This is a genomic window from Micromonospora sp. NPDC050397, assembly GCF_044901685.1.
Lineage (GTDB): Bacteria > Actinomycetota > Actinomycetes > Mycobacteriales > Micromonosporaceae > Micromonospora_G.
Window position 1 is genome coordinate 1 of record NZ_JBJDPS010000006.1, and the last position, 56,937, is coordinate 56,937.

At 70.8% G+C, this 56,937-nt stretch carries 54 protein-coding genes (1 of these 54 only partly in view); 29 read left to right on the top strand and 25 right to left on the bottom strand.

The window, feature by feature from the left end:
• Positions 1 to 149: 149 nt before the first annotated feature.
• Positions 150 to 635: an NUDIX hydrolase gene (locus ACI2K4_RS21095; protein ID WP_404513425.1), complete on the bottom strand. Its 486-nt coding sequence runs from the start codon at positions 633 to 635 to the stop codon at positions 150 to 152.
• A gap of 117 nt (positions 636 to 752) precedes the next feature.
• Between ACI2K4_RS21095 and ACI2K4_RS21100 the strand changes: the two genes are divergently transcribed.
• Positions 753 to 1,430, top strand: coding sequence for a GPP34 family phosphoprotein (locus tag ACI2K4_RS21100; protein ID WP_404513426.1), 678 nt, complete (start codon positions 753 to 755; stop codon positions 1,428 to 1,430).
• Between the two features lie 75 nt (positions 1,431 to 1,505).
• On the opposite strand, the gene ACI2K4_RS21105 is transcribed toward ACI2K4_RS21100, so the two are convergent.
• Genes ACI2K4_RS21105 through ACI2K4_RS21115 form a run of 3 tightly spaced genes read right to left on the bottom strand, consistent with a single transcriptional unit; the run spans position 1,506 to position 7,040 of the window.
• Positions 1,506 to 3,344, bottom strand: a complete 1,839-nt coding sequence (locus ACI2K4_RS21105; RefSeq protein ID WP_404513427.1) for a stealth conserved region 3 domain-containing protein — start codon at positions 3,342 to 3,344, stop codon at positions 1,506 to 1,508.
• A 51-nt stretch (positions 3,345 to 3,395) separates the two neighbouring features.
• On the bottom strand, positions 3,396 to 5,090 hold the full coding sequence (locus ACI2K4_RS21110; RefSeq protein WP_404513428.1) for a phospho-sugar mutase: 1,695 nt from the start codon (positions 5,088 to 5,090) through the stop codon (positions 3,396 to 3,398).
• Positions 5,091 to 5,144: 54 nt separating this feature from the next.
• Complete coding sequence (locus ACI2K4_RS21115) at positions 5,145 to 7,040, bottom strand: protein kinase (RefSeq protein ID WP_404513429.1); 1,896 nt, start codon at positions 7,038 to 7,040, stop codon at positions 5,145 to 5,147.
• A 382-nt stretch (positions 7,041 to 7,422) separates the two neighbouring features.
• On the opposite strand from ACI2K4_RS21115, the gene ACI2K4_RS21120 reads away from it, so the two are divergent.
• The 5 genes from ACI2K4_RS21120 (at position 7,423) to ACI2K4_RS21140 (ending at position 13,023) form a co-directional block, all read left to right on the top strand.
• Positions 7,423 to 8,895: an amidohydrolase gene (locus tag ACI2K4_RS21120; RefSeq protein WP_404513430.1), complete on the top strand. Its 1,473-nt coding sequence runs from the start codon at positions 7,423 to 7,425 to the stop codon at positions 8,893 to 8,895.
• Between the two features lie 15 nt (positions 8,896 to 8,910).
• Positions 8,911 to 9,738 carry a histone deacetylase gene (locus ACI2K4_RS21125; protein WP_404513431.1) on the top strand — a complete coding sequence of 276 codons (828 nt, stop codon included), beginning with the start codon at positions 8,911 to 8,913 and terminating at the stop codon, positions 9,736 to 9,738.
• A 109-nt stretch (positions 9,739 to 9,847) separates the two neighbouring features.
• Entirely contained in the window at positions 9,848 to 10,897 is a 1,050-nt protein-coding gene (locus ACI2K4_RS21130) for a hypothetical protein (protein WP_404513432.1), read from the top strand.
• A gap of 81 nt (positions 10,898 to 10,978) precedes the next feature.
• Positions 10,979 to 12,349 carry a glutamate-cysteine ligase family protein gene (locus ACI2K4_RS21135; protein WP_404513433.1) on the top strand — a complete coding sequence of 457 codons (1,371 nt, stop codon included), beginning with the start codon at positions 10,979 to 10,981 and terminating at the stop codon, positions 12,347 to 12,349.
• Positions 12,350 to 12,408: 59 nt separating this feature from the next.
• Positions 12,409 to 13,023, top strand: coding sequence for a maleylpyruvate isomerase N-terminal domain-containing protein (locus ACI2K4_RS21140; protein ID WP_404513434.1), 615 nt, complete (start codon positions 12,409 to 12,411; stop codon positions 13,021 to 13,023).
• Here ACI2K4_RS21140 and ACI2K4_RS21145 read toward each other — a convergent pair.
• Entirely contained in the window at positions 12,961 to 13,755 is a 795-nt protein-coding gene (locus ACI2K4_RS21145) for a hypothetical protein (protein ID WP_404513435.1), read from the bottom strand. The two genes, ACI2K4_RS21140 and ACI2K4_RS21145, sit on opposite strands and share 63 nt — an antisense overlap.
• A 301-nt stretch (positions 13,756 to 14,056) precedes the next feature.
• Positions 14,057 to 15,142: a DUF4349 domain-containing protein gene (locus tag ACI2K4_RS21150; RefSeq protein ID WP_404513436.1), complete on the bottom strand. Its 1,086-nt coding sequence runs from the start codon at positions 15,140 to 15,142 to the stop codon at positions 14,057 to 14,059.
• 219 nt (positions 15,143 to 15,361) lie between these two features.
• On the opposite strand from ACI2K4_RS21150, the gene ACI2K4_RS21155 reads away from it, so the two are divergent.
• A complete protein-coding gene (locus tag ACI2K4_RS21155) occupies positions 15,362 to 16,399 on the top strand; it encodes a hypothetical protein (protein WP_404513437.1) in 1,038 nt (345 codons plus the stop codon).
• 80 nt (positions 16,400 to 16,479) lie between these two features.
• Positions 16,480 to 17,214, top strand: coding sequence for a hypothetical protein (locus tag ACI2K4_RS21160; RefSeq protein ID WP_404513438.1), 735 nt, complete (start codon positions 16,480 to 16,482; stop codon positions 17,212 to 17,214).
• Positions 17,215 to 17,308: 94 nt separating this feature from the next.
• Here the strand turns inward: ACI2K4_RS21160 and ACI2K4_RS21165 are convergent, their stop codons facing one another.
• Complete coding sequence (locus ACI2K4_RS21165) at positions 17,309 to 17,764, bottom strand: gamma-glutamylcyclotransferase (RefSeq protein ID WP_404513439.1); 456 nt, start codon at positions 17,762 to 17,764, stop codon at positions 17,309 to 17,311.
• A 106-nt stretch (positions 17,765 to 17,870) separates the two neighbouring features.
• Here ACI2K4_RS21165 and ACI2K4_RS21170 point away from each other — a divergent pair, with 106 nt between their 5' ends.
• Positions 17,871 to 19,274, top strand: a complete 1,404-nt coding sequence (locus tag ACI2K4_RS21170; protein WP_404513440.1) for an NAD(P)H-quinone dehydrogenase — start codon at positions 17,871 to 17,873, stop codon at positions 19,272 to 19,274.
• Here the strand turns inward: ACI2K4_RS21170 and ACI2K4_RS21175 are convergent.
• Positions 19,231 to 20,010, bottom strand: coding sequence for a DedA family protein (locus ACI2K4_RS21175; protein WP_404513441.1), 780 nt, complete (start codon positions 20,008 to 20,010; stop codon positions 19,231 to 19,233). The two genes, ACI2K4_RS21170 and ACI2K4_RS21175, sit on opposite strands and share 44 nt — an antisense overlap.
• Positions 20,011 to 20,510: 500 nt before the next feature.
• Positions 20,511 to 20,792 (bottom strand): hypothetical protein, encoded by a 282-nt coding sequence (locus ACI2K4_RS21180; RefSeq protein ID WP_404513442.1) that lies wholly within the window; start codon positions 20,790 to 20,792, stop codon positions 20,511 to 20,513.
• Positions 20,793 to 21,205: 413 nt separating this feature from the next.
• Between ACI2K4_RS21180 and thrS the strand changes: the two genes are divergently transcribed.
• Together thrS and ACI2K4_RS21190 are read left to right on the top strand one after the other, a co-directional pair.
• Positions 21,206 to 22,429: a threonine--tRNA ligase gene (thrS, locus tag ACI2K4_RS21185; protein WP_404513443.1), complete on the top strand. Its 1,224-nt coding sequence runs from the start codon at positions 21,206 to 21,208 to the stop codon at positions 22,427 to 22,429.
• A 94-nt stretch (positions 22,430 to 22,523) separates the two neighbouring features.
• The gene (locus tag ACI2K4_RS21190; RefSeq protein WP_404514051.1) at positions 22,524 to 23,102 is read left to right on the top strand and encodes a TetR/AcrR family transcriptional regulator; all 579 of its coding nucleotides are present in this window, start codon (positions 22,524 to 22,526) and stop codon (positions 23,100 to 23,102) included.
• A gap of 163 nt (positions 23,103 to 23,265) precedes the next feature.
• Here ACI2K4_RS21190 and ACI2K4_RS21195 read toward each other — a convergent pair whose 3' ends face one another.
• Both ACI2K4_RS21195 and ACI2K4_RS21200 read right to left on the bottom strand, forming a co-directional pair.
• On the bottom strand, positions 23,266 to 24,705 hold the full coding sequence (locus ACI2K4_RS21195) for a GuaB1 family IMP dehydrogenase-related protein (protein ID WP_404513444.1): 1,440 nt from the start codon (positions 24,703 to 24,705) through the stop codon (positions 23,266 to 23,268).
• A 64-nt stretch (positions 24,706 to 24,769) separates the two neighbouring features.
• On the bottom strand, positions 24,770 to 26,530 hold the full coding sequence (locus ACI2K4_RS21200) for an acetyl/propionyl/methylcrotonyl-CoA carboxylase subunit alpha (RefSeq protein WP_404513445.1): 1,761 nt from the start codon (positions 26,528 to 26,530) through the stop codon (positions 24,770 to 24,772).
• A 401-nt stretch (positions 26,531 to 26,931) separates the two neighbouring features.
• Between ACI2K4_RS21200 and ACI2K4_RS21205 the strand changes: the two genes are divergently transcribed.
• The 4 genes from ACI2K4_RS21205 to ACI2K4_RS21220 all read left to right on the top strand — a co-directional run bounded on the left by ACI2K4_RS21205 (position 26,932) and on the right by ACI2K4_RS21220 (position 30,674).
• Positions 26,932 to 27,570 carry a PadR family transcriptional regulator gene (locus ACI2K4_RS21205; protein ID WP_404514053.1) on the top strand — a complete coding sequence of 213 codons (639 nt, stop codon included), beginning with the start codon at positions 26,932 to 26,934 and terminating at the stop codon, positions 27,568 to 27,570.
• A gap of 126 nt (positions 27,571 to 27,696) precedes the next feature.
• A complete protein-coding gene (locus ACI2K4_RS21210; protein ID WP_404513446.1) occupies positions 27,697 to 28,656 on the top strand; it encodes an ATP-binding cassette domain-containing protein in 960 nt (319 codons plus the stop codon).
• Between the two features lie 26 nt (positions 28,657 to 28,682).
• On the top strand, positions 28,683 to 29,438 hold the full coding sequence (locus ACI2K4_RS21215) for an ABC transporter permease (RefSeq protein ID WP_404513447.1): 756 nt from the start codon (positions 28,683 to 28,685) through the stop codon (positions 29,436 to 29,438).
• A gap of 66 nt (positions 29,439 to 29,504) precedes the next feature.
• The gene (locus ACI2K4_RS21220) at positions 29,505 to 30,674 is read left to right on the top strand and encodes an MFS transporter (protein WP_404513448.1); all 1,170 of its coding nucleotides are present in this window, start codon (positions 29,505 to 29,507) and stop codon (positions 30,672 to 30,674) included.
• A gap of 40 nt (positions 30,675 to 30,714) precedes the next feature.
• Here ACI2K4_RS21220 and ACI2K4_RS21225 read toward each other — a convergent pair whose 3' ends face one another.
• From ACI2K4_RS21225 to ACI2K4_RS21250, 6 genes are all read right to left on the bottom strand, one after another.
• Positions 30,715 to 31,368 (bottom strand): O-methyltransferase, encoded by a 654-nt coding sequence (locus ACI2K4_RS21225; RefSeq protein WP_404513449.1) that lies wholly within the window; start codon positions 31,366 to 31,368, stop codon positions 30,715 to 30,717.
• A gap of 82 nt (positions 31,369 to 31,450) precedes the next feature.
• Positions 31,451 to 32,071, bottom strand: a complete 621-nt coding sequence (locus ACI2K4_RS21230; RefSeq protein ID WP_404513450.1) for a Maf family protein — start codon at positions 32,069 to 32,071, stop codon at positions 31,451 to 31,453.
• 37 nt (positions 32,072 to 32,108) lie between these two features.
• Positions 32,109 to 33,215, bottom strand: a complete 1,107-nt coding sequence (mycP, locus tag ACI2K4_RS21235) for a type VII secretion-associated serine protease mycosin (protein ID WP_404513451.1) — start codon at positions 33,213 to 33,215, stop codon at positions 32,109 to 32,111.
• 41 nt (positions 33,216 to 33,256) lie between these two features.
• Positions 33,257 to 34,609 carry a hypothetical protein gene (locus ACI2K4_RS21240; RefSeq protein WP_404513452.1) on the bottom strand — a complete coding sequence of 451 codons (1,353 nt, stop codon included), beginning with the start codon at positions 34,607 to 34,609 and terminating at the stop codon, positions 33,257 to 33,259.
• A complete protein-coding gene (locus tag ACI2K4_RS21245; protein ID WP_404513453.1) occupies positions 34,609 to 35,055 on the bottom strand; it encodes a hypothetical protein in 447 nt (148 codons plus the stop codon). The genes ACI2K4_RS21240 and ACI2K4_RS21245 overlap by 1 nt, the downstream gene beginning before the upstream one ends.
• A 154-nt stretch (positions 35,056 to 35,209) precedes the next feature.
• Complete coding sequence (locus ACI2K4_RS21250; protein WP_404514054.1) at positions 35,210 to 35,437, bottom strand: acyl-CoA carboxylase subunit epsilon; 228 nt, start codon at positions 35,435 to 35,437, stop codon at positions 35,210 to 35,212.
• Positions 35,438 to 35,616: 179 nt separating this feature from the next.
• Here ACI2K4_RS21250 and ACI2K4_RS21255 point away from each other — a divergent pair, with 179 nt between their 5' ends.
• Both ACI2K4_RS21255 and ACI2K4_RS21260 read left to right on the top strand, forming a co-directional pair.
• A complete protein-coding gene (locus tag ACI2K4_RS21255; RefSeq protein ID WP_404513454.1) occupies positions 35,617 to 37,803 on the top strand; it encodes a serine/threonine-protein kinase in 2,187 nt (728 codons plus the stop codon).
• 59 nt (positions 37,804 to 37,862) lie between these two features.
• Entirely contained in the window at positions 37,863 to 38,090 is a 228-nt protein-coding gene (locus tag ACI2K4_RS21260; RefSeq protein WP_404513455.1) for a hypothetical protein, read from the top strand.
• A 124-nt stretch (positions 38,091 to 38,214) separates the two neighbouring features.
• On the opposite strand, the gene ACI2K4_RS21265 is transcribed toward ACI2K4_RS21260, so the two are convergent.
• Positions 38,215 to 38,856 (bottom strand): hypothetical protein, encoded by a 642-nt coding sequence (locus tag ACI2K4_RS21265; RefSeq protein WP_404513456.1) that lies wholly within the window; start codon positions 38,854 to 38,856, stop codon positions 38,215 to 38,217.
• A 255-nt stretch (positions 38,857 to 39,111) separates the two neighbouring features.
• Between ACI2K4_RS21265 and ACI2K4_RS21270 the strand changes: the two genes are divergently transcribed.
• The 4 genes from ACI2K4_RS21270 (at position 39,112) to ACI2K4_RS21285 (ending at position 42,912) form a co-directional block, all read left to right on the top strand.
• On the top strand, positions 39,112 to 39,852 hold the full coding sequence (locus tag ACI2K4_RS21270) for a M50 family metallopeptidase (RefSeq protein WP_404513457.1): 741 nt from the start codon (positions 39,112 to 39,114) through the stop codon (positions 39,850 to 39,852).
• A 67-nt stretch (positions 39,853 to 39,919) separates the two neighbouring features.
• Positions 39,920 to 40,894, top strand: a complete 975-nt coding sequence (locus ACI2K4_RS21275; RefSeq protein ID WP_404513458.1) for a ketopantoate reductase family protein — start codon at positions 39,920 to 39,922, stop codon at positions 40,892 to 40,894.
• Positions 40,895 to 41,030: 136 nt separating this feature from the next.
• Positions 41,031 to 41,537 carry a SigE family RNA polymerase sigma factor gene (locus ACI2K4_RS21280; RefSeq protein WP_404513459.1) on the top strand — a complete coding sequence of 169 codons (507 nt, stop codon included), beginning with the start codon at positions 41,031 to 41,033 and terminating at the stop codon, positions 41,535 to 41,537.
• Entirely contained in the window at positions 41,530 to 42,912 is a 1,383-nt protein-coding gene (locus ACI2K4_RS21285) for a hypothetical protein (RefSeq protein ID WP_404513460.1), read from the top strand. Before ACI2K4_RS21280 ends, ACI2K4_RS21285 begins: the two co-directional genes overlap by 8 nt.
• Before the next feature lie 44 nt (positions 42,913 to 42,956).
• On the opposite strand, the gene ACI2K4_RS21290 is transcribed toward ACI2K4_RS21285, so the two are convergent.
• A complete protein-coding gene (locus tag ACI2K4_RS21290; protein ID WP_404513461.1) occupies positions 42,957 to 44,546 on the bottom strand; it encodes an acyl-CoA carboxylase subunit beta in 1,590 nt (529 codons plus the stop codon).
• A 280-nt stretch (positions 44,547 to 44,826) separates the two neighbouring features.
• Here ACI2K4_RS21290 and ACI2K4_RS21295 point away from each other — a divergent pair, with 280 nt between their 5' ends.
• On the top strand, positions 44,827 to 45,720 hold the full coding sequence (locus ACI2K4_RS21295) for a biotin--[acetyl-CoA-carboxylase] ligase (protein WP_404513462.1): 894 nt from the start codon (positions 44,827 to 44,829) through the stop codon (positions 45,718 to 45,720).
• A 133-nt stretch (positions 45,721 to 45,853) separates the two neighbouring features.
• Positions 45,854 to 46,423, top strand: a complete 570-nt coding sequence (locus tag ACI2K4_RS21300; RefSeq protein ID WP_404513463.1) for a PH domain-containing protein — start codon at positions 45,854 to 45,856, stop codon at positions 46,421 to 46,423.
• Here the strand turns inward: ACI2K4_RS21300 and ACI2K4_RS21305 are convergent.
• From ACI2K4_RS21305 to ACI2K4_RS21315, 3 genes are all read right to left on the bottom strand, one after another.
• On the bottom strand, positions 46,420 to 47,022 hold the full coding sequence (locus tag ACI2K4_RS21305) for a MaoC/PaaZ C-terminal domain-containing protein (protein WP_404513464.1): 603 nt from the start codon (positions 47,020 to 47,022) through the stop codon (positions 46,420 to 46,422). The two genes, ACI2K4_RS21300 and ACI2K4_RS21305, sit on opposite strands and share 4 nt — an antisense overlap.
• Before the next feature lie 15 nt (positions 47,023 to 47,037).
• Positions 47,038 to 47,706, bottom strand: coding sequence for a GtrA family protein (locus ACI2K4_RS21310; RefSeq protein ID WP_404513465.1), 669 nt, complete (start codon positions 47,704 to 47,706; stop codon positions 47,038 to 47,040).
• 70 nt (positions 47,707 to 47,776) lie between these two features.
• Positions 47,777 to 48,316: a GtrA family protein gene (locus ACI2K4_RS21315; protein WP_404513466.1), complete on the bottom strand. Its 540-nt coding sequence runs from the start codon at positions 48,314 to 48,316 to the stop codon at positions 47,777 to 47,779.
• 488 nt (positions 48,317 to 48,804) lie between these two features.
• Between ACI2K4_RS21315 and ACI2K4_RS21320 the strand changes: the two genes are divergently transcribed.
• The 3 genes from ACI2K4_RS21320 (at position 48,805) to ACI2K4_RS21330 (ending at position 52,718) form a co-directional block, all read left to right on the top strand.
• Positions 48,805 to 50,646, top strand: coding sequence for a phosphoenolpyruvate carboxykinase (GTP) (locus ACI2K4_RS21320; protein WP_404513467.1), 1,842 nt, complete (start codon positions 48,805 to 48,807; stop codon positions 50,644 to 50,646).
• A 131-nt stretch (positions 50,647 to 50,777) separates the two neighbouring features.
• On the top strand, positions 50,778 to 51,902 hold the full coding sequence (locus tag ACI2K4_RS21325) for an NAD(P)/FAD-dependent oxidoreductase (protein ID WP_404513468.1): 1,125 nt from the start codon (positions 50,778 to 50,780) through the stop codon (positions 51,900 to 51,902).
• A 45-nt stretch (positions 51,903 to 51,947) separates the two neighbouring features.
• Positions 51,948 to 52,718, top strand: a complete 771-nt coding sequence (locus tag ACI2K4_RS21330; protein WP_404513469.1) for an isoprenyl transferase — start codon at positions 51,948 to 51,950, stop codon at positions 52,716 to 52,718.
• A gap of 30 nt (positions 52,719 to 52,748) precedes the next feature.
• Here ACI2K4_RS21330 and otsB read toward each other — a convergent pair whose 3' ends face one another.
• The 3 genes from otsB to ACI2K4_RS21345 form a co-directional block, all read right to left on the bottom strand.
• Entirely contained in the window at positions 52,749 to 53,573 is an 825-nt protein-coding gene (gene otsB / locus ACI2K4_RS21335; RefSeq protein WP_404513470.1) for a trehalose-phosphatase, read from the bottom strand.
• Between the two features lie 53 nt (positions 53,574 to 53,626).
• Positions 53,627 to 53,992 carry a hypothetical protein gene (locus ACI2K4_RS21340; RefSeq protein ID WP_404513471.1) on the bottom strand — a complete coding sequence of 122 codons (366 nt, stop codon included), beginning with the start codon at positions 53,990 to 53,992 and terminating at the stop codon, positions 53,627 to 53,629.
• 161 nt (positions 53,993 to 54,153) lie between these two features.
• Entirely contained in the window at positions 54,154 to 54,594 is a 441-nt protein-coding gene (locus tag ACI2K4_RS21345) for a helix-turn-helix domain-containing protein (protein WP_404513472.1), read from the bottom strand.
• 264 nt (positions 54,595 to 54,858) lie between these two features.
• On the opposite strand from ACI2K4_RS21345, the gene ACI2K4_RS21350 reads away from it, so the two are divergent.
• From ACI2K4_RS21350 to ACI2K4_RS21360, 3 genes are all read left to right on the top strand, one after another.
• A complete protein-coding gene (locus ACI2K4_RS21350) occupies positions 54,859 to 55,203 on the top strand; it encodes a hypothetical protein (protein WP_404513473.1) in 345 nt (114 codons plus the stop codon).
• 31 nt (positions 55,204 to 55,234) lie between these two features.
• Positions 55,235 to 55,573 (top strand): hypothetical protein, encoded by a 339-nt coding sequence (locus ACI2K4_RS21355; protein WP_404513474.1) that lies wholly within the window; start codon positions 55,235 to 55,237, stop codon positions 55,571 to 55,573.
• A 479-nt stretch (positions 55,574 to 56,052) separates the two neighbouring features.
• A protein-coding gene (locus ACI2K4_RS21360) for a PhoH family protein (RefSeq protein WP_404513475.1) crosses the window boundary here: on the top strand, positions 56,053 to 56,937 show its 5' portion. 528 nt of this gene lie beyond the right edge of the window; the window shows 885 of its 1,413 coding nt (coding positions 1-885); the start codon lies at positions 56,053 to 56,055; its stop codon lies off the right edge, out of view.

The following is a 56,937-nucleotide window of genomic DNA, read 5'->3' on the forward strand; positions in this document are numbered from 1 at the left end:
CTCGTAGGACCAAGGAGCGACGACGTCAGCGAGCGACCAACACGATTTTCAGCCCGGAACGGGCCACCTCGCCAGAGGCGACAAGGACTAACCCCACAGGTTAGGAAGGGCCCCTTCCTATACAAAAAACGATAACAAGGGGCCCTTCCTTACTCGGTGACGGTCCAGTTGCCGGGGGTGCCGCGGTGGAAGGGTTGGGAGCCGTGGAAGACCCTGGGGCGATCGGCGAAGACCAGCGGTAGGAAGTTGCGGTCGCTGGGCCACATCGGTACGGCACCGCCGAGGATGTCGGCCAGCTCGGTCCAGATCAGGGTGCCCTCGGGACAGCGCTCGTACGGCACGCCGGACCAGTCCGGGATCCGGAACAGGAAGCCGAACCAGTTCTCGCCGTTACGGCCGAACCCGGGCCAGGAGATGGTGCCGGCCAGTTCCACCGTCCGGCACTCGAGCCCGGCCTCCTCGCGGATCTCCCGGCGCATGCCGGCGACCACGTCCTCACCGGGCTCCAGCTTGCCGCCGAGCCCGTTGTAGTAGCCGAAGTGCAGGTCGTCCGGTCGGGTGTCGCGACGGATCATCAGCACCCGGCGGCCGTCGGGGGAGAGCACGTAGCCGAGGGTGGCGAGTATGGCCTGCACCCGGTCACCCTACGGCGCGGCCGACGGGCGTCGCCCGGGCCACCGGCGGCGACGACTTCCCCCGGTCGGGCGAGGCCACCTGTGCGTTCGTGCGCACACCGACTAGCGTTTCGGGCCATGACTGGTGTGACGCTGGCCGAAGAGTTGCTGTTGCTCGCGTACGACGACGAGTCGGGTAAGGCGACCGGCTCGCGGATCGGACTCGACCTCGGAATGGCCGCCGGGGTGCTGGTGGAGTTGGCGCTGGCCGGACGGGTCGCGTACGGCGACGGTTCGATCGTGGTCGCCGACCCGACGCCGACCGGCAAACCGATCACCGACGAGGTGTTGGGGCGGATGGCGACGGAGACCCCGCTCTCGCCGGCCTCCTGGGTGCAGCGGCTGCGGCACGGCCTGCGGGACCGGATCCTGGCCGACCTGGTGGCCCGGGGCGTGGTCCGGGATGTCGACGAGACCGCGCTCGGCCACATCCACGTGCACCGTTACCCGGTGGTGGACCCGACGGTGGAGACGGAGATGCGGGGCCGGCTGGCCGTGGCGCTCACCGGCGAGCAGGCACCCGACGAGCGTACGGCGGCCCTGGCCGCCCTGGTCGCGGCGAGCCGGATGGAGCCGAGCCTGGGGTTGACCGGTCCGGCGCTCGCGGACGCGCACCGGCGGCTGGCGGACATCGCCGGTGGTGCCGGGTTCACCGGCGAGGTGAGCCTGGAGGAGTCGACCGTGCGTCCCTCGGTGGCACTGGTGATCGCCGCCCTGAGCCGGGCGATCGACGCGGCCCTGGGCGCCCGGAGCTGACCGGCCCGGAGCTGACCCGCCCAAAATCGAGGCGCCCGGAGCTGACCGGACTCGGCCGCCTGGCCGGCACGGTGGTCAGCGCGGCTGGAGTTGCCCGTCGGGGAGTGCGGTCGGTGCGGGTTGGCCCGGGCGGGCCAGCGGCACCGGACCCGGTCCCGGCCCGCGCCGTACGCCTGGCTGGAGCAGGTGGGCGAGTTCGGTGGCGGTCTGGTGCACCCGGGTCGCCTCGACCTCGGCGGTCACCTCCCAGGGCGACCGGACCGGGAGGTAACGGGCCAGGAAGTCACGCTGCGTGGCGTCCGGCCGGTCCCGGTCGGCGCCGGCCGGGATGCTGTCCTCGAGGCAGAACGTGTCGTGGTCCCGCCAGCTCAACAGGTGGTTCAGCAGCGCCGGGGTGAGTGGGTCGGCCAGGTCGGCACGCAGGTGCCGGATCGGGCCGGGCACGCCCGTGCCCCGCAGGTACGACCAGTGGTGGTGCAGACCCGAGGCGATGGCGAGGTCGGCCGGGTGCCGGAACGGGTGGCTCCGCGTCCCGGCGATCTCCTCCGGCGCGGCGGCGCAGATCTCGGCCAGCACCGACCGGCGCAGCGGGTACGGGGTGTGCTTCATCCGTTGACTGATCACACGGCCGAACCGGCGGGCGATCAGCCGGCGGTTGTTCTTCGCGGCGGCGGTGACCGGGGCGTCGGTGTACGCCGGGTCGCCGAGGTCGATCTGGGCCACCCGGGACGGGAAAAACCTGGTCAGACCGTTCGGGTGGAAGAACGTACGCGGCAGCACCGGCCGTCCGAGCAGGACGTTGCCGTCGAGGTAGAGGAAGTGTTCGGCCAGCCCGGGGATCAGGTGCAGCACCGACTCGACCGCGTGCGGGTTGAAGGTCGGCAGGGTCGCGTCGCCGCCGAACAGGTCCCGGTGGTCGACCACGGTCAGTCCGGGCTGGGGCAGGTCCAGCCAGCGCGGCACCTGCCCGTCGGTGACCAGGTAGACGTGCCGCAGCCAGGGCGCGTACATGTGCAGTGAGCGCAGCGAGTAGCGCAGCACGTCGTGGTCGGCGTGCCGGGGCTCCTCGTCCGCGGCGCCGTGCGGCCCGTGCCGGTCGTGCGCGGCTCGGTAGCGGGAGCGCCAGTGCGGGTCGTCGCGGTCGTGCCAGGTGTAGACCGCGTCGACGGGGAAGGTGACCGCGTCGGCGGAGACCCCGGCGAAGTCGGCCCGGACCGGGTAACGGGCGTGGTAGCCGGTCGGTACGAACGAGTTCAGCGACGCTCCCGGCACCCGTACGTTCGGGCGGTAGCTGGGCACGCTGCGGGCCAGCGCGTTCGGCCGGGGCGCGGTCAGCCGACCGTCACCGCCGTGCCAGAACTCCAGCTCACAGCCGTACGCGGCGCCGTACGCGAGGTTTTCGCCGACCCAGATCGGACGGTAGACCAGCACCACGTCGGCCCGGCCCACCCGACGCGGGCGGCGCCGGCCGGGACGTGGCCGCAGCGCCGGTCGGCCGGGGCGTCCGATCAGGACGTCGGGGAGCCCGGCCACCGCCCGGAGCGCCTCGGCCCGCTGGCTGGCCGGCACGCCGATCCGGCTGCGCAGGCCACGGTGGTGCGGGATGGTGAAGTGCTCCACCGACGCGTCGGCGAGCGCGGCCAGCACCCGGTCCAGGTTGCCCTGGTGGGCGGCGAGCGGCGTGGCGTCCGGGTCGACCACCGCGCTGACCCGGCGACCGTCCAGCCGGACCCACCGCCGGCCGGTGTCCCGGCCGGAGCGGTCGTCGTACCACTGCCGCAGACCCAGGCCGAGCGAGCCGGCCGGCCGGCTCAGCCACCGGCCGATCCGGACCTGCTGTTCGAACGGAACGCGCTGGTGGAAGCGGCGTCGGAGGGCGGTCGGGACGAGTGCGTAACAACGACGTGCGAGCACATCTGCTGTAACGAGCAGCGGCGGCCAAAGTGGTGGGGGCGCCGGTCGGCGTCAGCCCAGGCCGAGTGCCGTCGCGATCTCGGCCCGCAGCCTGGTCAGCTTGTCGCCGGCCCGTCGCCGGGCCGCCGCGACCGTTGCGGCCACCTCCGCCGGCCGGTCCGGGCCGTCGACCGGTTCCACCACCTCCAGGTACGCCTTGAGCTTCGGCTCGGTGCCGGAGGGCCGGATCACCACCCGGGCCGTGTCGGTGCGCAGGACCAGCACGTCGGAGGCGGGCAGTAGATCCTGCGCCGAGGTCACCGGCGCGTCGAGCAGGCGGGTCGGGGTGTCCGCGCGCAGCCCCGCCATCAGCTCCCGGATCCGGCCCAGGTCGTCGACCCGTACCGAGAGCTGGTCGGTCAGGTGGACGCCGAACTCGGCGGCGAGTTCGTCGAGCCGGTCGAGCAGCGTACGTCCCTCGGCCTTGAGGCCGGCGGCGAGTTCGGCGACGACCAGCGCGGCGGTGATGCCGTCCTTGTCGCGTACCCGGTCCGGGGCGACGCAGTAGCCGAGCGCCTCCTCGTAGCCGTACACCAGTGGGGCGTCACCCGACTCGGCCCGGACGATCCACTTGAACCCGGTCAGCGTCTCGTCGTAGGGCAGGCCCCGGGCGGCGCAGATGGCCCGCAGCAGTGACGAGGAGACGATCGTGGTGGCGTAGAGGCCGGTCACCCCGCGCCGGACGAGCTGGTCGGCGAGGAGTACGCCCAACTCGTCGCCGCGCAGCATGCGCCACCGGCCGTCCGGGTCGGCGACCGCGACCGCGCACCGGTCGGCGTCCGGGTCGTTGGCGATCGCCAGGTCGGCGCCGATGCCGCTGGCGAGCGCCACCAGCCGGTCGACCGCGCCCGGCTCCTCCGGGTTCGGGAACGCCACGGTGGGGAAGTCGGGGTCGGGTTCGGCCTGTTCGGCCACGATTCCGGGGACACCGAAGCCGGCCCGGGCGAAGGCGGCGGTGAGCACCGCGCCGCCCACCCCGTGCAGCGGGGTGTACGCCACCTTCAGCCCCCGGGGACCCTCCGGGTCGAGCACCGCCACGGCGCTGGCCACGTACCCGGCGACCAGGTCGTCGCCGAGCACCTCGCCGGCCGGACCGAGCGGTACGTCGTGCAGTCGGCCGACCGCGCGGATGGCGGCCTCGATCTCGGTGTCGGCGGGCGGCACGATCTGCGCCCCGGCACCTCGCGGGCCGCCCAGTTCGGCGCCGAGGTAGACCTTGTAGCCGTTGTCCTGGGGCGGATTGTGGCTGGCCGTCACCATCACCCCGGCCGCCGCGCCGAGGGCCCGGACGGCGTACGCGAGCACCGGGGTGGGCAGCGGGCGGGGGAGCAGGAGAGCCGGTCGACCAGCCCCGGTGGCGATCTGCGCGGTTCGTTCGGCGAACGTACGGGAGCCGTGCCGGGCGTCGTACCCGATCACCAGTGGGCCGGTGGCGTCGCGGGCGGCGAGCCAGCCGACCAGCCCGGCGGCGGCCTGGGTGACCACGGCGAGGTTCATCCCGTTCGGCCCGGCGCGCAGCGCCCCGCGCAGCCCGGCGGTGCCGAAGGTGAGCGGCCCGGCGAACCGGTCGGCCAGCTCGGCCGCGCTGCCCGGCAGCCGGTCGAGCAGGGCCCGCAGCTCGTCCCGGGTGGCCGGGTCAGGGTCGTCGGCCAGCCAGTCCTCGGCACGCAGGCGCAGGTCGTCGGGGTCGTTCGGGTTCGCCGTCACCCGGACTTGATAGCACGGCGGGGGACCCGGTCGGTCGGGTCCCCCGGCCGGTGGTCAGCCAGCCGCGGTGACGGCGAAGCTGCGGACCATCTCCTCGAAGATCGGCTTGCTCTCCTCGAACTTGGCGTCCGGGGTGGTCAGGTAGAACTCGTACGCCTTGCCGTCCTGGACGATCGCCCGCCAGATCCCGTGCCGCTTGGTGTCGCCGTCGCCGCAGGTGTACTCCAGTTCGGCAGCCGGCTTGCCGGCCAGCTCCACCTCCTGGAGGGCGACCTCGGTGTAGGGCTTGGCGCAGGACTTGCTGTCCGGCTTGGCGAGTTGACCGCCCGCGTTCTCCAGGAACTTGATCGGGGCGGCCGTTGTCTTTTCGATCAGGATCCGAATCTTGCGGCCGGAGTCGTCCGGGTCGGTGTAGTCGATGTAGAGCGCGCCCTTGGGGGCGCTCTTCTTCCAGCCCTCCGGCACGTTGACCGAGATGCCCCGGTCCGAGTGTGCCTGAACCGGGAACGCCGGTCCGGCCGGTGCGGTGGGCGAGGGACCGGCCTGCGGCGGCGGTGCGGAGGTCTCCGGGTCGCTGCCGGAGAACGCGACAAAACCGATCACCAGTACGGCGACCACGCCCACGGCGGCGGCGAGCTGGATCTTGCGCGGCCAGCCCTTGATCGTGGTGAGCGCGCTGTCACCGGCCGACCGGGCACTGGCCATCGCCTTGCCCAGGCCACCGCTGTCGCTCCCGCCACTGCCCCGGCCGTACGTGTTGGAGCCGCCGCCGGGGGTGCCGTACACCGTCGCACCGCCGCCGTCGTCCCAGCGCTGCCCGGCCGGCATCGCGCCGGTCGGCGTACGGAGCGGGCTGGTGGTCCCGCCGTTGTGCGCGGTCGCGGCGGCGTCGGCGCCCTCCTTACGGAGTTGGGCCAGCCGGTCGGTGAGCGACTCGCCCGGCGCGAGCATCGCCGAGCCGCCGATCTGGCCGGTCGGCTGCGGGGTGGCCGGCGGGGTCGGCGGCTGCCAGGGCGCCCGCTGCGCCGGCACCACCGAGTACGGGTCGGTCATCAGGTGCCCGGCGGCGTTGCTGGCCAGCGGGCCGGCTAGCAGTTCCCGCAGCATGGTGCGGGAGCGCTCGACGTCGAAACGACGGGCCGGGTCCTTCTCCAGCAGACCCATCAGCACCTCTGTCAGCGGCCCGGACCGCGACGGCGGTGCCGGCGGGTCCTCGACCACCGCGTGCATGGTCTCGATCGGGTCGCCCCGGTCGAACGGCGGCCGTCCCTCCACCGCCGTGTAGAGCGTGACGCCGAGTGAGAAGAGGTCGCTCGGCGGGCCGAAGTCGCTGCCCATGGCGCGCTCAGGGGAGATGAAGTGCGGTGATCCGAGCACCATGCCGGGCGTGGTGAGCTGCACGTCGGTGGGCATCCGGGCAACGCCGAAGTCGGTCAGCACACAACGGCCGTCGGAGGCGATCAGCACGTTCGCCGGCTTGACGTCCCGGTGCAGTACGCCGATCGCGTGGGCCACCTCCAGTGCGCCGAGCAACGCGATGCCGATCTTGGCCACCGCCCTGGGCGCGAGTGGCCCGTCCTCGATCACCATGTCGGCGAGGCTGCGCGCGTCGAGCAGCTCCATCACGATCCAGGGCCGACCGCCCTCGGTCACCACGTCGTAGACCTGCACCACGGCCGGGTGTTGCAGGGCGGCGGCCGCGCGGGCCTCGCGCAGGGTGCGTTCGTACATCGCGTCGCGGTCACTCGGGGCGAGCCCCGGTGGCAGCACGACCTCTTTGACCGCCACGTCGCGGCGGAGCAGGGTGTCGGCGGCACGCCACACCGTGCCCATGCCGCCATGGCCGACCGCCGCGCGGAGCGAGTAACGACCGCCGATGGTGGCGCCGGGAGCTGCGCGTCCGCTGGTGGGACTGACTGGTCCGCCACTCCACGTCGGAATCTGAGTCACAGGAAAGGCCGCCGGGGAAAATCGAGGGGCATGGGACACATCCCCCCTATCTTGCGGGTTGCCACACCGGTAGCGAAAGTCGCCCCGGCGTACCTTCTGAGGAACTCTGCGATCTGCATCAAATCACTCACTCCATGTGCCCAATTCTGGACGGAGTGTATCGAAAGACATGGCGAAGCGTGCGTTGACGGACACGGTGTGCGTAAGAGGGTGAACGGGGTATGTCACGCTGACGCCCGCGCCGTCCTCCGACGCGCTGGCCGGTGCGCCCCTAGGGGCGGGTCAGCACCGAAAATCCGGCAATCCGGGCGTGGTTGGTGCCGTCCGAGTCGGGCAACGTGACTGGCGCATCCGTCACGCGTTGTAGGAGGTGAGGGGGCACATGCTGGCGTTTGACCGTCTCCCTCGGGCCGGACTGCAGCTATCCGAACGCTCCTACCAGGACATACGTGACGCTACGCGGTCCGACCGCTACCAAATTGATGTTGCGCAGCGTCACCGACGGAGGTCTAGGCTGTCCCAGTCCCATCCCATCCATAGTGATCGAGAATTCGACGTGACGAGTGCGTTGACGCTGCCGTCCGGCAGCCCGCTGGCGTCGTCCCCGCCCGAGCCGCCGCCCGGGGCCGCGCCCCTCCCGTACGACCTCGATCAGTTGTTGGCGCTCCGGACACCCGACCTGGTTGCCACCCGTCGCCACATCCACGCCCATCCCGAGCTCTCCGGGCACGAGTTCGCCACCGCCGCGCTGATCGTCGCCGAACTCTCCGCGGCCGGGCTCGAACCACGGCTGCTGCCGAAGGGGAACGGCGTCGTCTGCGACATCGGCGACCGGCCGACCGGTCCGGTGATCGCGCTGCGGGCCGACATCGACGCCCTGCCACTGACCGACGCGAAGGACGTGCCCTACCGCTCGACGGTGGACGGTGTCTGCCACGCCTGCGGCCACGACGTGCACACCACCGTGCTGCTCGGTACCGGCCTGCTGCTCGCCCGGCTCGCCGTACAGGGTGGACTCGACGGTCGGGTGCGACTGATCTTCCAGCCGGCCGAGGAGACCGTGCCGTCGGGCGCTCCCGAGGTGATCGCCGCCGGTGGGCTCACCGACGTGGCGGAGATCTACGCGTTGCACTGCGCGCCGCAGCTCGCCGCCGGCACGGTCGGCGTACGTTCCGGTCCGCTGACCGCCGCGGCCGACACGATCGAGGTGCACCTGACCGGCGCGGGTGGACACACCGCCCGGCCACACCTGACCGCCGACCTCGTGTACGCGCTCGGCCGGGTCGTCGTCGACGTGCCCGGACTGCTGACCCGGCGGATGGACCCGCGCAGCGCCCTCTCACTGGTCTGGGGCGCGGTGCACGCCGGTACGGCACCGAACGCCATCCCGAGCGACGGCTTCGTCCGGGGCACCGTACGGACGCTGAGCCGGGACGCCTGGCGGGAGGCGCCCGCACTCCTGCCCGAGCTGGTCCGCGAGGTGCTGGTCGGCACGGGCGCGAAGGCCGACGTCCGGTACAGCCGGGGCTTCCCGCCGGTGCACAACGAGGAGCGGGCCACCGCCACGATCAGCGCCGCCGCCGCCCGGGTACTCGGCCCGGACCGGGTGCTGCCGGCCGAGATCAGCATGGGCAGCGAGGACTTCTCGTTCTACCTCGACCACGTACCAGGGGCGATGATCCGCCTCGGCACCGGCGACCCCGACTCGAACGTCCGGTTGGACACCCACCACCCCGGATTCGACGTCGACGAGCGCGCGATCGGGTACGGCGTCCGCGTGCTGACGCAGACCGCCCTGGCGGCCCTTGCCGGTGGCCGGACGGCGGTGCCGTACGACAGGGAAGCGGATCGATGACCGTTAGTGGAATGGGTGAGTAGGACCATGGAGCGGGTGGAGCTGACCGTCGGCACCGGGGACACGGTGCCGGCGGCGACGGTGGCGGGTACGGATCCGGTCGCGGTGCTGGAGCAGGCGGCCGAGACGGCGGCGCGGACCGGACACGTCTGGTACGTCTGCTACGGCTCGAACATGAGCCTGAAGCGGCTGAACTACTACCTCGTCGGTGGCCAGCCCCCGTTCGGGGCGCTCACCTACCCGGGCTGCCGGGACCAGCGGCTGCCCGAGCGGAGCCTGCCGGTCGTGCTTCCCGGCCGGGTCTACTTCGCGCTCGAGGCGCTGGCCTGGACCGGCGGCATGGCCTTCTACGACCCGGACGACGAGGGCGAGACACCGGCGCGGGCGTACCTGCTCACGCTCTCGCAGTTCTCGGACATCATGGCCCAGGAGATGTGCTTCGAGCCCGGCGCCGACCTGGACCTGACCGAGGTGCTGTCCCAGGGGCGGGTGGTGCTCGGACCGGGGTATTACCAGACCCTGCTCCACCTCGGGGAGATGGACGGTCACCCGAGTTTCACGTTCACCGCGCCCTGGCGGAGTTCCGAGGTCGAGTTGCGCAGCCCGTCCGCGACCTACCTGCGGCACCTGGCCGCCGGCCTCGCCGAGACGCACGGCTGGCCCACCGAGCGGATCGCGGAATACCTGAGCAGCCGGCCCGGAGCCGCCGGCAACTGGTCCCCGGCCCAACTTGTCGCGGCACTGGAGGAGGTGACCCGTGCGCTTTCCGAGCGGGACGTCACCCGTTACGGCGAACTCACCGGGAAAACGACTCCGGAACCCGTGGGAGCGGGTATTCGATAGGTCGCCGGGACGATAGCCGACGGTTCGCGGTTGTGGGGTCGCGGCCGTACCCACAACTGTGCCACTCGCGCAACTACCACGGTGCGCTGTCAGTAGAGGAGGAACGGTCGTGCGCCAAAGCGTGATGACGGCCGAACTGGATAGTACGGGTGCCAATTCGCCATTCCTGCGACATCAGCGGGAGCACCTCTGCGTCGATTGCGGTTACGCCCACCTCGTCGGACCGGCGTCGTCGGCCGGACCGCACCACCGTAAGCGGCGGATCGGGGCCGGGACGATCGTCACCAGCACCCACGGTCCGATCACCGAGTTGCACATCCTGCCGCACTGCGGGACCGAGCTTCCGACCGACCTGATCGAGGAGACCGATCCGGCGGACTTCGAGGCACTCTCGCAACTCGTGCACCAGAACGTGGACCTCGGCACCGGGGCGATCTACCGCCGGCTGGTGGACGACATCCGCTCCGGTGCGACCGAGGGCGTCGCGGTGGCCGGGTTCCACCTGTCCCGGCTGCTGCTCGACGCCAACCGGGCCACCGTCGAGGCGCAGTTGCCGATCGACCCCTACGTGGGCAGCGCGGAGATCTACCAGACCTACCTGCGCCGACGCGGCGGGGACCTGCGACACGAGGCGCTGCTGCCCTGGCTGGCCGAGGTGGACGAGATCCTGCGGGCGATGGACAGCCGGGGCACGGTCTACCACCACCACACGTACGACGTCCTCTCGATGAGCCCGCGTCCGTGGGACCGTGGGGTGGCGGCGAAACGCCCGGCGTTCCAGTTGATCTGGAGGCGACCGTCGCTCGACGGGGTCATCGACGGCACCGACTCCTCCGATCCCGGCCTGGCGCGGCTGGCCGACATCGAGGGCGTACGGGAGCGGATCCGCGAATTCCTGGAGCGAAAAATCGGTCTGAGCAACGGGAATGGCGACATCGACTATCCCTTGCTGCTACCGGTCATGCCGTTTCGTGGTTCGCGTCGTGGCGATCCGCCGAACTCGCCCCGGCACCTGGTCTACGACCTGCGCAAGGACATCCTGGTCACTGACGAACAGATCCGGTCCTGGGTGCTCGACGGTCCTTGGCGTCTTGGAGACAGCGTACCCACCAAGGTAATATCGGACGGAGATGCGTCTATCTCCGTGAACCTCGGTTGACGTTGTGGTTCCCCGGGATCCGATGCACCCGAAATTCTGACGTACACCGGAGAATAAGGTTCACAGCCGGGAGAAAAGCCGATGAGCCACGGTCTGGTGCAATACGACGAACCGCCGCTCGACCTGGCGGATCTCGTCGGATGGTTCATCTCTCCGGCCAAGACCCAACGGCTCGTCGGCCTGGAGGTCGAGTGCGGTCTGGTCCGGCCGCAGACCGGGACGTCGGTCAGCTACGACGAGCCGGGTGGCACCCGGGACCTGCTGCACGCGCTGCTGGACACGACGGACGCGACGCCCGTCCTGGAGGGTGGGGCCCTGGTCGGGCTCGCCCTGCCGGACGGCGCGACGCTGACCCTGGAGATGGCGGGGGCGATCGAGTACTCCTCGCCCCCGAGCGACGACCTGACCGGCTGTCTCGCGTTGTCCCGGCGTTGCCTGACCGAGGTCGCCCGGACGGCGGAGCCGCTCGGGCTGCGGCTGCTCACCGGCGGGCAACTCCCGTTCGACCGGCCCGAGGACATCTCCTGGACGCCGAAGGTGCGTACGGCGATCATGCGTCGTTACTTCGCCCGCCTCGGCGACCACGGCCGGCTCGGTGACCAGGTGATGGGGTTGACCCTGTCGACCCAGGTGAGCCTGGACGCGCTGGATCCGGTGGAGTACCTGGACAAGTTCCGGGTGCTGGTCGCGGTCTCGCCGTTCCTGGCCGCCCTGCTCGCGAACACACCCGCGCTCGATCCGGGGACGGCCCCGGTCGCGTCCCGCCGCATGCGCTACTGGCGGCGAATCGATCCCGAGCGGTGTCAGGACCTGACCCGTCGGCTGTACCAGGCGGGCAGCCTGGCCGAGTTGACCGACGTGCTGGCCGCGTTGCCGATGATCTACCGCCGGGCCGGCGACGCCTACCTGCCGGGGCCCCAGCGGTCGTTCGGCAAGCTCCTGCACGGTGGTTTCCCGGACGGGGTGTTGCCGACGATCGCCGACTGGAAGACCCATCTCGGGCAGATCTGGCCCTCGGTACGCCCCCGCCAGACCCTGGAGACACGGCTCCCCGACGGTCAGGACTGGGCCGGGTTGGGGGTCCTGCCGGCGCTGTTCGTGGGGTTGGTCGAGGAGGAGGAGATCCGTCGGCGGGTGGGTGACCTGGTGGGGGACCTCCCGGTCGAGACCCTGGACGAGATCACCCTGGACGCCGCCGAGGAGCACCCGGACGGGATTCCGGCCCGGGTGCGCGAAATCGGCGAGCAACTCGTCGGCCTGGCCTGCGAGGGTCTCCTGGCGCGGGTCGCGAAAGGTGTCGAATTGCCGACGATTCTGGACGCGCTGGAGCCCGTACGCGAGGTTCTCGCCACCGGGGTCACCCCGGCCACCGAGTTGGCCGCCCGGTGGGCGAAGGACTGGCAGGAGCGACCTGATCGGTACGTGGCGGCGATGGCGGTGCCGACAGAATGACCACTTCGCCGTAGGTATTGGACCTTACCGATTTGATGGTCCTCGGCTAAAATCGCTCGGTGCCGTGTTTCACCTGTTATGCGCGAGCGTATTCGAGTGGTGTCGAAGCGGTTTGCCGGATCGCCGCGAGGTATTCCGCCGCCGACTGGCGCCGGGTGGGACCGTGTGCTCCGTGGACGGCATTGGACGTGCTTCGGCACTTGCAGGTCACCGCCTCGGAAAGCCACGTGACCCACCTGTACGCCCTGGAGTTCGGGCCGAAAGAGCTGATGAGCCAGGGTAAGCTCGCGGAATTCAACCAACTGACCCTACAGGGACTGCCGATCCGGACCGCCCCATTCCATCTACGGGAGTTCGTCGAGGCGGCGACCCGGCATCTGGGCGAGTGTGCGGCCACGCCCGAGGTGCCGAGCTTCAGCTACCACGGTCGGGTGTGGAACGTGGCCTGCGGCATCGGTGTCCTCGCCGTCGAGTGGCACCTGCACGCCTGGGACCTGGCGGCGACGATCGGCGAGTTCTACCGACCCAGATCCCCGGCGCTCCTGGCGGCGGCCTTCCGGGCCGGTACGGCCTACCTTCCCCCACCGCCCACCGATACCTGGGACGACGTGTTACTGGCCTCCGGGCGGTGGCCCGGTCCCAACCTCGGCGACTCCACCCGCGCCGGCCGGTGACGCCCCACCCTGCCTCGGCGGCAGCTTGGGGTCGGCGCCGGAGATCCGCCACAACTCACGGAAGTGCTGCTCGAACGCGGCCGCGACGCGCGGGTCGCGGATGCTGAAGCCGCGCAGTTCACCCCGGTCGTCGAGGGCGAAGCCGAGGAAGACGACCGACGAGTCGATGACGGCGAAGTTCTCCCCCTCCAACTCCATGCCCCGGGGATAACGGAGGATCTTGACGTGGTAGTTCTCCACCTTCGACGCGAGATCCACCTGCTCGTCGACCCACTGCTGGATGTCCGGGCTGCTGTGCGGCAGCCGGATCACCCGGTGCAGCCCCCGCTTGCCGGGAAACTTCCGCGCCCACTTGATGGTGCCGGTGTAGTAGCGCCGTGATTCCTCCGTCTGCTGCGGCGGCGCGGTCGCGTGGGAGAAGACCGCGTACACCGACTTCTCGCCCCGGTTGACCGCACGCAGCGCCTCTCCGTAGAACGCCGAGGAGGAGTCGTACGTGCGTAACGGCGTGCCGACCGCGATCGAGCTCACCCTCTTGCGGGTGACGTCGAGCCAACGGAGTGCGATCAGGAGGGTCACGAGAATAAGGGGAAACACCCAATTCTGGTTGTCCAGGAAATTGAGCAAATTGTCCAGTACGCTGACGGCCAGTGCGACGACGAGAGCCAGCGTGATGAGCTTCGACTCGATATCGTCCAGCCTGGACGACGGCTCTCCGCCATCGGTTGACAAAGTCCGACCCCTTCCGCTAAGCGGTGCCCGCGCGCCGGTCCGGTAACTCAGCCTTAACAAGTATGCCAGACGGGGGTGTGGAGTCGAGTCGACAAAAGATGATCACGGTCGATGTCGTGTCGGTTTCCTCGTGCGATCTTGTCGAGTGATTGATGCGATGCCAGGCGCTATTTGCGCGAAATCGTGGCAATGAACTACAAGTCGCTTGTGGCCGACCGGGTCGACGGACGTACCCGATCTTCGGGGGGTGCCGCCGGGACGTACGCGCGGGGCGTCCGACCCGGCGGCGAGCCGCGCCCGCTCAGTCGGTCGGGTCGGGCCGGGATTCGGCCGGGGCGGACGGCGTACGGGCCGGCGGCACGGTGGCCGGCGGCGCCGTCGGTGGCGTCAGCGCCGTCGGTGGCGTCAGCGGCGTTGGCGGCGTTGGCGGCGTCCCACCCTGACCCACCACCGGACCCGGTACGGGCGGCCCGGTGCGCCGTCCCCGTCGGCGGCGGGTCAGCCAGAACACCGCCAGCGCCGGTACGCCCAGCACGACCACCCACGGCAGCAGCGCGCCCAGCACGACCAGCACCACTCCCAGCGTGGCGAGCAGCGCCTCCCAGCCGTTGCGAAGCCCGGACAGGAAGCCCGCCGGTTCCTCGTCCTCCTCGACCACGGCTTCCGGCCCGATCAGTCGTACGGTGATGGTGGAGAGCGCGGTCAGGTCCCCCAGCCGGCGCTGACGTGCCTCCAGCGCCACCAGGTCGGCCTCCCGCTTGGCCAGTTCGCTCTCCAGCATCACCAGGTCGGAGAGGGTCTTGGCCTGGGCCAGCAGCCGCCGGCCGCTCTCCACCCGAGCCTGTTGGGTGCTGATCCGTGCGGCCAGGTCGAGGGTCTCCTCGGTGACGTCGTCGGTCTTGATCTCGCGCTGCTCCTGCTTGCCGAGGGCGGCCAGGGCGTCGACCACCGAGGCGAACCGGTCCGCCGGCACCCGCAACTGGAGCGAAGCCTCGGCGTCACCGGTGCTGCTGGTGCGCTGGTCACCGCCGACAAAACCACCGGCCCCGGTGGCGATCGCGACCGCGTCGGCGGCGGCCCGGTCGACCTCCTTGACCCGGACCGTCATCGAGCCGGTGTAGACGATCGATCGCTGGTCCACCCGAAGGTTCGCCGGCGACTCGGCGCCCGGTGCCCCGGGCTGCGTCTGCGCACCCGCCTTCGACTCGGCCTGGCCGGGGTGGTTCTGGTCGGCCGCCGCGTCCGCCGCCAACGGGGCCACCGCCCCATCCGCGCCGGTCGACGCGTTGCCACTCTCGCTGGTGCTGCAACCGGCCACCGCCAGTACGGCGACCAGCCCCGCCGTACCCAAGGTCCCACCCAAACGTCCTCGCGTCGCTGCGCGCATGACTCCTCCGAATCCCGTTTCCCCGTGTCGGGTGTTCCATCAGACGCGGGGCGCTCGTGCCCCGGTTCCGGCAGACTGCGCTGGGGGACATCACGATTCGGTTGTCGAGGAGTCACGATGCGGTGCGCCAGACATGACCTTCCGTCCAAACCGTCCGAACTGGACCTGGTCCGAGCGCCGGGCCTCGGGTGAGCCGGGACCGGATCGGGGACCGGGGTCGTGGCCGCTGATCTCGTCGAGCGCCTCTACAGCGCCCCGCCGGACGGTTTTGTCGCGGCCCGGAGCGAGGCGGTCGTCGCCGCCCGGGCGGCCGGTGACGAAGCCACCGCACGCCAGATCGCCAAACTGCGCAAGCCGACCGTGGCAGCCTGGCTGGTGAACCTGCTCGCGATCCGGCGACCCGACCTGGTGGCCGACCTGGCCGGGCTCGCCGCCGAGCTGCGTGCCGCCCAGCGCGAACTGCGCGGTCCCCAACTGCGGGAACTCTCCGCCCAACGGCGCGGCACGGTCGCCGCCCTGGTCGCCGAGGCACGGGCGTTGGGGGCGGCGGCCGACCCTCGGCTGGCTGCGGGCAAGCTGCCGCTGGCCGAGGTGGAGGCGACCTTCCAGGCCGCGCTCGCCGACGTCGAGGTGGCCGAACAGGTCCGCTCGGGCCGCCTGGTCCGGGCGGCGAGCTACGCCGGTTTCGGCGAGGTGCCCCGGCCGCAACTGCGCCTGGTCGCCGGTGGCCCCGAGTTGTCCCTGCCGGAGCCGCCACCGCGCCGGGCCGGTCCGGCGGCACCCGGTGAAGGCACCGGCGCGGCCGGGGAGCGGGGTGGCGGCACGGGCACGGCTGGTGAAGGCACCGGCGCGGCCGGGAAGGACGGCGGCGCGGCCGGGAGGCGGGGTGGCGCGGCGCGGGCGGAGAAGGAGGCGGCCCGACGGGCATCGGCCGAACAGGCGGCACTGGCCCGTCGGGCGGCGGCCGAGCGGGCTGCCGTACGCCGGACGCTGGCCCGGGAGTTCACCGCCGCCCGTACCGAGCAGCGGCGGGCCGAGGCGGAGCTGGAGCGGGCCACGGCGGCGGTGCGCGACGGTGCCGCCGCGCTGGCCGAGGCGGAGACGGCCGTGGCCGAGGCGGAACGTCGCCGCGCCGGAGCTGAGCAGGAGGTCAGCCGCAGGAAGCTGACCCGCAAGTCGGCCGAGCGGGCGGCAGCCGCCGCGCGGCGCCGTACCGGAGAGGTGCAAGCGGCGGTCGAGGCGCTCGATGCCGAGTAGGGTGCCCATGGCCGGGAGAACGAACAGGCTCGATCGAGCCCTGTCGGCCGGCGACTCCGTACCGTGGAAAGGGCGACCAGTTGACCCCCGAGCAGGCTGCCGCAGCAGCCCGACCGAGCCTGTCCGCACTGGTGAACGCGTTCAACGAGTGCCCGCAGACCCTCCGTCGGGCGCGCCTGCTCGGTCTGTCGGGCTGGGCGTTCCAGGTGGCCGGTCGCGGTGGGGCACTGGGCGACGTGGCGGCGGAGACGGTCGCCGCGACGCTCGGCTTCCTCGCCCCGGATGCGGTGGCCGAGGGCTGGGAGGCCGCGCGCAGGGTGGCGAGGCCGACCGAGGTGGCGGCGAGCAACCTCGTCGAGTGCTGCCGCTGGGGGCTGGAGTACCTGCCCGGCTTTCCCAAGCTGGACCGGCTGCTCGAACTGGCCCAGCGGGTGGTCGACGCGGCGGATGCGACCGGCATGCCGCTCTTCGCCGCGTGGCGGGCGACGCCGTTGCCGGTGCCGGATCCGCCCGCCCGGTTGGCTGTGCTGCTGCACCTGTTGCGCGAACATCGCAGTGGCGCCGCGCTGATCGCCGTACGGGCGGCCGGGTTGACGCCGCTGGAGGCGATCCTGGCCGGGCCGGATGGTGAGGCGGGTGCCCTGGCCAACGGCTGGCAGCCGCCGTACCCGGAGGTGGCACCGCTGGTGCGGCACTTCCTCTGGGCCGAGGCGATGACCGACCGGATCGCCGCGAGCGGGTTCCGGGCTCTGCGTGGCTCCGAACGCGTCGAACTGGTCGACCTGCTCACCAGCCTCCGCACCGGCCTCACGTGAAAGGAAGGGCCCCTTGTTATCGCTTTTTGTATAACAAGGGGCCCTTCCTAACCGCCCTGGCGGGCGGCGGGCGGGTGGCGGGCGGGAGGGTGGCTCAGGTGGTGGCGGTGCCGGTGGGTCGGGAGCGCAGTTCGGCGACGTAGTCGTCCGGGGCACCGGCCTTCTCCGCCGCGTTGGCGATCTCCGACAGGTACCAGGCGGTCGGCAGACCGCCCTCGTACCCGGCGAAGACGTAGACCCAGGCGGTGATCTCACCGTCCAGCGTGACCACCCGCACGTGCAGCTTGCGGTACGTCTCCGCGTTCACGCCCTCGACCTCGTCGAGTTGGGCGGCATCCCAGGCGTGTACGTCGTAGATCGCGACGAAGACGCGGTCGCCCGGAGACTCCACGACGGTGGTGACCGCGCCCTCCCAGCCGATCACCCCCTCGCCCGCGAAGGTGAGGCGCCAGCCTTCCAGCCAGCCGGTGCCGATCATGGGCGAATGCGGACAGTAGGCACGCATCCGGGCGGGATCGAGGTTTGAGCCGTACGCGGCGTAGTGACGCACGGCGATGACGATAGCCCGGCGGAGGGGTGGTGGAGAATACGACCGTGCGTGTCGGACGGGTTGGGGAGAAGAAAGTCACTGTGAGCACCAACGAAGGGCAAGTCCTGTGAGTCGTATCGTGATCATCGGCGGGGGGCCGGCGGGTTACGAGGCCGCGCTGGTCGCGGCCCAGTTGGACGCCGACGTCACCGTCATCGAGGCAGACGGGGCCGGGGGTGCGTGCGTACTTTCCGACTGCGTCCCGTCAAAGACCTTCATCGCCAGTTCCGCTGTGGTCACCGGCTACCGGGACACGGAGGAGTTCGGGGTCCACTCGGACGGGTTGGAGGCGGTCACCGTCGACGCGGAGGCGGTGTACGCGCGGGTCAAGCGCCTCGCCCTGGCCCAGTCGGGGGACATCCACGCCAAATTGATCAAAGCGGGCGTCACCTTCGTCTCGGGTCACGCCCGGCTCGGCGAGGACACCCTCGGTCACACCCACCGGGTGCTGGTCACCCCGACGGAGAGTGACTCCGAGTACTCGCTCGACGCCTCGACGGTGCTGATCGCCACCGGGGCCACGCCACGGGTGCTGCCGAGCGCGGTGCCGGACGGCGAGCGGATCCTGACCTGGCGCCAGGTGTACGACCTGCCGGAACTGCCGGAGGACCTGATCGTGATCGGCTCCGGTGTCACCGGCGCCGAGTTCGCCAGTGCCTACCTGGCCATGGGCGTACGGGTGACCCTCGTCTCCAGCCGGGAGCGGGTGATGCCGCACGAGGACGCCGACGCCGCCGCCGCGATCGAGCAGGTGTTCCGCGCCCGGGGCATGACCATCCTGAACAACTCCCGGGCCAACGGGGTGCGGCGGACCGCCGACGGCGTCGAGGTGGAGCTCTCCGACGGCCGTACGCTGACCGGCTCGCACGCCCTGATGGCGGTCGGATCGATTCCGAACACCGCCGACCTGGGCCTGACCGAGTACGGCATCGCCGTCTCGCCGGGCGGGTACATCACCACCGACCGGGTGTCCCGGACCAACGTGCCCGGCATCTACGCAGCCGGGGACTGCACCGGCGTGCTGCCGCTGGCCAGCGTCGCGGCGATGCAGGGCCGGATCGCGATGTGGCACGCGCTCGGCGAGGCGGTTGCGCCGCTGCGGCTGAGGACCGTCGCCGCGAACGTCTTCACCGACCCGGAGTTGGCCACCGTCGGGGTGTCGCAGGACGAGGTGGACTCCGGGCGTACCCCGGCCCGGCAGGTGATGCTGCCGCTCAACGGCAACGCGCGGGCGAAGATGGACGACCTCTCCGACGGTTTTGTGAAGCTCTTCTGCCGGCCGGCGAGCGGTCAGGTGGTCGGCGGTGTGGTCGTCTCGCCGAAGGCGAGCGAGCTGATCCTGCCGATCACCCTGGCGGTGGAGAACAACCTGACCGTGGACCAGTTGGCCCACACCATCACGATCTACCCGTCGCTGTCCGGCTCGGTCACCGAGGCGGCGCGTCAGCTGATGCTGCACGAACTCCAGTGATGCCGGGAGCTGCCAGCGCCGGCTCCGGCGTTGGCAGCTCCCCGGTGGTCCGTCCGCCGGAGAGGGTCAACGCCCACCCGGCGGCGGCAAAACCGCCGGCGGCGAGCACGGCCACGACGGCGAGCCGCCACACCGAGTCGGTCAGCGCGGCGCCGCCGAGGTGGCCGACAAGTGCGCCGTACGCCGCCCACGCGAGCGCGGCCAGCGCGTCGTACGCGAGGAAGCGCCGGTACGGGTAACGGAGCCGGCCGGCGTTGAAGCAGGCGATCATGCGCCCACCCGGCACGAAGCGGCAGAGCAGGATGACCAGCGGCCCGGGTTGCCGTAGCGCCCGGGTGAACCGTCCGGCGCCCTGACGCGGGCGCGAGCCGCCGTCCGGGGCCGGCTCACCGTCCGCCGGGCCGGAGATCGGGTTCCGGTGGCCGGTGTGTTTCCCGGCGGCCGAACCGCCGGTTGCCGAGGTGACCAGATCACGCAGCAGGTGCCAGCCGTGGCGCAGCCGTTCCGCACCGATGCGGCCGAGCAGGTAACAGGCCGTGTCGCCGCAGAACACGCCGAGCGCGCCGACGCCGATGGTGAGTGGCAGGTTCAGGTCGCCGTAGATGGTCAGCGCCCCGCCCGTGATCATCACGACCTGGGTCGGGATCACCGGCACGAAGGCGTCCAGCACGAGGAGGCCGAACAGCGCCAGGTACGCCGACGCGGGTGACGCGACGTTGGTGAGTAGCTCGGGCACGCGGTTCACCTCGACGCGTTCGGCCGACATGGTCTCGGACGAGCCTGAACTGCCCTTCCATGCCGGCTGGCACAGGCCCGACCAGTGGTGATACCGGCCACGCTACGGCCATCGGCCGCTGATCACGCGATGTTGGCGCCGGTGTCGTGTCGGTCCGCGTACGGATCGTGGTGCACGTCGTCGACGGGACCCGGCGAACGGGGCGACCGGCGTACCGTTGGAACACGCGACCCCGCCACCGCAGGTCCCCCCGTTCCTGACGGTTACGGCTAGCCGACGGGCCGCCGGCGGGTCCCGCGCCGGCGGCCCCATCGTGGGCCACGGTCCGCCGTCGTCCCGGGCACGTCCGGTCGGACCCGCCGCGGTCGTGCGCCGGGTTGAACCCGCCGCGGTCGTGCGCCGGGTTGGACCGGTCGAGTCCGGGCGCCGGGTTGAACCGGCTGTGGTCAGGCCCCGGGTTGGACCGGTCGAGTTCGGGCGCCCCGTCGGCGCCGCCGCGGTCAGGCGCCCGGTTGGACCGGTGTCGCCGGTTGCACGTCGTTGCGGGGTGCCGAGGCCAGCCAGGGCAGGTACCGGCGGAGCCAGCGGTCCACGCCCGGGATCGCCAGAATCCGGGTGATCACACCGGCGACCACGACGAGCTGGGCGACCGCCGGTACGGTGTCCAGCCCGGTGGTGGCCGCGACGGTGGGTACCAGGGAGAGGGCGCCGACGAGTGCGGCGAGGATGGTCCGTGCGGTGGCTCGCCAGGGGTGCCGGGTCTGGGTGGTCGTGGGGGTCATGGGGTGCCTCCCGGAGACTGCCGGAGATCGGTCGGCCGCCCGGCGACCGTGGAGGGCGGGTCGGCTGATCAGGGTGGATATCATGCTCAACCTCCGTGAACCGGGATGGACGCCACTAAGTCGCAAAGATGACAATCGATGCTGGAGGGTGCGGAGCGGTCGGCGGGAATCGCGGATGCGGGGTGAGCGGGCGGCGACGTAACATGTCGGCCATGCAGCGCAGCGCGATAGTGACGACGACGCCGGGGTACCCCGGCGTGCCGCGCTGACGCGATTTTCACCGTCAACCAACGGCCCCGGGGCGAACCGCTCCGGGGCTGCTTCGTACCTGTCCCGGTTCGGTCGCCCCGACCGGTCCGCACCGCCGATCCGGCGGGTCGGGCCCAGGGTCGTACCGGAGTTGGGAGCAGGACATGGTCGACCACCGCAGGTTGGGTCGCGAGCTTGAGTTGTTCCACGCCGACCCGTTGTCCGGCGCGGGCCTGCCGATCTGGCTGCCGGCCGGCGCCGCCGCCCGGCACGCCGTCGAGGAGTACGTCCGCGAGTTGGAACGTCGCGCCGGCTACCAGCACGTCTACTCGCCGCCGTTGGGCAAACGCGAGCTGTTCGAACGATCGGGGCACCTGCCCTACTTCGACGATGACATGTTCCCGCCGATGATGATCTCGGAGGACGACGAGTTCGTGCTCCGGCCGGCGCTCTGTCCGCACCATTGTCTGGTCTTCGGCGCGCGCGGCCGGTCGTACCGGGAGTTGCCGCTGCGGATCGGCGAGTTGGGCGGGATGTACCGCTCGGAGCGTTCCGGGGTGCTCGGTGGCCTCAGCCGGGTACGTGCCATCTGGCTCAACGACGCGCACAACTTCTGCGCGTTGGAGCAGGTCGGCGCCGAGGTGGCGGAGATACTCGGACTGATCCGGACCGCGCACGCCGCGCTCGGCGTACGGCCGGCCGGGTTCCGGTTGTCGCTGCGCGGCCCGGGGGAGAAGTACGTCGGCGACGAGCAGGAGTGGCAGCGGGCCGAGGATCTGCTCCGGGAGGCGCTCGACGCGGCGGGGCAGCCGTACGTCGAGGCGCCCGGGGAGGCGGCGTTCTACGGGCCGAAAATCGACATCCAGATCCAGGATCCCGCCGGCCGGGAGTCGACCCTCTCCACCGTCCAGCTCGACTTCGACAAGGCCGAGCGGTTCGGTCTGTCGTACATGGACTCCGACGGTCGGTCCCGTCGACCGGTGATCGTGCACCGCAGCCTGGTCGGCAGCATGGAGCGGCTGTTCGCGTACCTGATCGAGGTGCACGAGGGTGCGTTCCCGGCCTGGTACGCGCCGGTGCAACTGGAGGTGCTGCCGATCGGACCGGAGCAGCACGAGGTGGCGGCGGCCTTCGCCCGCAGTGCCGTGGAGGCTGGCCTGCGGGCGGAACTCGCGGCGGAGGGCTCGCTGGGCGCCCGGGTACGCGCGGCGGCCCGCCGACGGGTGCCGTACGCGGCGGTGATCGGTGCCCGGGAGGCGGCCGAGGGGCTGGTGTCGTTGCGTCTGCGCGACGGACGGGCGCTCGACCCCGTACCCGCCCCCGAGGCACTCCGCCTCGTCGGCGAGGTGGTCGCCAGCCAGGCCGCCGACCTCCTGCCGCAGGGGTGAGGAAGGGCCCCTTCCTAACGCTATTGGTTAGGAAGGGGCCCTTCCTTCGGGGATCTTGTCAGGGGCTAGATAGGGTGGAGGCGTGACCGAGGAGATCGCGGCGGGCCGGCCGTACCACCATGGGGACCTGCAACGCGCGTTGCTGGCGGCGGCGGTCGACGCGATCGGGGAGTCCGGGCCGGCCGCCCTGAGCCTGCGCGACCTGGCTCGTCGGGCCGGGGTCTCGCACGCCGCACCGACCCACCACTTCGGTGACAAGGCCGGCCTGCTCACCGTGCTCGCCACCCAGGGCTTCGACCTGCTCGCCGACGAGCTGAGCCGGGTACGCGCGCGGACCGGTGACCTGCTGGAGATCGGGGTCGGTTACCTCCTGTTCGCCGTCCACCACCGGGCGCACTTCGAGGTGATGTTCCGTCCCGAGTTGTACCGCCAGGACGACCCGTCGCTGGTCGCCGCCAAAGAGCGGGCCTCCACCGAGTTGCAGGCCGGGGTGGCGACCCTGGCCGAACCGCCCGACGAGGGGCCGGACGGCCGCTCCGTCGGGCTGGCCGCGTGGTCGATCGTGCACGGCTTCGCCACCCTCTGGCTCAGCGGCGCGTTGCCGGGCGACATCGGCGACGACCCGGCGGTGGCCGGTCGGGCCGTGCTCCAGCACCTCTTCCGGACCGGCTGACCGGTGCGCACCGACCGGAAGGCGACACGCCGGTCGGTGCGGACCAGTGTGCGCGGTACGCCGGTCGGTGCGGACCAGAATGCGGTACGCCGGCCGGGCGGCCCGGTCCGGCTGGCCGGGCGGACCAGAGCGGCCGGGCGGGTTGGTGTGGCCCGCGGCGGTGTCACCAGCCGGCCGGCAACGGCATCCCCTCGGTGTAACCGGCCGCGCTCTGCACCCCGATCAGCGCCTTCGCCGAGAACTGCGTCAGGTTTGCCGCGCCGGTGTACGTGCAGGCACTGCGTACGCCCGCGACGATCTCGTCGATCAGGTCCTCGACCCCGGGGCGGGCCGGATCGAGGAACATCCGGGCGGTCGAGATGCCCTCCTCGAACACCGCCTTGCGAGCCCGGTCGAACGGGCTGTCCTCGGCCGTACGGGCGCTCACCGCCCGCGCCGACGCCATCCCGAAGCTCTCCTTGTAACGCCGTCCGTCCGGGTCGGAGTAGAGGTCACCAGGGGACTCGTAGGTGCCGGCGAACCACGAGCCGATCATGACGTTCGAGGCGCCGGCGGCGAGCGCCAGGGCGACGTCGCGCGGGTGCCGTACGCCGCCGTCGGCCCAGACGTGCCGGCCGAGTTCCGCCGCGGCCGTGGCGCAGTCGAGCACGGCGGAGAACTGTGGCCGCCCCACCCCGGTCATCATCCGGGTGGTACACATCGCGCCCGGCCCGACGCCGACCTTGACGATGTCCGCTCCCGCCGCCACCAGGTCGCGTACGCCGTCGGCGGTGACCACGTTGCCGGCGACCAGCGGGACGGTCGGGTCGAGCGCCCGGACCGCGCGCAGGGCCGTGATCATCCGTTCCTGGTGACCGTGCGCGGTGTCCACCACCAGCGTGTCGACCCCGGCGTCGAGCAGCGCCGCCGCCTTGCCGGCCACGTCGCCGTTGATCCCGATCGCGGCGGCCACCCGCAGCCGCCCCTTGTCGTCCAGCGCCGGGCGGTACAGCGTGGCCCGTAGCGCGCCCTGCCGGGTCAGCACCCCGACCAGCCGCCCCTCGACGTCGACCACCGGGGCGAGCCGTCGACGCCCCTGGGACAACCGCTCGAAACCCGTACGCGGGTCGGCCTCGGCCGGCACGGTGTGCAACTCGGTCGACATCACATGACGCAACTGGGCGAACCGGTCCACTCCCTCGGTGTCCGCCTCGGTCACCACGCCCATCGGGCGGTTCTCGGAGTCGACCACCACCAGCCCACCGTGCGCGCGTTTGGGGAGCAGGTGGATCGCGTCGCCGACGGTGTCGGTCGGGCCGAGCGTGATCGCGGTGTCGTGCACCAGGTGCCGCCGCTTCACCCAGCCGACCACCTCGGTCACCACGTCGATCGGGATGTCCTGCGGCAGTACGGTGATCGCGCCCCGCCGGGCCACCGTCTCGGCCATCCGCCGACCCGCCACCGCGGTCATGTTCGCCACCACGATCGGGATCGTGGTGCCGGTGCCGTCGCTGGTGGCCAGGTCGACGTCGAGCCGGGACGCCAGGTCCGACCGGACCGGGGCCATGAAGACGTCGTTGTACGTCAGGTCGTGCGCGGGCGCCGCGCCGGTGAGGAACCGCACCCGGTCGTCATTCCCGCCGACCAGCCCCGATACTCCTGGTCAGCGGGATCTGGCGGACGGGGCGTCAGCCGATGACGCAGATCGCCGCACCGGCGGTGATCACGGCGCCGGGCTCGGCGGTCAGCCCGCTGACCACGCCACTCTTGTGGGCGTAGAGGGGCTGTTCCATCTTCATCGCCTCCAGCACCACCACCAGGTCACCCTCGGCCACGGTGTCACCGTCGGTCACCGCGATCTTGACGATGGTGCCCTGCATCGGCGAGGTGAGCGCGTCACCGGTGGCCGCGTTCGCGTTCTTGGCGCTGGCGCCGCGCCCGGTGCCACGTCGGGCCGCCGGGGCGGGGGCCGGGCTGGTCCCCGTACCGGTGGCGAAGCCGGCGGGGAGGCTGACCTCCAGCCGCTTGCCGCCCACCTCGACCACGACGGTCTCGCGCGGACCGGCCGGCTCGGCGGCCGGCGCCGTGGCGGTGAACGCCGGCACGGTGTTGTCGAACTCGGTCTCGATCCACCGGGTGTGTACGGCGAACGGCTCGGCGGTGAAGGCCGGGTCGCGGACCACCAGCCGGTGGAACGGCAGCGCGGTCGCCATCCCTTCGATGGTCATCTCGTCCAGCGCCCGCCGGGCCCGTTCCAGCGCCTCGGTCCGGGTCTCGCCCGTGATGATCACCTTGGCCAGCAGCGAGTCGAAGTTGCCGCCGATCACGTCACCGCCGGAGATGCCGGCGTCGACCCGTACGCCGGGACCGGTCGGCAGGCGCAGCGCGGTCACCGTGCCGGGCGCGGGCAGGAAGCCTCGGCCCGGGTCCTCGCCGTTGATCCGGAACTCGATCGAGTGCCCGCGCGGCGTCGGGTCCTGGGTCAGCCGCAGCCGCTCGCCGTCCGCGATCCGGAACTGCTCCCGGACCAGGTCGATGCCGGCGGTCTCCTCGGTGACCGGATGCTCCACCTGGAGCCGGGTGTTGACCTCCAGGAACGAGATGGTGCCGTCGACGCCGACCATGTACTCCACCGTGCCCGCGCCGTGGTAGCCGGCCTCCCGGCAGATCGCCTTCGCGCTGGCGTGGATCTCCTCGCGTTGCGCGTCGGTGAGGAATGGCGCGGGTGCCTCCTCGACCAGCTTCTGGTGCCGGCGCTGCAACGAGCAGTCGCGGGTGCCCACCACGACGACGTTGCCGTGCTGGTCGGCGAGGACCTGCGCCTCGACGTGCCGGGGACGGTCGAGGTAGCGCTCGACGAAGCATTCGCCGCGCCCGAAGGCGGCGACCGCCTCACGGGTGGCCGACTCGAACAGCGCCGGGATCTCCTCCATGGTCCGGGCCACCTTCAGCCCGCGCCCGCCGCCGCCGAAGGCGGCCTTGATGGCCACCGGCAGGCCATGGTCGATGGCGAAGGCGATCACCTCGTCCGGCCCCTCGACCGGGTCGGGGGTGCCGGGCACCAGGGGAGCGCCGGCCCGCTGCGCGATGTGCCGCGCGGTGACCTTGTCACCCAGGTCGCGGATCGCCTGCGGGGTCGGCCCGATCCAGGTCAGCCCGGCGTTGATGACGGCCGCCGCGAAGTCGGCGTTCTCGGAGAGAAAGCCGTAGCCCGGGTGGACCGCGTCCGCCCCGGCGCGGCGAGCCACCTCCAGCAGCTTGTCGATCCGCAGGTACGTGTCGGCGGCCGTGTCGCCGTCGAGCGCGTACGCCTCGTCGGCGAGCGTGGTGTGCAAGGCGTCCCGGTCGGAGTCGGCGTAGACCGCGACGCTGCCCAGGCCGGCGTCCCGGCAGGCGCGGACGACCCGGACGGCGATCTCGCCCCGGTTGGCGATGAGTACCTTGCGCACGCTCGTCCTCTCCTGGCGCTCTCCGCGCTCGCTCATGGCGCTCTGCGCGCTCCACGAGGCTCCCGGCCGCCGGGCGTTACCGGCCAAGCCCGATCCTCGTTGTACATGGTCCGTTGTTCGGTCCACCCCTGGTGGTGGGTGCTGCGGGGAGTTTATCGGGCACTTTGATCAAGTTCTCCGGGCCGGCGTGTGTCCTGCGGCACCCGGTACCGCCCCTCCGGGCGCTGCCCCGCGCTGCCGCCCTGCGGCGGTGCCCTTCGGCGGTGCCCGCGGAGCTGTTCTCCGACGCTGCCTGCGGCGGCGCGCCGCCCTGCGCCCTCCGGTGGCGACGGCTCGACCCGCCCCGCTCCGACGATTAGTCAAATTTGGCTATTACGCTTGTGGGTGTGTCGAGCACCCGAATGATGATTCTCGGTCTGGTCCGTTGGATGCAGCCCGTGCACGGTTACGACGTACGGCGCGAGCTGTTGAGCTGGAGCGCGGACGACTGGGCCAACGTACAGCCTGGTTCGATCTACCACGCCCTGCGCAAGCTGACCGAGGAGGGGTTGCTGCGTGAGGTGGCGACCGAGCAGGTCGGTGGCCGCCCGGCCCGGACCACGTACGAGGTGACCACGAAGGGCGAGGACGAGTTCGAGACGCTGCTGAGAGACATGTGGTGGCGGTTGCAGACCCCGCCCGACCCGTTCGCGGCGGCCTTCTCGTTCCTGCCCGCGCTGCCCCGCGAGGAGGCGGCGGCGGCGTTGCGCAACCGGGCCCAGTTGCTGCGGGCGGGGCACGAGTCGATGCGCGCCTCGCTCGGCTCTGAGTGGATACGCAGGTCCAAGCCGTTGCACGTGGGCTGGATGCTCGAGCTCTGGATGGCCCGTTCGGAGGCCGAGAGCGCCTGGTGCGACCGGATCGCGGAGCGGATCGACTCCGGTGTGCCGTACCTGCCGGCCGAGTTGGGCGAGACGCCGGGCTGGGAGGCGATGCGGGCGCAGACCGAGGCGCTCGCGGAGTCCGGGGACATACATGAAGATTCAGAGAACGAGCAATAATCAAGCTTGACTAGAAAAGTTATATCGCGTTAGCCTCGGCCGATCGTTGGGGTGGACGCCTGCGGCGTTGGTCCCCGGGGGAGAGCGGGCGGCGGTCGCGCCCGCCAGACCAACCAGGAGCAGAAGATGATCGAGACCAAAGGGCTGCGGAAGTCGTTCCGCTCCCGGCAGGGTCGACAGAGCAAGACGGTGGAGGCGGTGCGCGGCGTCGACCTGATGGTGCGCGAGGGGGAGATCTTCGGCTTCCTCGGACCGAACGGCGCGGGCAAGACCACCACCCTGCGGATGCTCGCCACCCTGATCGAGCCGGACGGGGGCGAGGCGATGGTGGCCGGCGCCGACCTGCGTACGGATCCGGGCGAGGTGCGTCGCCGGATCGGCTACGTGGCCCAGGGCGGCAGCACCTGGGACGAGTCCACCGCACGCGAGGAACTCGTCCTCCAGGCCCGGATGTACGGCGTCGGCAAGGCCGAGGCGCGGCAGCGCGCGATCCGGGCCCTCGCCGCGTTCGAACTCACCGAGTACGCCGACCGCAAGTGCCGGACCTACTCGGGCGGTCAACGTCGCCGGGTCGACATCGCGCTCGGCATCATCCACGAGCCGAAGATCGTCTTCCTGGACGAGCCGACCACCGGCCTCGACCCGCAGAGCCGCGCCCACATGTGGGACGAGATCCGGCGGCTGCGCGCCGACGGCATGACGGTCTTCATCACCACCCACTACCTCGACGAGGCCGACGCGCTCTGTGACCGCATCGCGATCATGGATCACGGCGAGATCGTCGCCGAGGGCACGCCGACCGAGCTCAAGCGGGAGATCTCCGGCGAGATGGTGCAGGTTGGCCTGGAGTCGGGTGCCACCCCGAAGGCAGCCGAGGCACTCGACACCCAGCCCTTCGTGCTCAAGCTGGAAACCCTCGACGACGGCGGGCTGCGCCTCTACGTCGACGACGGCGCCACCGCCATTCCGCAGATCCTGCGCGCGCTCGACACCTCCGGTGTCCCGCTGCGCACCATCGAACTGCACCGGCCCAGCCTCGACGACGTGTTCCTCACCAAGACCGGCCGCTCGCTGCGCGAGTCCTGAGCCCACCCCCGCTACAGGAGACAGTGATGAAATTCGCCCGCGACACCTGGCTGATCTTCGAGCGGCAGATGCTGCTTCTCCTCCGGCAGCCGATCTGGGTCTTTGTCGGCGTCTTCCAGCCGGTGATGTACCTGCTGCTCTTCGCACCCCTGCTCAAGCCCGCGTTGAACGCGCCGACGCAGGCCGAGGCCTACCGCATCTTCGTACCCGGGTTGCTGGTGCTGCTGGCCATCTTCGGCGGCCTGTTCCAGGGCTTCGGACTCATCGCCGAACTACGTGCCGGCGTGATCGAACGCTCCCGGGTCACCCCGATCAGCCGGCTCGCCCTGCTGCTCGGCCGCTCGCTGCGCGACGTCGTCTCGCTGATCGCCCAGGCGGTCATCATCACGCTGCTCGCGCTGCTGTTCGGACTCACCGTCTTCATCGGTGACCTGCTGCTGGCGTACCTGCTGCTCGCCCTGATCGCGCTGATGACCTCGGCCGTCTCGTACGGCATCGCCCTCGTGGTCAAGAGCGAGGACGCCCTCGCCCCGCTGATGAACACCCTCGCCCAGCCGCTGCTGCTGCTCTCCGGCATCCTGCTGCCGCTCACCTTCGCCCCGGCCTGGCTACAGGCGGTGGCCGACTGGAACCCGTTCGCCTGGGCGGTCGACGGCACCCGCGCGCTCTTCGCCGGGGACCTCGGCAACGACCGGGTGTGGCAGGGCCTCACCATCGTCGCCATCCTGACCGCCGCCTCGGTCGCCTGGGCGGCCCGCGAATTCGCGCGCAGCGTACGGTAACCGGCTTCGCGAAACCGTTTCACCTGGTCGGCGGGGTGCACTCCGAGCGCTTGTAGCGTAACGGGCGTGCCCCGCCTCACGCGTGACCGAATCACCTGGCTGACCTACGCCCAACTCGGTGTGTGGGGATTCTTCCTGTACGGCTTCGGACCGGTCGTACCCCTGCTCCGCGACGAGCAGGGCACCAGCGCCGCCGTCGCCGGCCTGCACAGCACCGCGCTCGCGGTCGGCGCCCTGCTGGGCGGGATCACCTTCCCCTTCCTGGCCGCCCGGCTCGGCCGGGGACGCACCACCTGGCTCGGGCTGACCGGCGTCGTTGTCGCGGTCGTCGGACTCTGCCTCTTCCACACCCTGCCGGCCACCCTCACCGCCGCGACCGTCGCCGCCACCTTCGGCAGCATGCTGATCAGTGGTGTCAACACCACCCTCGCTGACCACCACGCCGGCAACTCCCCGGCAGCGATCAGCGAGGCGAACGCGGCCTGCGCCGGCATGGGAATCCTCGCCCCGATCGTCATCGGGCTCACCGTCGGCGCCGGACTCGGTTGGCGTCCGGCGGTCGCCGTCGAGGTCGGGCTGATCGCACTGGTCGCCGTCGCCGCCCTCGCCTTCCGGGTACGCCTACCGTCCGGTGCCCCCGCCACGGCGGCTGCCGGTGGCCGTACCGGGCGGCTACCCCGCTCGTACTGGATCGCCTGGCTGCTGCTCGGCGTCACCGGCTCGATCGAGGTCTGCCTCTCCCTCTGGGCCGCCGACGTGCTGCGCGACAACGCCGGCATGTCGGCCGGGGCCGCTTCGGCGGCGCTCTCCGCGATCGTCGCCGGCATGTTCCTCGGCCGGCTGCTCGGCGGACGGATCGCGCTCCGGATCGCGCCGGTCCCGTTCCTGCTCGCCGCCCTCGCCGTGTCGCTCGTCGGCTTCCTCGTCTTCTGGGCCGCGCCGATCGGCTGGCTCGCCGTCGGCGGCCTGGTCGTGGTCGGGCTGGGCAACGCGATGCACTACCCACTGGGCATCTCGATGGCACTGGCCACCGCCCCCGGGCAGGCCGACCGGGCGGCGGCCTACTCGTCGTACTCGGTCGCGGTCGGATTCGGGATCGCGCCGGTCGTACTCGGCCGGGTGGCCGACTCGGTCGGACCCCACCTCGCCTTCCTGCTGCTCCCACTCTTCATCGTCACCGCCGCCCTACTCGCCCTAGGTGTAAGGAAGGGCCCCTTGTTATCGCTTTCGGTATAGGAAGGGGCCCTTCCTAACGCCTGAGGCGAGACGGCGGCGGTCAGCGGCGACGGGCCAGGGTCAGGCCGTCGGCGATCGGCAGCATCACCACGTCCACCCGTACGTCGGCCCGTACGTCAGCGTTGAAAGCCACGATCGCCCGGTCCGCCTCGTTCTGTGGTGCGAGCACCCGACCGCCCCGCAGCACGTTGTCCACGACGATCAGCCCGCCCGGCCGCATCCGGGGCACCAACTCGTCCCAGTAGATCGGGTAGCTGGTCTTGTCCGCGTCGATGAAGGCCAGGTCCAGGTGCGGCTCCTGCGGCAGCGCCCGCAGGCCCTCGGCCGCCGGGCCGATCCGCAGCTCGATCCGGTCGTCCACCCCCGCCCGAGCCCAGTACCGCCGGGCCACCGACGTGTACTCCGAGGAGATGTCGAAGCAGGTGAGCCGCCCGTCGGCGGGCAGACCACGGGCGATCGCCAGGGACGACATCCCGGTGAAGGTGCCCACCTCCACCGCCTGCCGCGCGTTCACGAGTTGGGTGAGGAACGTGAGCAGCGCCGCCTGCTCCGGTGCGACCTGCATCTGGGCATCGTTGGGCAGCGCGTCGAGGGTCTCGTCGATCAGCTCACGGGCGATGTCGTCCGGCGGGGACCCGTGCGCGACCAGGTACGAATGCAGTTCCTCGGTCAGCGGCAGCGACTTGGTGGTCATGCCCCGACGCTAGACCAGTGCCGGACGGCTACGGTAGAACAGGGCCCAGCCCGGTCCGGTCAGCCCTCGCGCAGGTCGGTTCTCAGCCCTGCCACAGGTCGGTGATCCGCAGGTCGAGTTCGCCGAGCAGGTTGCGGAGCAGCGGCAGGGAGAGCCCGACGACCGTGCCCGGATCGCCCTCCACCCGTTCGACGAACGGCCCGCCCAGACCGTCGATCGTGAATGCGCCCGCCACCTGCAACGGCTCACCCGTCGCGATGTACGCCATGATTTCATCGTCGCTGATCTCGGCGAAGTGCACGGTGGTGGACGCGACCGCCTCGGCCCGCCGGTCGCCGGTCACGTCGATCAGGCAGTGGCCGCTGTGCAGGACGCCCGCCCGTCCGCGCATCTGCTTCCAGCGCCGGGTGGCATCGGCCGCATCGGCCGGTTTGCCCAGAATCTCGCCGTCGAAGGCGAGCACGGAGTCACACCCGAGCACGAGCGTCCCCGGGCCGCTGGTGGAGCGGATCCGTTCGGTGATCGCCTCCGCCTTGAGCCGGGCCAAATCGAGGCAAAGGGTCTCGGCCCGCTCGGCGTTCACGGTCGACTCGTCGACGCCGCTGACCAGCACCTCGGGCTCGATGCCGGCGGCCCGTAGGCTCTTGCGCCGGGCCGGACTGGCCGAGGCGAGCACAAAACGCAGGGGATTTGTCGTAGGCACGGAGCCGTACGCTACCCGGCACCGCCCCGTCGACGGTTCAGGCGGGTGGTGCGTCGCCGCCACCGACGGCACGACGGTGGGACCGTACGACCAGCAGTGCGACCGCGACGGCCAAGAAAAGGAAGATCCCGAACGCGGCGAGCAGCGTGTTCGTGCTCATTCCCCGCGGAGCGTCTCCAGGCGCCGCATTCGCGGTCGCCGTCGGGCTCGGGCCGCCGGACGCGGGCGCACTCGCCGACGCACTACCCGCAAGCGGGGGTACGTCCGCCGTCAGCGCCGCCATCAGATCGAGTACGCCATAGCCGTACTCCTCGTCGTGCCCCGGCGCACCCTTGTCCACCGCGGTCGCGGTCAACCGGTGTACGACCTCCGGGGCGGAAAGGTCAGGATACCGACTCCGAATCAACGCAGCCGCCCCAGCCACGATCGCAGTGGAGTCCGACGTACCAGTTCCCTTGCTGTACTTCCCGGAAAAGCTGGTGCCATAGATATCCACACCGGGTGCGAGAATCGCTATCTTGTCCCCCTTAACGGAGACCTCCGCTCGGTTTCCGTTGTGATCGCTGGCACCGACCGCAACTACGCCATCGTAGGCGGCCGGGAAGCCGACCCCGTAGCTTTGGGGTATGTTGCCAGCGGCGGCCACGATAACGATGTCAGCTGAGATTGCGGACCGGATTGCAGCGGACTCTCTGGGCGAGGTGCCGCCGCCAATCGAGATGCTTATCACCTGCGCCTTTTGGGTAGTCGCCCATTCGATGCCCTTTGCAATGCTGTCGTCGGTGGAATCGCCGGGATGTGCAGCGTAACGAATTGGAAGAATTTTTGCCTTCGGGGCGATTCCCAAAGCGCCGCTGTTGCTCCCCCGTCCGTGAGCGGCTATCAGGCCTGCCATCTTGGTGCCGTGACTGTCAACATCCTCGCGTCCGTCGCCTTCGCCCCCCGGAAGGGTTTCTATGCCCTGCAAAAGATTATTCTGCAGATCCGGGTGTGAATCTACGCCGGTATCGATGACGGCGACAGTGATGCCGGCGCCTTGGCTCAACTTATGAGCTTCGGATACTTTCAAGTACTGAAGATGCCACTGATCCTCGCGGATGCGATCGGCTTGTGCGGGACTTGCGGGAAGGAGTGCGACGGCCATGACGCAAAGCACGGTTGCGGCCCCATGCAAGGCACGTAAGGTCACCGATTGAGGCCAATCGCCGGCCCGGGATCGATGTTGCCAATATCCCGAGGAGCCCGCACGACAGGGGCGACCCCTTCTTCCGTCTCCCACGGGTTGTCCGGGTCCCACTGCCGACCAGTGCCTCTTTCGTCGCGTGGTTGACCGGGGCGGGAGGATGCGCGTTGACCTCCACCTGCTGGCGCTATACCAATCCCGCCGGTTCCGCTGGAACCGATCATTCCGCCGACCGGGTTGATTCGGCGTGCTGGTGATACCCCTGCTCCTGGCTGGCCCACCCCCGGCATGCCGCCGATCATCCCGCCGGTAGGCATCGTGTGTGGAATGTTTGCCGCACCGCCAATGCCAGGTTTGGTGACCCCACCAGCGACGGGATTGGTTCCCAGCGAACCGGGATGCGGAGCGCCGAACCTGCTCGGCGCTGGTGGTAAAGGAGACGGGTAGCCCGGACCGATGCTTGGAGGGATAGACGGACTCGGTGTGATGACGGGTGGTGTAACCGGGGTGGTTGGAGCGGGGGCTGGAATCGTCGGAGCAACTCCGCCAAGTGTTGGACCATTTCCTCCGAGAACGGGACCGATAGATGGGGTTGACGGTGTCGGCACGGCTTGGTGGACTGGGGCACCTCCAATTGGCATCGACGTACCAGTTGCTGTGGTTGGTACTGGCACGACTGGCGGCACCGTTGGTGGCGGTCCTCCGCCGTACACATCTGGATTTCCGTCGACTTCGAGTGCAGGTCGTCCCTGGTACGTCGGGGGTGGCTTTAGTTGAGCCTGGGCTTGGACCAGTTCGCTGCTGAGGCCGTACATGATCGAGCGGGCTCGGTTGTTGAGCCGATCGAGTTCTTCCTGGGTGACCGGAGGGGTGGGCGCCGGACCCGGTGACGGCGACGGAGTCGGGGTTGCCGAGGGCGTGGACGTTGGAGCGGGAAGTTGCTGCCGGTCGTACTCCTGCTTCGCCGCCAGTTTGCGCTGGTACTCGTCGTACAGGGGCTTGAGTTGCCGTCGCGCGTCGGCGATCGCACCGGTGGCGCCGGCCATGGCGTCACGATTGGCGACGGCCGCCTCGTACGACTGCTCGACGCTGCTGATCAGGTAGTCCAGCCGCTCCACGTACGCCTTCGACGCCGCGCTCTTCTCCGGCGGCCAGGCCTGGATCAGGCCCTCGCGGTACGAGCGCAGCCGGGACAGGTGCGTTCCGGCCAGTTCGTGGGTACGGCGCCAGCCGGCGACCCGTTGCCAGTGGCCGTCGGTTTCCTGGTTCTCCAGCGTCCGCCACATTCCGTCGACTTCGAAGTTGAACCAGTTGGTGCTGCCGGAGTAGCCGCCACCACTGTCGGCGATCAGCATCAGGAGACTCCCGAGTTGTCCGTGACCGGGGGTGTGGTGCTGCCAGGTTCGGGGAGTTGGGCGGCCGAGGTCTTGTCCAGCGCGGATTCGACCTCCTTCACCCGGGCCAGGGCGAAGGCGTCGGCCGTGCCGTAGTTCTCGCTGACCTCCTTGGCCGCCTGGGCGAAGCCACCGGTCGCGTCCCGGTAGTGAAAGACGACGTTGGTGCTGTCGTGCTGGATGTCCCGGTGCAAGGTGAGGAAGTCGACCAGCTCCTGGAACTCCGCCGCTGGCTGGGGCGTGTCGGCGGTGACGTCCTCGCGGAGGTAGTTCAGATGCGGCGCGTAGTTCTGACGTACCTCGGCGTCGAGGTTGGCGGCGAACTCCTCCATTTTGCTGATGTCGGCTTCGATGTCGCCGTAGTCACGCAGCCAGGACGGCGGCAGATCCTCCTCGGGAATCCCCATGCGTCCCCTCCCCAGGTGTCGCGACGCGCTGCCGGTATGAGGCTAGTCGGACCGGGCCCGTCCCAGCAGCCCCGTTCGCTGGTTCAGCCCCGTTCACCGTTCAGCACGGCAGTCTGGTTCAGCGCGGCAGTCCGGCTCAGCGCGGCAGTCTGGCTCAGCGGGGGAGTCCGGACCAGCGCCAGGCGTCGACGCCAGGACGGGTGGGGAGGCCGGTGGCGGAGACCGTACCGGGGCGGGAACGGCGTACCCATGCGGAACCGGTCGTGGGACGGCCCGGCGCGGCCGGTCGTGAGCGGGTCAGGAGGACGCCGACCAGCGCGGCGAGTTCCTCGGCGGTGGGAGTTCCCCGCACCACCCGGAACGCCGGCTCCCGGTCGGGCACCGCACGAGGGTCAGACATGAGACGAGGGTACGACCTCCGACCAGGGAGTACGACGCCGAGGAGACCACCCCGCCCGTAGGTTGCACACAACCATGGAGGTACGTCTCACACGCGCTGGTACGTCTCACATGCGCGTGCCGCTTGTGTGACCTTGCTCCACTCCGGGTACCGTCCACGGGATGTCCGAGGCGCCCCCCCAATTGATAGCTGACCGGTACCGGCTCGTGGAGCCGCTCGGTCAGGGAGGCATGGGGCGCGTCTGGCTCGCCCGTGACGAGGTTCTCCACCGGGACGTGGCCATCAAGGAGTTGGTGCCACCCCCGGGGCTGACCACCGACGAGCGCCGGGAGATGCGTGAGCGGTCGCTGCGCGAGGCGCGCGCGATCGCCCGGTTGAACAACATCAACGTCGTCCGCATCTTCGACGTGCTGCGTACGGACGCCGACCCGTGGATCGTGATGGAGTACGTGCGGTCCCGCTCGTTGCAGGACACGCTCGCCACGGACGGTCCGGTGACGCCGGGCCGGGCGGCCGAGATCGGGCTCGGTGTGCTGGGCGCGTTGAAGGCCGCGCACAAGGCCGGCGTGATGCACCGGGACATCAAGCCGGGCAACGTGCTGCTCGGCGAGGACGGCCGGGTGGTGCTGACCGACTTCGGGTTGGCGACCGTGCCGGGTGACCCGAACGTGACGCGTACCGGGTTGGTGCTCGGGTCGCCCGCGTACATCGCCCCGGAACGGGCGCGCGACGGCACGGCCGGTCCGGAGGCGGACCTCTGGTCGCTGGGCGCGACGCTGTACGCCGCCGTGGAGGGGCAGTCGCCGTACGCCCGCTCCTCGGCGATCGCGACCCTGGCCGCGCTGGCCACCGAGCCACCGCCGCCGGCCAAGCGGGCCGGTCCGTTGAAGGCCGTGCTCAACGGGCTGCTCCGCAAGGACCCGGCGCAGCGGATCACCGCCGACGTGGCGGAGCGGTTGCTGCGGCGGGCGACGGATCGCAAGCCGCGCACGTCCATCTCACTGCTCGACGGCGTACGTCGGCCGAGCCCCTTCGGGCCGCGTGAGGCGCGTACCCGGGTGGTGCCGCTGCCCGCGCAGCGACCGCCGGGCGAGCAGTCCACCGCGTCTGCCGACTCGGCCTCGTCTTCCATGTTCGCCGACTTCATCGGTACGGCCGGTGCCGGCGCGGTGGGTGCCGCCGAGGCAACGCCCGACCGGGCTGCCACCGCCGACACCCCGAGCACCTCCGGCGCCAGCGGCGGGGCCGACACCACTCCGGAGCCCGCCGAGCCGGAGACGGCGACGGCCGCCGCCGAGGAGTCGGACCAGCCGGAGTCGTCCGACCAGCCGGCCGGCAAGCTCACCACGGCGCGGCCGGCAGACCAGCCCGCGGAGCAGGCCGAGGCTCCGGCCGCCGCCGCGGACCGGACGGCGAAGCTCGACGTACCGATCTCGCCGGCTCCGGCCACCTTTGCGGTGGGGGCGGCTTCGGTAGGTTCCGCCGCACCGGCGTCGGCCGATTCGTCACGCACTCCCACCCCTACCCCATCGGCCGGGCAGGTTCTCGCGGAACCTCGCGGCCGTACGTTCGCACGACCGGTCGGCACCGGCAAGCCGGACCTGCGTTCGCTCCTCGGCGACCAGCGGATGTTGCTGCTCGGCGGTCTGGTCGTGTTGCTGCTGATCGCGGTGGCGGTGATCGTGCCGCTGGCCACCCGTGGCGAGGACGAGGAGCCCGGTGGCCAGCCGGGTGGCGGCGGTCAGCCGTCGGCCCAGGCGTCGGCGCCCGGTGCCGGTGCCCCGCCGGCCACCAGTGGGGCGGCTGCCCCGCCGGGCGGTGACGTACCGGTGAGTCCGTCGTCGGCGCCGAGCAGCCCGGTGGCCCCGTCCGAGCCGGCGATGACCCGTGGTCAGGGCGCGTTGCCGGCCGGTTGGCGCTGGCACAAGGACTCGACCGGCTTCACCGTGCCGGTGCCGAACGGTTGGCGGGTGGAGCGTACGTCAACGGCGGTCAGGTTCATCGAACCCAACAACGCCCGGCTACTCATGATCGACCAGACACCCGAACCGAAGGGTGACGCGGTCGCGGACTGGAGGCAGCAGGAGCGGAACCGGGTCGACGCCGGCCGGTACCGCGACTACAAGCGGGTCAAGATCGAGAAGATCGACTACTTCCTCGAAGCCGCCGACTGGGAGTGGACCTACACCTCGGACTCCGGCAACCCGCTGCACGTGGTCAACCGGGGCTTTGTCACCGGACCCAAGCACGGGTACGCGATCTACTGGTCGACCCCGGCCGACGCCTGGCAGGACAACCTGGACGAACTGAAGCTCATCTCGGACGGATTCCTGCCTGCTCCGGGCTGACCGGCATGACCTCCCCGGCGTCTGGGTACTGCTGACCCGACGACGGAAGGAGGTACGACATGAGTTTCCGACAACGTACGACAAAGCCGAGCGTGGCCCTCTGGATGCTGGTCGCGGTGGGTGACCTCGCGCTCATCCTGGCGAGCTTCGGTCTGGTCGCGCTGATCGCGCTCGCGAGCGTCGTGACCATGGCCGTCGGGGTGGTCGGCGCCTGGCGACTGCTGCGGCCGACCGTGCCAGCCAGTGAAGTGGCGCGGGCCCCGATGACTGCCCGGCGGAGGGCCTGAGACTCGGCCCGAGACTTGGAAACAGTGACGGCCGGACCGGTGATCCCAGAGGTGGGATGACCGCTCCGGCCGTCACTGTTGTCGAGTTCGTCGCCGTCCCGGCGAGACTCCGGTACGTCCCCGGTCAGCCGATCCGCTCGATCACGGCACGCCGGATCAGGTTCTTGCCCGGCTCGCGTACCAGCTCGTAGGCCGCGTTGTTCAGCAGCGCGCAGCTACCCGACGGGCTGGTGACCTTTACCGTGGTGCTCTTGTTGTTGTCCAGGTTGGTGACCCGCAACGTGGTGCCGACCGGGAAGTTACCGCTGGAGGCGGCCGGGGCGGCGTTCTCGTTGAAGAATGTCACCGAGGAGCCCTGGCAAACGACCTCGCCCGCACCGGCGGCGGGCGCGCCGCCGCCGGGATTCGCCGGCGCGGCCGGCGGGTTGGCCGGGTTCGCGGGCGCTGCCGGCGGGTTCGCGGGAGCGGCCGGGCGGTCCGCCTGTACGTTCGCGGTGCAGCCGGCGGTGACCCGGCGCTGCTGGATCAGGTCGACGACGGCCTGCCGGTTGGCGATTCGCGCCTCGGCGAGCGCGTCCGGGTTGGCCCGCTGGTCGGCGATGAAGTTCAGGTTGTTGCGCAACGCGGTGTCCAGGCCGTTGCAGTTCTCGCCGGCGTTGCCCAGTCCCGTACCGACCGCCAATGCGGTGGCGAGCAGGGCCGTCGCTGCCGCACCGATGAACAGTTTCCGTCCCCGGCCGGTCGTCGTCCTGCTTCTCCTGTACATGCACCGCTCCCTTGATCCTGCGCTGCCCGGTTGCAGCATCGTTGGGTACGGATGCGGCGGCCGGACGGATCAGATCGTTTCGCTTAAATGTTCATCAAGTCGGCCCCGACGACCCTCCCGAGGAGCGTCGAAGACACCTTGGTGAGTGGTGGATCAGCGCTCCGTGACCGGCTGTTCTACGTCAGGTTGTGTCACCGGTCAGCCCTGCCGTCGCCAGCAGGCCGTGCTCGCGCAGGTGGGCTAGGCTCCCCGGCTGTGTCGATCGACAGCTTCACCGACGTCTGGAACCGGCTGTTCGACGCCCAACCGGACCCGTCGTCGTTACTCGTACTGCTCACCGGGCTGGCCGCGCTGGTGGTGGTGCTGACCCGGGTGCCGTGGCGGGTCGGGCGCAACGCCGTCACGATCGCCCACGAGGGCGGGCACGCGTTGGCCGCGCTGCTGACCGGACGCCGGCTGCACGGGATCAGGCTGCACTCGGACACTTCCGGGCTGACCCTCTCCGCCGGCCGCCCGTCCGGTCCGGGCATGGTCTTCACCCTGCTCGCCGGCTACGTCGCCCCGTCACTGATCGGGCTCGCCGGGGCCTGGCTGCTCGGCGGCAACCGGATCACCCTGCTGCTCTGGGTCGCGGTGGTGCTGCTGCTCGCGATGCTGGTCATGATCCGCAACGCGTTCGGGATCGTCTCGATCGTGGTCACCACCGCCGTGGTCTTCGGCGTCTCCTGGTTCGCCGGCCCGCAGACGCAGGCGGCGTTCGCGTACACCGGGGTGTGGTTCCTGCTGATCGGCGGGATCCGCCCGGTGGGCGAGTTGCAGAAGCAGCGTAGCCGGGGGCGGATGCCGGCCTCGGACGCCGACCAGCTCGCCGGGGTCACCTTCCTGCCGGCGATCTTCTGGGTCGGCCTGTTCGGCCTGGTCAACCTGCTCGCGCTGGCCGTCGGTACGAGCCTGCTCGCCGGCGCCCACCTGGCCGCACTCGACCTGCCCTTCTGAGTGGCGGTTCTGCCCTCCTGAACGGCCCGGCCGAGGTCGAGGCGCCCGGCAGGAGCAGAATGACGTGGTGCGGTATTTGATCATCGGTGCCGGAGCGGTCGGCGGGACCATCGGGGTACGGCTGGCCGAGGCCGGTCACGACGTGACCCTGGTCGCCCGTGGTGCCCACCTCGACGCGATCCGGGCACACGGACTGACGCTGGCGACCCCCGAGGACGAGCGGCAGGTCCGGCTCCCAGCGGTGGCCGGGCCGGGTGAGGTGGAGCTGACCCCGGAGACCGTACTCGTGCTCACGGTCAAGTCCCAGGACACCGAGGCGGCGCTCGGCCAGTGGGCGGACGCGCCCGTGACCGGTGGCGGTACGGCCGCCGAGCGGCTGCCGCTGCTGACCGCGCAGAACGGGGTGGCCAACGAGCCGGCCGCGCTGCGCCGCTTCGACCGGGTCTACGGGGTCTGCCTCTGGCTGCCCGCCACCTTCCTCGAACCCGGTGTGATCGCCGCCGAGGGGCACCCGCACTCGGGCATGCTGCAACTCGGCCGTTACCCGGGCGGGTCCGACGACACCGTCCGGCGGATCGCCGACGAACTGGCCAAGAGCGGTTTTGTCACCCGGGTCCGGGACGACGTGATGCGCTGGAAGTACGGCAAGCTGCTGGCCAACCTCGGCAACGGGCTGGACGCGCTCTTCGGCCGCGACGGCGACCCCGGTCTGGCCGAGCGGCTGCGCGCCGAGGGGGTGGCCGCACTGGCCGGGGCCGGCATCGCGCACACCTCCCGCGAGGAGGAGGCGGCTGACCGGGCGGACAACGTACGGGCGCACCCGGTCGCCGGGCGCACCCGGGCCGGCAGCTCGACCTGGCAGAGCCTGGCCCGGGGCACCGGCTCCACCGAGACCGACCACCTCAACGGGGAGATCGTCTTGCTGGGCCGGCTGCACGGGGTGCCGACCCCGGTGAACGCGGCCGTGCAGCGCGCGGTCCACCGCGCCGTACGCGAGCACATCCCGGCCGGTGCCTTTCCCCCGGACCAGTTGCTCCCCTGACACCCCTGACCGGCCCGGCAAATCTGTCCCGTGCCGACGGCCTCGCTGACCAGCCCGTCCGGGAAAGTGGCGGGTACGCGGCAACCGGGCACCTTGCCCCACGCGTATAGCCTCCGACGCCCAGGGGAGGTAGCTGGTGCCCGACGACGTCGGCGGATTCGACGAGTTCTACCGGGGCAGCCGGCAACGGCTGCTCGGCTACGTGTACCTGCTCACCGGTGACCTCGCCGAGGCACAGGACGCGGTGCAGGAGGCGTACATCCGGGCCTGGCAGCGCTGGTCCACCGTCAGCGGGTACGAGGATCCGGAGTCGTGGGTACGCGTGGTAGCCGCCCGGGTCGCGGTCAGCCGGTGGCGCAGCCTGCGCAGTCGGGCCCGCGCCTACCTGCGTCACGGGGCGGTCGAGAACGTGACGCCGGGGCCGGGCACCGAGACCGTGGACGTGGTGGCCGCCCTACGCCGGCTGCCGGAGGAACAGCGCACCGCGTTGGCCCTCTACTACCTGCTGGGCATGCCGGTCGCCGAGGTGGCCCGGGAGACCGGGGCACCGGTCGGCACCGTCAAGGCCCGCCTGTCCCGGGGACGGGTGGCGCTGGCCGGTCTGCTCGCCGTCGTCGAACTGGAGGAGGCCGCTGATGCCTGAGCGCTGGGTGGAGCGGGTGCCGGAGCCGGAGCCGGAGGCGGATCTGACGGTTGGTCCGGCCGACGGCCGGCCAACCGAGCCGGTGGTCGAGCCAATGGTCGAGCCGGTCGTTGAGCCGGTGGTCGAGCCGGTGGTCGACCTGGACGCGGAGCCGGCCCGGGACGTGCTGCCGGAGTCGTTGGCGGCGCTGATGCCGGAGCCGTCGCCGGAGGAGGAGCGGTTCGACGATCCGTTCCCGTCCGGACCGCAGACCGAAGAGTCCAGGTTGCTGGCCGATCGACTCGCCGCCGACCTGGCCGGCGTGAGCTGGCCGGCACCGGAGCGGATCCGGCAGTTGGGCCGGCGCCGCCGTCGGCGGGTGGCGGTGGGCGGGCCGGCGGCCGTCGTACTGGTCTTTGCCGCGATCTGGGGGCTGTTCGGCGGAGCGCCCGGAATCGGTACGGGACCGGTGAGCGTCGCCGGCCGACCCGAGACGGACGCGGCTGGACCGGTGGTGGCGCCGGCGCCGCCGCAGTCGTCCCGTCGACCGGTCCGGGTGGCGAGCGGCGATGCCTGGATCCCTCCGATCGCGCTGCTCCAGCCGGCCGACCTCGGGCTGAACTTCCAGATCAGTTACGACCAGAGCGGGTCGGTCGGGGCCGAGGTCTGGCCCTTCCACCTCGCCCAGAGCTGCTCGGCGTACGGGCGCCTGGGGGTCACCGCGTACCGGGACTATCTGTTCAGCCGGGGGCACACGGTCGGCGGTGACGCCTCGGACGGGCAACCGCAGTCGCTGCGCCAACAGGTCACCCGGTACGCCGACGACCGAGTTGCCCGGACCGTGGTCGACGACGCCCGTCGGGTGGTGAACGCCTGCCAGACGTACGATGTTCCGCCGGCCGTACGGACCGACGTGGTCGCCTCGGTCGACCCGTCCGCCCCGGCGAACCCCACCGCCCCGGCCAAGCCGTCCGGCTCGGTCGCCCCGTCCGGGGCACCGGCACACAGCGCCTCGCCCGCCGGGTCCGATCCCGAGCGGCGGACCGACGAGCGGCCCAGCGCCGGTCGGGTCGACGAGCGGGCGACCGGCAGCCCGGCCGACCCGGCGGTGGAGGCCGACCCGGGTACGGAGAACGGGGAACGGCACGCCCTGCGGGTGCTCGGCGACGGCTTCGCCGGTTCCCAGTCGCTGCTGGTGCAGCAGAAGGTGACCGAGCCGACCGTCGACCGGGGCGAGGCGGACGACAACACCGCAACGGTCACGCTCTACGCCATGGTGCGGGTCGGCGACCTGGTCGCGGTGCTCGAGTCGGACGACTACGACGACGCCCGGATGCGGCAGCTCGCCGGCCGGTCCGCCGCCTGGCTCTGCCCGTTCGCCGAGCCGCGCTGCTGAGCTGACCGGGCGAGCATGCCGTTCGCCCGGTCAGCGCGCGCCGGCTACAGCGGGATGTTGCCGTGCTTCTTCGGCGGCAGCGTCTCCCGCTTGGTGCGCAGCATCCGCAGCGCGCGGACGATCTGGGTACGGGTCTCGGCCGGCTCGATCACCGAGTCGACGTAACCGCGTTCGGCCGCGACGTACGGGTTTGCCAGGGTCTGCTCGTACTCGGCGATCTTCTCGGCCCGGAACGCGGCCGGGTCCTTGGCGGCACCGAGTTCGGCCCGGTAGAGGATGTTCACCGCGCCCTGTGCCCCCATCACCGCGATCTGTGCGGTGGGCCAGGCGAAGTTCAGGTCGGCGCCGAGGTGCTTGGACCCCATCACGTCGTACGCGCCGCCGTACGCCTTCCGGGTGATCACGGTGACCTTCGGGACGGTCGCCTCGGCGTACGCGTAGATGAGCTTCGCGCCCCGGCGGATGATGCCGTCCCACTCCTGGCCGGTGCCGGGCAGGAACCCGGGTACGTCCACAAAGGTCAGCACCGGGATGTTGAAGGCGTCGCAGGTGCGTACGAAGCGGGCGGCCTTTTCCGACGCGTCGATGTCCAGGGTGCCGGCGAAGTGCATCGGCTGGTTCGCCACCACCCCGACCGGGCGTCCCTCGACCCGACCGAAGCCGACCACGATGTTCTGCGCGAAGAGCGGGTGCACCTCGAGGAACTCGCCGTCGTCGAGCACGTGCTCGATCACCCGGTGGATGTCGTACGGCTGGTTCGCCGAGTCGGGAATCAGGGTGTCCAGTTCCCGGTCCGCCTCGGTGATCTCCAGTTCCGCCTCGGCGGCGAAGGTCGGCGGCTCGTCGAGGTTGTTCGCCGGCAGGTACGACAGCAGCGCCTTGACGTAGTCGATCGCGTCGTCCTCGTCCGCGGCGAGGTAGTGCGCGTTGCCGCTGCGGGTGTTGTGGGTGCGCGCCCCGCCCAGCTCCTCCATGCCCACGTCCTCGCCGGTCACCGTCTTGATCACGTCCGGCCCGGTGATGAACATGTGCGAGGTCTGGTCGACCATCACGGTGAAGTCGGTGACCGCCGGGGAGTAGACCGCCCCGCCCGCGCACGCCCCCATCACCAGCGAGATCTGCGGGATCACCCCGGAGGCGCGTACGTTGCGGAAGAAGATCTCGCCGTAGAGGCCGAGGCTGACCACGCCCTCCTGGATCCGCGCGCCGCCGGAGTCGTTGATCCCGACCAGCGGGCAGCCGATCTTCATCGCGAGGTCCATCAGCTTGACGATCTTCTCGCCGAAGACCTCGCCGAGCGAGCCGCCGAAGACGGTGAAGTCCTGGGCGAAGACGCAGATCTGGCGGCCGTCGACCGTGCCGTAGCCGGTCACCACCCCGTCCCCGTACGGGCGGGTGCGGTCCAGGCCGAAGTTGGTCGACCGGTGCCGGGCCAGCTCGTCCAGCTCGACGAAGGAACCGGGGTCGAGCAACAGCTCGATCCGCTCACGCGCGGTCTTCTTGCCCCGCGCGTGCTGCTTCTCCACCGCCCGGGCGGAGCCGGCGTGCACCGCCTCGTCCGCCCGCCGTCGCAGGTCCGCCAGCTTGCCGGCGGTGCTGTGGAGGTTGATCTCGACCTCGCTGCTCGCGCTCACGTCAGTTGTCTGCCTTTCCTCGCGACTGCGGGGCCCGCCTCGCTCGCTCCTCGCGTTCGCGGTCTCCGTACTCCGACGGGACGGGTGCCCACGGCATCCGCCCCGTACGCGTGCCCAGTCCTGGATCGTAACGATGCGTCCGTCCGTCGTCGCCGGCTGCCGGCGGTGGGCTTGGCCTCATCGCTCCCTGATCACCGCCTCATCGCTCCTTGACCGCCGCCTGATCGCTGCCTCGTCGCTCCCTGATCGCCGCCGGTGGCGGCCGTCGTAGGCTGGGCTGATGCCGGGCTCGCCGTACACCGATCTGGACCGCCCCCCGCTGGACGCCCGAGGGCTGCGGCGGGCGCTGGTCACCCCGGAGGGGCTCTGGACCCGCCTGGACCTGCGGGCCGAGACCGGCTCGACCAACGCCGACGCGGCCGAGGCGGCGTCGGCCGGGGAGCCGGAGGGGCTGGTGGTGGTCGCCGAGCGGCAGACCGCCGGGCGGGGTCGCCGGGGGCGTACCTGGGAGTCGCCGCCCCGGGCCGGGATCGCGGCCAGCGTCCTGCTCCGGCCGGGGGTGCCGGTTCCGGAGCGCGGTTGGCCGGGGGTGCCGGCGGCGGCGTACGGCTGGCTGCCGTTGCTCGCCGGGGTCGCCCTGGCCGAGACCGTGACCCGGATCGCCGAGCTGCCGGAATCCCTCCCGGTCGGCCTCAAGTGGCCCAACGACCTGCTGCTCGGGGATGCCAAGGGCGCCGGGATCCTGGCCGAGGCGCTGCCGGCCGGGGGTGTCGGCGAGCCGCCGGCGATCGTGCTCGGGATCGGGCTGAACGTGACGCTCCGGGCCGACGAGCTGCCGACCAATCCGACCGGGCTGGCCGCCACCTCGTTGCGACTGGTCGGGGCGGCGGTCTTCGACCGGGACCCACTGCTGCGGGCACTGCTGCGCGGCCTGGCTGACTGGTACGGACGCTGGCGTACGGCCGGCGGCGACGTCGAGCTGTCCGGCCTGCGGGCCGCCTACCTGCGCCACAGCGCCACGATCGGCCAGCGGGTACGGGTGCTGCTGCCCGGCGGTGACGAGTTGGTCGGTTCGGTGAGCACCGTCGACCCGGAGGGGCGGCTGGTGGTGTCGGCCGCCGACGGTGAGCACCGGGTGGCCGCTGGTGACGTACTGCACCTACGCGGACAGTAGTCGTCCAAACCCGGCACGGAGCGTCGAACCACCACAACGTCACATCAGGGGAGTGTCGTCAAGTAGTTGACCCTCGCGGTAACGCGGAGCCGCTACGGTCAGCCCGGACAATGACGTATCCCAGGAGGTTTGCGTGGCTTTCCCCGAAGATGTGCTCAGCGCGGACGAGCATGTCGTGCTGCACCTGCACCCGCACTGGAAGGCTCTGATCCGGCCGGTGCTGGTGGTGGCCCTGGCCATCGCCGCGGTGGTGGTCGGTGCCGTACTGCTGCCCGAGGGCGACGGCGGGACGATCGGTCTGTACGTGATCGCCGGCATCGGCCTGGCGCTGGTGCTCTGGCTCAGTCTCTGGCCGTTCCTCGTCTGGCGCACCACCCACTACCTGTTCACCAACGAGCGGGTGGTGTTGCAGCAGGGCGTTTTCCACCTCGACCGGCGGGACATCCCGCTGAAGCGGGTCAACGACCACACCATGAACCAGCACTTCGTCGAGCGGCTGCTCGGCTGCGGCACGCTGACCATCGAGTCGGCGGGCGAGCGGGGCCAGACGGTGCTCAACGACATCCCGAACGTCGGCCAGGTCCAGACCAAGCTCTACGAGCTGGTCGAGGCCGACCACGACAAGCACTCGCTCGGCGAGGACGAGCTGCGCGAGGTGCTCGCGGACGCCCGCGAGGGCAAGCCGCTGCGCGATCCGTCCTAGCTCCTCGCGGACGGCTCCGCTGCTGCGGAACCGGCCGGCTCCGTGCCGGTCGACGGGGTCGCGGCTGGCTCGCGTAGCGCGAACCAGCCGCGGAACCTGGTCCGTAGCACTTCCTGTTCCGGCTGGTCCTGGTCGCCCAGCCGGATCATGGTGGCGCCGAGGGTGACCGTGCCGAGCCCCGGCCGGGCGGTCGACGGCTTGCTCGCGATCACGTCGAGTCGTACGGCGAGCCGGTCACCGGCCCGGACCGGTGCCAGCCAGCGCAGTTCCTCCAGCCCGGGGGAGGCGTCGGCGGCGGCGCGCGACAGCACGTGGTCGACGTACGCGCGCATGAAGAGGCTGACCGTGAAGAACCCGCTCGCGATCAGCCCGCCGTGGTGGCTCGACGCGGCGACCGCCGGGTCGACGTGGTACCACTGCGGGTCGAAGCGCCGGGCGAAGGCGAGCATCTCGTCCCCGTCGACGGTGCTGACTCCCAGGTCGAACGAACGGCCCGGGGTGAGGTCCTCGAAGAAGAGGTCGGCCGGCGCACCCGTACCGGAGCGGGGAGCGGCGGCGGCCACGTCGGTACCGCGATCGGTCGGCGACGGCGTGGTCAACGGGTGACGGTCAGGTCAGTGCGCGGCCGGCCGATGGGCGGCGGCGCGTAGCTCGGCGGCGAACTCGGCGGCGAGATCGTCCTTGGCGACCGAAAAGTCCTCCGTTGCCCCCGGAAGCCCCTCCTGCCTCGGTGCCACCGTCGTACGGTGTGCGGCCTCCTCGAACTCGGTCACCGCCTCGGCCAGCTCCGCGACCGGGTCGAGCTCGACGATCCCGTCCGAGCTGTGGTCGTGGGTGCCGGGTTCGGTCGGCACCGGACGGAACACGAAGGTGCGGTAGGACCAGAACCGGAAGACGGTCGCCAGGGCCACGCCGACGGTCTTCGCCACGTTGAGGGCGAGCAGACCGTGGATGTTCAGGCCGTACTTGGCGAGCGCGAGCACGCCCAGCTCGATCGCGAGGCCGGTGGCGTTGAAGACGAAGAACAGGACGTACTCGCGACGCATCGCCGACTTCGGGCGGTCACGGTAGGTCCAGTACCGGTTCATCACGTACGAGCTGATCGCCGCCACGATGGTGGCGATGACCGTCGCCTTGAGCTGGCCGCCCTTGAAGATCGTCAGGGCCAGTGCGTTGAACACCGCGTAGTTGACTACGGTGTTCACCCCGCCGACGATGCCGAACGTGACGGCCTCGCGGGCGATCTTATGCCAACGGGCGGGAAGCACCTGGACAAGACGCATTTGGTCACCTTAGGGCAGGACAGCGCCGAGCGGCAGCGGCGGTGCCGAGGGTGGGCGGCAGGTCACGCCCTTAGTCACTCTTGGTAATGACGTCGGGTGCATCCTGTGCCGCCGGGCCGACGAAGACAAACCGCCGATACGACCAGAATCGGAACAGGGTCCCCAGGGCGGCGCCGACCAGGTTCGCCGAGATGTTGTCCGCCAGCAGGGACTTGAACACCCCCGGCCAGATGCTTCCCAGGCCGTAGTGGCTGATCCCCAGGCAGGCCAGCGCGATGGCCAGGCCCACGGTGTTGAAGAAGAAGTAGAGCAGGTACTCGCGGGCCATGCCGGTGCGCTCGCGGTGCCGCCAGGTCCAGAACCGGTTACCGATGAAGGCGATGGTCGCCGCCACGATGGTGGAGACGGTCTTCGCGCTGAGTGTCTCCATCTCCCAGGTGTGCCGGGCGACGTTGAACACCGCCAGGTCCACGGCAAAGGCGACCCCACCGACCAGACCGAATTTGCCCAACTCGCGGACGAGGTGGCCGAACCGGTTGATGAGGGTGCGGAGGAGGCCCTGCTGGGTGCCCGGGGGAGAGGGCTGGTCGCCGGTAACGGTCGCTGACACACGTCGAGCCTACCGGGTACGCGGCGCGTCGACGCAACGCTCCCGCGAGTCGCGCCAGGGCGCGCCGGCCCGTCCGACGGTACCTGTCCGGCAATGCGTCCACTGTCACCTTACGGCGACTGCGTGTGGTGTTTCGGGTTGCGCACGCGGACCCCGCGCCATCGCCCCGCCGGGCGCCGAACCCGTTTGTCGCGCCCCGCGAGAAACACCCGGGCACACCCGCCCCGCCGGCATCGCGGCCGTGCGTCCGTACGGGGCCGCACGCAAAGACCTGCGTGAAACTGCGCGTGGGAGCGGGAAATTGCTCGCCTTGCCGCAAAACCACCGTATCTTGTGCAGTTCTTCACAACTCGTCTCGCTGCCCTCGCCGGTCATTCGGTTTAGGCTGGTGGAAATCCCAGGCTTTCCACACCGGTCGTGCATCTCCAGCGCGCCGGCTGTTGCTCCACCCCTCATATCGGTCAGCGTCGACCACAAGGAGAATCGTCATGTCTGCTCCGGCAACCATCCGAGGGCTCGATCAAGCTCCGACCTCCCACTCGAAGTTGCTCGCCTGGGTCAAAGAAGTCGCCGAGCTGACCCAACCCGACCAGGTGGTGTGGGTGGACGGTTCCGAGGAGGAGTGGCAACGGCTCACCGACGAGCTGGTGCGGGCCGGCACGCTGGTCCGGCTGAATCCGGAACGGAAACCCAACTCCTTCTGGGCCCGTACCGACCCTTCCGACGTGGCCCGGGTCGAGGACCGCACCTACATCTGTTCCGTCGACGAAGCCGACGCCGGTCCCACCAACAACTGGATGGCACCGGCCGAGATGAAGCGGACGATGACGGAGCTGTACCGCGGTTCGATGCGCGGTCGCACCATGTACGTCATCCCGTTCTGCATGGGCCCGCTGGAGGCGGAAGACCCCATGTACGGCATCGAAATCACCGACAGCGCGTACGTCGTCGCGTCCATGCGCATCATGACCCGGATGGGCTCGAACGTGCTGGAGGCGATGGGGAACAAGGCGAACTTCGTGCCCGCGCTGCACTCGCTCGGCGCGCCGTTGTCACCCGGACAGCAGGACTCGTCCTGGCCCTGCAACGAGACCAAGTACATTTCCCACTTCCCGGAGACCCGCGAGATCTGGTCGTACGGCTCCGGTTACGGCGGTAACTCGCTGCTCGGCAAGAAGTGCTACTCGCTGCGGATCGCGAGCGTGATGGCCCGGGACGAGGGTTGGCTCGCCGAGCACATGCTGATCATGAAGGTGACCTCGCCCGAGGGGAAGGTGCACTACATCGCCGGCGCCTTCCCGTCCGCCTGCGGCAAAACGAACCTGGCCATGCTCGAACCGACCATCCCGGGTTGGAAGGTCGAGACGATCGGTGACGACATCGCCTGGATGCGCTTCGGTGCGGACGGCCGGCTGTACGCGGTCAACCCGGAGTTCGGCCTGTTCGGAGTGGCGCCGGGAACCGACTGGAAGACCAATCCCAACGCGATGCGCACGCTCGACCGGGGCAACTCCATCTTCACCAACGTCGGGCTCACCGACGACGGTGACGTCTGGTGGGAGGGAATGGGTGACCCGCCGGCCCACCTGATCGACTGGAAGGGCCGGGACTGGACGCCGGACGGCGACGAACTGAGTTCGCACCCGAACTCCCGGTTCTGCACGCCGCTGGCCCAGTGCCCGATCCTGGCGGACGAGTTCAACGACCCCAACGGGGTGCCGATCGACGCGATCCTCTTCGGTGGGCGGCGCAAGGACACCATTCCGCTGATCACCGAGGCGCGTGACTGGGTGCACGGCGTCTACATGGGAGCGACGCTCTCCTCCGAGACCACCGCGGCGGCGTCCGGCCAGGTCGGCGTTGTGCGCCGGGACCCGATGGCGATGCTGCCGTTCATCGGGTACAACGCAGGTGACTACTTCGGACACTGGATCGAGATGGGCAAGGGCGTCGACGGCGACGAGGCCAAGTTGCCGAAGGTGTACTACGTCAACTGGTTCCGCAAGGACAAGGACGGCAACTTCCTCTGGCCCGGATTCGGCGAGAACTCGCGGGTGATCAAGTGGATCGTCGAGCGGCTGGAGGGGAGCGCGGGCGCGGTCGAGACGCCGATCGGCATGGTGCCGGCGCCGGACGCGCTCGACGTCGAGGGACTCGGGCTGACGCCGGAGGACATCCGGGTCGCGCTCAAGGTGGACGTCGACGAGTGGCGCGACGAGCTGCCGATGATCAACGAGTGGTTCGAGAAGTTCGGTGACAAGTTGCCCGGTGTGCTCTGGGCCGAACTGGACGCGCTCCGCGCGCGGCTGGACGCCGAACAGCCGGCCTGACCCGACACGCCGCCCGAGACGGGACAAGCTATTCGTTCCGCCGGCTACCGGGCATCATCAGCGGTATGACGACGGCCGCCGGGAGCACCGTCCCGGCGGCCGTCGTGCCTGGTCGGCGCGGGTGAGGTGAGATGGACGAGTACGACGTGGTCGTCGTCGGCGCCGGACCAGCCGGCTCGGCCGCCGCGCTCGCCGCCCGCCGGGCCGGGGCGAGCGTGCTGCTGCTGGACCGGGCGGATTTTCCCCGGGACAAGGCGTGCGGGGACGGCATCGCGGCGCACACCCTCGACGTACTCGCCGAACTGGGCGTACCGGACGCAGTGGCGGGGTTCGCGCCGGTGCCGGCACTACGGCTGGTCGCGCCGGGCGGGGTCGAGTGCGCCCGCCCGCTGCCCCGGGCCGCGTACACGGTGCCCCGGCGGGTCTTCGACGCACGCCTGGTGGTCGCGGCGGTGGCGGCCGGCGCGCAACTGCGACGGCACACCGTACGCCGGATCGAAGCGCGCGACGACCGGGTGGTGATCGACGGCGTCCTGTCGGCACGGGCCGTGGTCGGCGCCGACGGCGCCGGTTCCACCGTCCGCCGCGCGCTGGGCCACCCGAACAACCCCGACGGACACCTCGCCATCGCCATCCGGGGCTACGCGCCGGCCGCCGCCGGCCCCGTCGAGCAGCAGATCGTCACCTCCGGCGCCGAGTGGCCGGCGTACGCCTGGTCCTTCCCGATCGGTGACGGCCGGGCCAACGTCGGCTACGGCGAGGTTCTCCGGGGCTTCCCGGTCAGCCGGACCCGCCTGCTCGACGGCCTGCACGCGCTGCTGCCCGGGGTGGCCACCGGGACGGCGACCGACCTGCGAGCCCACCACCTGCCGCTCTCCACCCGGCGACCGCCACCCGGCCGGGGTCGGATCGTGCTCGCCGGGGACGCGCTCTCCCTGGTCAACCCGTTCACCGGCGAGGGGATCTTCTACGCCGTGCTCTCCGGCGCCCTCGCCGGTACGGTCACCGCCGGCACGCCGCACCGCGCCGCCGCCCGCTACGCCGACCTGCTGCGCCGCCGGCTCGGCCGGCACCTGCGGCACAGTTCGGCGGTGGCCCGACTGGCCCGGTACCGCAGGGTCGTCGACGCGGCCGTCCGCGCCGCCGGAGAGGACGAGCGGGTGTTCCGGGTGATGGTCGAGCTGGGGCTCGGCGACGGGGTGCTGGACCTGCGTACCGCCCGCCGGATCGGGGGCGGACTCGCGGCCCACGGATAGGCGCCCCCGGCTCGGCCCGGGATTTCGGTCGCTAGTCTGCAAGGGATGACTCTGCGGGACCTGGTCTACTCAGCGTACGAACGGCGGTTGGCGGCGAGGCTCGCCGGTAAGCCGGTGCCACGGCACGTCGGCGTCATGTGTGACGGCAATCGGAGATGGGCCCGCGAGATGGGCTACGTCGACCCGAACGACGGCCACCGGGTCGGCGCAGCCAAGATCAAACACGTTCTGGACTGGTGTGACCAAGCCGACATCGGGCACGTCACCCTCTATCTGCTCGCCACCGACAACCTCCGCCGGCCCGCCAGCGAACTGGACCCGCTGCTCCAGATCATCGAAGACCTGGTGGTCGAACTGGCCGAGGAGGGCAACCCCTGGCGATTGCGGATGGTCGGCGCACTGGACCTGCTACCGGCACAGACCGCCACCGCGCTCAAGGCCGCGGAGGAGCGTACGCAGGAACGCGCCGGCGGCGCCCAGGTCAACATCGCGGTCGGGTACGGCGGCCGGCGCGAGATCGCCGACGCCGTACGTTCCCTGCTCTACGAACACGCGGCGGCCGGCGGCACCATCGAGGAACTCGCCGAGGTGCTCGACGTCGAACACATCGCCGAGCACCTCTACACCCGGGGGCAGCCCGATCCGGACCTGGTCATCCGGACCAGCGGGGAGCAGCGCCTCTCCGGCTTCCTGCTCTGGCAGTCCGCCCACTCCGAGTTCTACTTCTGCGACGCGAACTGGCCCGACTTCCGCCACGTCGACTTCCTCCGCGCACTCCGCTCGTACGCCAGCCGCCAGCGCCGGTACGGCGTCTGACCGTCGCGGGCCGCCGGGGCGGAGCCGGGGCTAGTTGAACCGGTGCACCGCTTCGGTGAGGAAGTCGCCGAGTGCTTCGGGGGAGTCGATGGTGAGGTCGGCGGCGGTGGAGACCTCGGCGCCGGTCTCCGGGTTGGCGACCGCGACGCAGACGCCGAAGAAGTCCGGGTGGCTCTCCTCCCGGGCCCGCAGGGCGGCGAACGCCTTGATGTCGGAGACGTCGTCGCCGAAGTACCAGGCGCAGCCGGCGTCCCGTACGGCTTCGCCGATCACCATGCCCTTGTCGCGGTCGACCGGCGGCTTGATCTCGATCACCATGCGACCGATCTGCACCCGCAGGCCACGGCGTTCGGCCTGCTCCCGGCCCCAGGACTCGACCGCCTGCGCGAGCTGCGGCGCGGTGCGGTAGTGCAGGGCGACGGAGAGTCGCTTGTATTCGACCAGGGTGCCGGCGGGCAGTTCGTCCCGGGCCTGCTGGGCGAGCTCGGCCATGGTCGGCACCCAGGGCAGGGCCGCCTCCTCGGTCACCGTCTCCCCGGAGCCGTGGCTGTGCTCCAGGCCGTAGAGGCCGTAGAGGTCCACGTCGCCGAGCCCGGCGAAGTGGTCGCGGAGGAACTCGACCGGACGGGCGGAGACGATGGCGACCCGTTGCACCAACCCGGCCAGGGCGTCGAGGGCCGCGAGGACCTTCGGCGCCGGCTGGACCGCGGTCGGATCGTCGAGAACCGGGGCAAGGGTGCCGTCGAAGTCGAAGAACAGCACGCACTGCCCGGCCCGGCCAGTGGTGGCCTGCCAGGCCTGTTCCGCTGTCAGGGGACGGGTCGGGCGCTGATTACCCGCGTTGATCGGCCGCACGGGCGTCAGCGTACCCCGGTCGTTACCGTCTTAGATGGCGTCCAGCTGAACCTTCAGTCGTCGCCTCCGAGCACGGCCCGGCGGCTGTGGAGGCGCGGCCCGATCGGCACTACCGACGGGTCGGGGTGGCTGAGCAGGTAACCCTCGACAAAACCGGTGTTGCGGTCGCCGGTGTGGCTGTCGAGCTCGTTCAGCCGGGCGATGAGGAATTCGGTGAGCGCGGTCACGCGCTCGTTGAGCCGCTCGTGCAGGTCGGCGACGAAGGCAAGTACGGTCGCGACGCCGGTGGCGGTGAGGGCGATCATGTTCACCACGACCGGCAGTTCCGCGCCGTTAACGCTGCCGAGCACGACGTTGGCGGTCACGCACAGTGTCACCGACACCGCCGCGACCATGACTGCCATCCATTTCAGGGTCATGGTTAGACCCCTCCTTCTGTCCCGCAGGGCTGGGTTCGGCTTTGTCCCGTCCCCCCGCCGACGACGAGCCCAAGCAGTACAAAAAGGCACGTTAGCGTGCGTATTCAGATGCTGGTGCGGTACGCATGAGAAGCATGGTGATTCTTGCGCCATCTGAGGAACTAGCCTGCCCGTTTACCTCCTTTTCGGGCATCTACCTGCAAGGCAGGCCGGTAGGCGAGATATCTGATTGTCTCCCTGATGTGAAATTTCTCCGCCTCGGAGACATTCGGATCAACCAGCCGGCGGAGCAGCGCCTCGACGTCCGGGTCCATCGGAGGGGCGCTCGGGGCGGGTCGTGCCGGAGTGGTCCGGTCCCAGCCGAGTACGCCGAACGCGGCGGTCGGGCTGAGGCCGAGTCCCTCACAGAACGCGACGACGCGCTCGGCCTCGGGATCACTGGCCCATTCGCCGCGTACCCATCGGTTGATGGTCTGGCGGGAGACGCCGGTGCGGCGGGAGACCTCCGTGCCGGTCCACGCTCGGGTGGCGCGGGCGTCGTCGAGGGCCTTGCGTACGAAGGCGGCGAAGGCGATCTTGCGCCCGTGGGCACTGTCCGGCACGCGGTGACGGTACGACCAGTCGTCCGATTCCGCCGAGCGAGGCTCACTTTCGTGCCGCGCGCGTGACACCTGTGTCGGTATTCCGGTAAACGACCTGCTGCTTGTGTTGAGGGGTATCACGTGGTCAGACTAGTGGTACGCAGGTCTGACGGTAATCAGACGAAAAGATGATACTGTCACGTACGTGGGACGATCTAACGTGTGTCACGTGCTTGAGACCATCTGTCCTCACGTGGGTCACTTCCTCGTGACAGGAGGGATTCGGTGACCGAACTCGCAACCCGTGCCCAGGCGTTCGGTCTGATCGCCGAGGGGGTGGCGGCCGGACTCAGCGCCCCGTGGCGGCTCTACCTGGCGCGTGGGTGCCGCTACCTCTCGCTCAACGTCGGCGACCGGGCCGAGTGGAACTCCTGGCGGACGCACCTGGGCTGTCCCGAGCTGAGCGTGCGGGTCTACGACGCGGGCGGGGAGATCCGCCGGGCCTCCGTGGCCGAGGTCGTGCTCGACGGCTGCCGGATCAGCGTGGAACTGGTCGAAGAGGTGAGCACCGACGATCTCGACCGGTTGCTGATCACCGATCCCACCCCGACCGAGTCGGAGGACTCATGAACGGCGCAGGCGCACGGCTCGGAGTGCCGCGATGAGCCCCTTCTTCGCGGTCTTCCTCGTACTCCTGCTGGGCTCGTCCAGCTACGCGGCCGGCCGGTTGCACGGACAGCTCAGCTACCGGATCGGTTACCGGTTCGGCTACCGACAGGGTTACTTCGACGGCGACCGGGGGGCGTGGAACCGCCGCCGGCGCGAGGCCCAGGCGGCCATCGCCTCGGTGCTCGCCGGTCCGCCGACGGGGCAGCAGACCACCAGTTCCGATCCGGGCGGGTCGGACCAGGGCACGACCTACACCGGTGCTTCTTTCGCGGGGACCGCAACCAACGGCGGACGGCATTCCACCGACGCGTACGCCGGCCGGAACGTGTAGCCGGCAACGCGGTGGGGTGAGCGGTCACCCGCGATCACGGTGCGTCGTCCGCGGCGGACACGCACCGTCGGGATCCCGTCAGACCGGTGACGGTGGTCCCACCGGCCGGGGTGCGCGCAGGGGGCATGCATCCCGGCCGGTCTCCGTGTCGTCGGGGCCGGGGGTCCGGGTGGACCCCCGGTCCCGACGACGGATGCGCTCGGTGATCAAGGCGGGGTCGGCCGCCCCGTGCCTGGTAGCCGGGTGTGACGGGGGCCGACGGCGGGGCGCCGGGCTATGGCGAGATGCATTCGTCATGCCCTAGCCGCGTGGGCATCCGGCAGCTAGCGTCTAGACATGGCGAGGGGTCCTCCCACGCCAACCGGACGGCCCGGACCTTTCGCGTACTGATCCATGGGGCCCGCATCCGACCCCGTGGTTCCGGGCACCGGACGAGGCGGAACGCGGGCGGACCGGATGCGCGCCCGCCGGAGCAGCCTGTGACGACTCGCCGTACCAACTCCAAGGCCGACCAGGACCCGGGCGCGACTCCCACGACCGGCCGTGCCAGAGGCGGGCGGAGGGCCAGCGCGGCCCCGCCGGCCGATCCGGAGCCTGTTCCAGCCGCCCGTGCCTACGTGCTGGACACCTCGGTCCTGCTCTCCGATCCGGCCGCGTTCCACCGGTTCGCGGAGCACGAGGTGGTGCTCCCGCTGGTGGTGATCTCGGAACTCGAAGGCAAGCGGCACCATCCGGAGTTGGGCTGGTTCGCCCGGCAGGCTCTGCGCATGCTCGACGAGCTGAGGATCAAGCACGGTCGGCTGGACCAGCCGGTGCCCACCAACGACGTGGGCGGCACGCTGCGGGTGGAGCTGAACCACGCCGACGACTCCGTGCTCCCGCCCGGATTCCGCAACGAGTCCAACGACACCCGTATCCTCTCGGTCGCCCTCAACCTGGCCGCCGAGGGGCGCGAGGTGACCCTGGTCAGCAAGGACATGCCGCTGCGGGTCAAGGCCGCCTCGGTCGGCCTCGTCGCGGACGAGTACCGGCACGGTCAGGCCAGCGATCCGACCTGGACCGGCATGGCCGAACTGGAGTTGGGCGAGGAGCAGATCAACCAGCTCTACGCGGGCGAGCCGCTGGACCTGGACGAGTCGGCCGGCATGCCCTGCCACACCGGCCTGGTGCTGCACTCGCCGCGAGGCTCGGCGCTCGGTCGGGTCGGTCCGGACAAGACCGTACGACTGGTCCGTGGCGACCGCGAGGCGTTCGGGTTGCGGGGCCGCTCGGCGGAGCAGCGGATCGCCCTCGACCTGCTGCTCGACGAGTCGATCGGGATCGTGTCGCTGGGCGGCAGGGCCGGCACCGGAAAGTCCGCCCTG

Excerpts from the sequence above, each read along its gene's own strand:
- ACI2K4_RS21295 (WP_404513462.1), top strand. The coding sequence starts at position 44,827 with ATGCCGGGCTCGCCGTACACCGATCTGGACCGCCCCCCGCTGGACGCC.
- ACI2K4_RS21325 (WP_404513468.1), top strand. The coding sequence starts at position 50,778 with ATGGACGAGTACGACGTGGTCGTCGTCGGCGCCGGACCAGCCGGCTCG.
- ACI2K4_RS21240 (WP_404513452.1), bottom strand. The coding sequence starts at position 34,609 with ATGCTGATCGCCGACAGTGGTGGCGGCTACTCCGGCAGCACCAACTGG.
- ACI2K4_RS21100 (WP_404513426.1), top strand. The coding sequence starts at position 753 with ATGACTGGTGTGACGCTGGCCGAAGAGTTGCTGTTGCTCGCGTACGAC.
- ACI2K4_RS21205 (WP_404514053.1), top strand. The coding sequence starts at position 26,932 with ATGATGATTCTCGGTCTGGTCCGTTGGATGCAGCCCGTGCACGGTTAC.
- ACI2K4_RS21180 (WP_404513442.1), bottom strand. The coding sequence starts at position 20,792 with ATGACCCCCACGACCACCCAGACCCGGCACCCCTGGCGAGCCACCGCA.
- ACI2K4_RS21245 (WP_404513453.1), bottom strand. The coding sequence starts at position 35,055 with ATGGGGATTCCCGAGGAGGATCTGCCGCCGTCCTGGCTGCGTGACTAC.
- thrS (WP_404513443.1), top strand. The coding sequence starts at position 21,206 with ATGGTCGACCACCGCAGGTTGGGTCGCGAGCTTGAGTTGTTCCACGCC.
- ACI2K4_RS21210 (WP_404513446.1), top strand. The coding sequence starts at position 27,697 with ATGATCGAGACCAAAGGGCTGCGGAAGTCGTTCCGCTCCCGGCAGGGT.
- ACI2K4_RS21355 (WP_404513474.1), top strand. The coding sequence starts at position 55,235 with ATGAGCCCCTTCTTCGCGGTCTTCCTCGTACTCCTGCTGGGCTCGTCC.
- ACI2K4_RS21330 (WP_404513469.1), top strand. The coding sequence starts at position 51,948 with ATGACTCTGCGGGACCTGGTCTACTCAGCGTACGAACGGCGGTTGGCG.
- ACI2K4_RS21310 (WP_404513465.1), bottom strand. The coding sequence starts at position 47,706 with ATGCGTCTTGTCCAGGTGCTTCCCGCCCGTTGGCATAAGATCGCCCGC.
- ACI2K4_RS21120 (WP_404513430.1), top strand. The coding sequence starts at position 7,423 with ATGCTGGCGTTTGACCGTCTCCCTCGGGCCGGACTGCAGCTATCCGAA.
- ACI2K4_RS21225 (WP_404513449.1), bottom strand. The coding sequence starts at position 31,368 with ATGACCACCAAGTCGCTGCCGCTGACCGAGGAACTGCATTCGTACCTG.
- ACI2K4_RS21215 (WP_404513447.1), top strand. The coding sequence starts at position 28,683 with ATGAAATTCGCCCGCGACACCTGGCTGATCTTCGAGCGGCAGATGCTG.
- mycP (WP_404513451.1), bottom strand. The coding sequence starts at position 33,215 with ATGGCCGTCGCACTCCTTCCCGCAAGTCCCGCACAAGCCGATCGCATC.
- ACI2K4_RS21285 (WP_404513460.1), top strand. The coding sequence starts at position 41,530 with ATGCCTGAGCGCTGGGTGGAGCGGGTGCCGGAGCCGGAGCCGGAGGCG.
- ACI2K4_RS21150 (WP_404513436.1), bottom strand. The coding sequence starts at position 15,142 with ATGCGCGCAGCGACGCGAGGACGTTTGGGTGGGACCTTGGGTACGGCG.
- ACI2K4_RS21320 (WP_404513467.1), top strand. The coding sequence starts at position 48,805 with ATGTCTGCTCCGGCAACCATCCGAGGGCTCGATCAAGCTCCGACCTCC.
- ACI2K4_RS21255 (WP_404513454.1), top strand. The coding sequence starts at position 35,617 with ATGTCCGAGGCGCCCCCCCAATTGATAGCTGACCGGTACCGGCTCGTG.
- ACI2K4_RS21340 (WP_404513471.1), bottom strand. The coding sequence starts at position 53,992 with ATGACCCTGAAATGGATGGCAGTCATGGTCGCGGCGGTGTCGGTGACA.
- ACI2K4_RS21135 (WP_404513433.1), top strand. The coding sequence starts at position 10,979 with ATGAGCCACGGTCTGGTGCAATACGACGAACCGCCGCTCGACCTGGCG.
- ACI2K4_RS21260 (WP_404513455.1), top strand. The coding sequence starts at position 37,863 with ATGAGTTTCCGACAACGTACGACAAAGCCGAGCGTGGCCCTCTGGATG.
- ACI2K4_RS21265 (WP_404513456.1), bottom strand. The coding sequence starts at position 38,856 with ATGTACAGGAGAAGCAGGACGACGACCGGCCGGGGACGGAAACTGTTC.